Annotated in this window: 53 protein-coding genes, 1 other RNA gene, 1 pseudogene, 1 riboswitch and 1 other annotated feature (1 of these 57 running past the window's edge); of the genes and pseudogenes, 38 read left to right on the top strand and 17 right to left on the bottom strand. The window is 59.0% G+C overall.

Annotation, left to right across the window (positions count from 1 at the left end):
- A protein-coding gene (locus tag H7B67_RS02600) for an ABC transporter permease (protein WP_185118241.1) crosses the window boundary here: on the top strand, window positions 1–965 show its 3' portion. 10 nt of this gene lie to the left of the window's left edge; 965 of the gene's 975 nt are visible here — the last part of the coding sequence; the start codon falls outside the window, past its left edge; it ends in the stop codon at window positions 963–965.
- Complete coding sequence (gene opp4C / locus H7B67_RS02595) at window positions 962–1,882, top strand: oligopeptide ABC transporter permease (protein ID WP_185118240.1); 921 nt, start codon at window positions 962–964, stop codon at window positions 1,880–1,882. The genes H7B67_RS02600 and opp4C overlap by 4 nt, the downstream gene beginning before the upstream one ends.
- A gap of 80 nt (window positions 1,883–1,962) precedes the next feature.
- Here opp4C and H7B67_RS02590 read toward each other — a convergent pair whose 3' ends face one another.
- Entirely contained in the window at window positions 1,963–2,790 is an 828-nt protein-coding gene (locus tag H7B67_RS02590) for a helix-turn-helix domain-containing protein (RefSeq protein ID WP_185118239.1), read from the bottom strand.
- Window positions 2,791–2,926: 136 nt separating this feature from the next.
- Here H7B67_RS02590 and H7B67_RS02585 point away from each other — a divergent pair, with 136 nt between their 5' ends.
- Window positions 2,927–3,379, top strand: coding sequence for an SRPBCC domain-containing protein (locus H7B67_RS02585; protein ID WP_185118238.1), 453 nt, complete (start codon window positions 2,927–2,929; stop codon window positions 3,377–3,379).
- A 135-nt stretch (window positions 3,380–3,514) separates the two neighbouring features.
- Here the strand turns inward: H7B67_RS02585 and H7B67_RS02580 are convergent, their stop codons facing one another.
- Window positions 3,515–4,114, bottom strand: a complete 600-nt coding sequence (locus H7B67_RS02580) for a TetR/AcrR family transcriptional regulator (RefSeq protein WP_185118237.1) — start codon at window positions 4,112–4,114, stop codon at window positions 3,515–3,517.
- 125 nt (window positions 4,115–4,239) lie between these two features.
- On the opposite strand from H7B67_RS02580, the gene H7B67_RS02575 reads away from it, so the two are divergent.
- Window positions 4,240–4,740, top strand: coding sequence for a hypothetical protein (locus H7B67_RS02575; protein WP_342592549.1), 501 nt, complete (start codon window positions 4,240–4,242; stop codon window positions 4,738–4,740).
- Between the two features lie 87 nt (window positions 4,741–4,827).
- Window positions 4,828–5,589: a MerR family transcriptional regulator gene (locus tag H7B67_RS02570; protein WP_185118236.1), complete on the top strand. Its 762-nt coding sequence runs from the start codon at window positions 4,828–4,830 to the stop codon at window positions 5,587–5,589.
- Between the two features lie 48 nt (window positions 5,590–5,637).
- On the opposite strand, the gene H7B67_RS02565 is transcribed toward H7B67_RS02570, so the two are convergent.
- From H7B67_RS02565 to H7B67_RS02555, 3 genes are all read right to left on the bottom strand, one after another.
- Complete coding sequence (locus tag H7B67_RS02565; protein WP_185118235.1) at window positions 5,638–6,396, bottom strand: exodeoxyribonuclease III; 759 nt, start codon at window positions 6,394–6,396, stop codon at window positions 5,638–5,640.
- Between the two features lie 29 nt (window positions 6,397–6,425).
- Window positions 6,426–7,178: a 3'-5' exonuclease gene (locus tag H7B67_RS02560; RefSeq protein WP_185118234.1), complete on the bottom strand. Its 753-nt coding sequence runs from the start codon at window positions 7,176–7,178 to the stop codon at window positions 6,426–6,428.
- Window positions 7,179–7,359: 181 nt separating this feature from the next.
- Window positions 7,360–8,625, bottom strand: a complete 1,266-nt coding sequence (locus tag H7B67_RS02555; RefSeq protein WP_185118233.1) for an EAL domain-containing protein — start codon at window positions 8,623–8,625, stop codon at window positions 7,360–7,362.
- Between the two features lie 239 nt (window positions 8,626–8,864).
- Between H7B67_RS02555 and H7B67_RS02550 the strand changes: the two genes are divergently transcribed.
- A complete protein-coding gene (locus H7B67_RS02550; RefSeq protein WP_185118232.1) occupies window positions 8,865–9,734 on the top strand; it encodes an alpha/beta hydrolase family protein in 870 nt (289 codons plus the stop codon).
- A 200-nt stretch (window positions 9,735–9,934) separates the two neighbouring features.
- Here H7B67_RS02550 and H7B67_RS02545 read toward each other — a convergent pair whose 3' ends face one another.
- From H7B67_RS02545 to H7B67_RS02535, 3 genes are read right to left on the bottom strand one after another with little or no spacing between them, the layout of a single operon-like run.
- Window positions 9,935–10,906: a 2,3-diaminopropionate biosynthesis protein SbnB gene (locus H7B67_RS02545; RefSeq protein ID WP_185118231.1), complete on the bottom strand. Its 972-nt coding sequence runs from the start codon at window positions 10,904–10,906 to the stop codon at window positions 9,935–9,937.
- Window positions 10,903–11,913, bottom strand: coding sequence for a 2,3-diaminopropionate biosynthesis protein SbnA (gene sbnA, locus H7B67_RS02540; protein ID WP_185118230.1), 1,011 nt, complete (start codon window positions 11,911–11,913; stop codon window positions 10,903–10,905). The genes H7B67_RS02545 and sbnA overlap by 4 nt, the downstream gene beginning before the upstream one ends.
- 12 nt (window positions 11,914–11,925) lie before the next feature.
- On the bottom strand, window positions 11,926–13,158 hold the full coding sequence (locus H7B67_RS02535; protein WP_245363715.1) for a phenylacetate--CoA ligase family protein: 1,233 nt from the start codon (window positions 13,156–13,158) through the stop codon (window positions 11,926–11,928).
- A gap of 168 nt (window positions 13,159–13,326) precedes the next feature.
- Between H7B67_RS02535 and H7B67_RS02530 the strand changes: the two genes are divergently transcribed.
- The 7 genes from H7B67_RS02530 (at window position 13,327) to H7B67_RS02505 (ending at window position 19,416) form a co-directional block, all read left to right on the top strand.
- Window positions 13,327–14,106, top strand: a complete 780-nt coding sequence (locus H7B67_RS02530) for a YheC/YheD family protein (RefSeq protein WP_185118229.1) — start codon at window positions 13,327–13,329, stop codon at window positions 14,104–14,106.
- A gap of 237 nt (window positions 14,107–14,343) precedes the next feature.
- Window positions 14,344–15,222: an ABC transporter ATP-binding protein gene (locus H7B67_RS02525; protein ID WP_185118228.1), complete on the top strand. Its 879-nt coding sequence runs from the start codon at window positions 14,344–14,346 to the stop codon at window positions 15,220–15,222.
- Between the two features lie 214 nt (window positions 15,223–15,436).
- On the top strand, window positions 15,437–15,568 hold the full coding sequence (locus H7B67_RS31065; RefSeq protein WP_281067860.1) for a hypothetical protein: 132 nt from the start codon (window positions 15,437–15,439) through the stop codon (window positions 15,566–15,568).
- 199 nt (window positions 15,569–15,767) lie between these two features.
- Window positions 15,768–16,769: a metal ABC transporter solute-binding protein, Zn/Mn family gene (locus H7B67_RS02520; protein ID WP_185118227.1), complete on the top strand. Its 1,002-nt coding sequence runs from the start codon at window positions 15,768–15,770 to the stop codon at window positions 16,767–16,769.
- A 34-nt stretch (window positions 16,770–16,803) separates the two neighbouring features.
- Entirely contained in the window at window positions 16,804–17,574 is a 771-nt protein-coding gene (locus H7B67_RS02515) for a metal ABC transporter ATP-binding protein (RefSeq protein WP_185118226.1), read from the top strand.
- A 4-nt stretch (window positions 17,575–17,578) separates the two neighbouring features.
- Window positions 17,579–18,547, top strand: coding sequence for a metal ABC transporter permease (locus H7B67_RS02510; RefSeq protein WP_185118225.1), 969 nt, complete (start codon window positions 17,579–17,581; stop codon window positions 18,545–18,547).
- A complete protein-coding gene (locus H7B67_RS02505; RefSeq protein ID WP_185118224.1) occupies window positions 18,544–19,416 on the top strand; it encodes a metal ABC transporter permease in 873 nt (290 codons plus the stop codon). The genes H7B67_RS02510 and H7B67_RS02505 overlap by 4 nt, the downstream gene beginning before the upstream one ends.
- Window positions 19,417–19,473: 57 nt before the next feature.
- Here H7B67_RS02505 and H7B67_RS02500 read toward each other — a convergent pair whose 3' ends face one another.
- Entirely contained in the window at window positions 19,474–20,325 is an 852-nt protein-coding gene (locus tag H7B67_RS02500; RefSeq protein ID WP_185118223.1) for a helix-turn-helix domain-containing protein, read from the bottom strand.
- Window positions 20,326–20,461: 136 nt separating this feature from the next.
- Between H7B67_RS02500 and H7B67_RS02495 the strand changes: the two genes are divergently transcribed.
- Window positions 20,462–21,760: a Gfo/Idh/MocA family oxidoreductase gene (locus tag H7B67_RS02495; protein WP_185118222.1), complete on the top strand. Its 1,299-nt coding sequence runs from the start codon at window positions 20,462–20,464 to the stop codon at window positions 21,758–21,760.
- A 19-nt stretch (window positions 21,761–21,779) separates the two neighbouring features.
- Window positions 21,780–23,189: a glucuronate isomerase gene (uxaC, locus tag H7B67_RS02490; RefSeq protein ID WP_185118221.1), complete on the top strand. Its 1,410-nt coding sequence runs from the start codon at window positions 21,780–21,782 to the stop codon at window positions 23,187–23,189.
- Between the two features lie 44 nt (window positions 23,190–23,233).
- On the opposite strand, the gene H7B67_RS02485 is transcribed toward uxaC, so the two are convergent.
- Window positions 23,234–23,998: an SDR family oxidoreductase gene (locus H7B67_RS02485; protein ID WP_185118220.1), complete on the bottom strand. Its 765-nt coding sequence runs from the start codon at window positions 23,996–23,998 to the stop codon at window positions 23,234–23,236.
- Between the two features lie 179 nt (window positions 23,999–24,177).
- Here H7B67_RS02485 and H7B67_RS02480 point away from each other — a divergent pair, with 179 nt between their 5' ends.
- The 3 genes from H7B67_RS02480 (at window position 24,178) to H7B67_RS02470 (ending at window position 26,220) form a co-directional block, all read left to right on the top strand.
- A complete protein-coding gene (locus H7B67_RS02480; protein WP_185118219.1) occupies window positions 24,178–24,789 on the top strand; it encodes an Ada metal-binding domain-containing protein in 612 nt (203 codons plus the stop codon).
- Window positions 24,773–25,303, top strand: a complete 531-nt coding sequence (locus H7B67_RS02475; protein WP_185118218.1) for a methylated-DNA--[protein]-cysteine S-methyltransferase — start codon at window positions 24,773–24,775, stop codon at window positions 25,301–25,303. Before H7B67_RS02480 ends, H7B67_RS02475 begins: the two co-directional genes overlap by 17 nt.
- A 128-nt stretch (window positions 25,304–25,431) precedes the next feature.
- Window positions 25,432–26,220 (top strand): glucose 1-dehydrogenase, encoded by a 789-nt coding sequence (locus H7B67_RS02470; RefSeq protein ID WP_185118217.1) that lies wholly within the window; start codon window positions 25,432–25,434, stop codon window positions 26,218–26,220.
- Between the two features lie 74 nt (window positions 26,221–26,294).
- On the opposite strand, the gene H7B67_RS02465 is transcribed toward H7B67_RS02470, so the two are convergent.
- The 5 genes from H7B67_RS02465 to H7B67_RS02445 form a co-directional block, all read right to left on the bottom strand.
- Window positions 26,295–26,774, bottom strand: a complete 480-nt coding sequence (locus tag H7B67_RS02465; RefSeq protein ID WP_185118216.1) for a C40 family peptidase — start codon at window positions 26,772–26,774, stop codon at window positions 26,295–26,297.
- A gap of 4 nt (window positions 26,775–26,778) precedes the next feature.
- Window positions 26,779–26,919: riboswitch (cyclic di-AMP (ydaO/yuaA leader) on the bottom strand.
- A 169-nt stretch (window positions 26,920–27,088) separates the two neighbouring features.
- Entirely contained in the window at window positions 27,089–27,907 is an 819-nt protein-coding gene (locus H7B67_RS02460) for a hypothetical protein (protein ID WP_185118215.1), read from the bottom strand.
- Between the two features lie 10 nt (window positions 27,908–27,917).
- Window positions 27,918–29,912 (bottom strand): M1 family metallopeptidase, encoded by a 1,995-nt coding sequence (locus H7B67_RS02455; protein ID WP_185118214.1) that lies wholly within the window; start codon window positions 29,910–29,912, stop codon window positions 27,918–27,920.
- Window positions 29,913–30,098: 186 nt separating this feature from the next.
- On the bottom strand, window positions 30,099–31,301 hold the full coding sequence (locus H7B67_RS02450) for a YhgE/Pip domain-containing protein (protein WP_185118213.1): 1,203 nt from the start codon (window positions 31,299–31,301) through the stop codon (window positions 30,099–30,101).
- Between the two features lie 93 nt (window positions 31,302–31,394).
- Window positions 31,395–32,030, bottom strand: coding sequence for a TetR/AcrR family transcriptional regulator (locus tag H7B67_RS02445; protein WP_185118212.1), 636 nt, complete (start codon window positions 32,028–32,030; stop codon window positions 31,395–31,397).
- Between the two features lie 151 nt (window positions 32,031–32,181).
- Between H7B67_RS02445 and H7B67_RS02440 the strand changes: the two genes are divergently transcribed.
- Window positions 32,182–32,691, top strand: a complete 510-nt coding sequence (locus H7B67_RS02440; protein ID WP_185118211.1) for a YwhD family protein — start codon at window positions 32,182–32,184, stop codon at window positions 32,689–32,691.
- 74 nt (window positions 32,692–32,765) lie between these two features.
- Here H7B67_RS02440 and H7B67_RS02435 read toward each other — a convergent pair whose 3' ends face one another.
- Complete coding sequence (locus H7B67_RS02435; protein WP_425489405.1) at window positions 32,766–34,796, bottom strand: transglycosylase domain-containing protein; 2,031 nt, start codon at window positions 34,794–34,796, stop codon at window positions 32,766–32,768.
- A 324-nt stretch (window positions 34,797–35,120) separates the two neighbouring features.
- Here H7B67_RS02435 and speE point away from each other — a divergent pair, with 324 nt between their 5' ends.
- From speE to argS, 4 genes are all read left to right on the top strand, one after another.
- A complete protein-coding gene (gene speE / locus H7B67_RS02430) occupies window positions 35,121–35,948 on the top strand; it encodes a polyamine aminopropyltransferase (protein ID WP_185118506.1) in 828 nt (275 codons plus the stop codon).
- 383 nt (window positions 35,949–36,331) lie between these two features.
- On the top strand, window positions 36,332–38,557 hold the full coding sequence (locus H7B67_RS02425; protein WP_185118210.1) for a methyl-accepting chemotaxis protein: 2,226 nt from the start codon (window positions 36,332–36,334) through the stop codon (window positions 38,555–38,557).
- 113 nt (window positions 38,558–38,670) lie between these two features.
- Window positions 38,671–38,917 (top strand) — a binding site (T-box leader).
- A gap of 99 nt (window positions 38,918–39,016) precedes the next feature.
- Window positions 39,017–39,451 carry a YwiB family protein gene (locus H7B67_RS02420; protein ID WP_185118209.1) on the top strand — a complete coding sequence of 145 codons (435 nt, stop codon included), beginning with the start codon at window positions 39,017–39,019 and terminating at the stop codon, window positions 39,449–39,451.
- The gene (argS, locus tag H7B67_RS02415) at window positions 39,448–41,127 is read left to right on the top strand and encodes an arginine--tRNA ligase (RefSeq protein ID WP_185118208.1); all 1,680 of its coding nucleotides are present in this window, start codon (window positions 39,448–39,450) and stop codon (window positions 41,125–41,127) included. The genes H7B67_RS02420 and argS overlap by 4 nt, the downstream gene beginning before the upstream one ends.
- 45 nt (window positions 41,128–41,172) lie before the next feature.
- Here argS and H7B67_RS02410 read toward each other — a convergent pair whose 3' ends face one another.
- The gene (locus H7B67_RS02410; RefSeq protein ID WP_185118207.1) at window positions 41,173–42,321 is read right to left on the bottom strand and encodes a S8 family peptidase; all 1,149 of its coding nucleotides are present in this window, start codon (window positions 42,319–42,321) and stop codon (window positions 41,173–41,175) included.
- Between the two features lie 403 nt (window positions 42,322–42,724).
- On the opposite strand from H7B67_RS02410, the gene rpoE reads away from it, so the two are divergent.
- The 15 genes and pseudogenes from rpoE (at window position 42,725) to H7B67_RS02335 (ending at window position 57,299) form a co-directional block, all read left to right on the top strand.
- Window positions 42,725–43,309: a DNA-directed RNA polymerase subunit delta gene (gene rpoE, locus H7B67_RS02405; RefSeq protein ID WP_185118206.1), complete on the top strand. Its 585-nt coding sequence runs from the start codon at window positions 42,725–42,727 to the stop codon at window positions 43,307–43,309.
- A 260-nt stretch (window positions 43,310–43,569) separates the two neighbouring features.
- Window positions 43,570–45,180: a CTP synthase gene (gene pyrG / locus H7B67_RS02400; protein ID WP_185118205.1), complete on the top strand. Its 1,611-nt coding sequence runs from the start codon at window positions 43,570–43,572 to the stop codon at window positions 45,178–45,180.
- A gap of 132 nt (window positions 45,181–45,312) precedes the next feature.
- A complete protein-coding gene (locus H7B67_RS02395) occupies window positions 45,313–45,711 on the top strand; it encodes a response regulator (RefSeq protein ID WP_185118204.1) in 399 nt (132 codons plus the stop codon).
- A 446-nt stretch (window positions 45,712–46,157) separates the two neighbouring features.
- On the top strand, window positions 46,158–47,408 hold the full coding sequence (locus tag H7B67_RS02390; RefSeq protein ID WP_185118203.1) for a UDP-N-acetylglucosamine 1-carboxyvinyltransferase: 1,251 nt from the start codon (window positions 46,158–46,160) through the stop codon (window positions 47,406–47,408).
- Between the two features lie 57 nt (window positions 47,409–47,465).
- A pseudogene (rho, locus tag H7B67_RS02385) lies at window positions 47,466–48,785 on the top strand (transcription termination factor Rho); the annotation flags it as partial.
- 1,157 nt (window positions 48,786–49,942) lie between these two features.
- Window positions 49,943–51,199 (top strand): radical SAM family protein, encoded by a 1,257-nt coding sequence (locus H7B67_RS02380; RefSeq protein WP_185118202.1) that lies wholly within the window; start codon window positions 49,943–49,945, stop codon window positions 51,197–51,199.
- Between the two features lie 154 nt (window positions 51,200–51,353).
- A complete protein-coding gene (gene rpmE / locus H7B67_RS02375) occupies window positions 51,354–51,551 on the top strand; it encodes a 50S ribosomal protein L31 (RefSeq protein WP_185118505.1) in 198 nt (65 codons plus the stop codon).
- Between the two features lie 62 nt (window positions 51,552–51,613).
- Complete coding sequence (locus H7B67_RS02370) at window positions 51,614–52,036, top strand: YhcN/YlaJ family sporulation lipoprotein (RefSeq protein ID WP_185118201.1); 423 nt, start codon at window positions 51,614–51,616, stop codon at window positions 52,034–52,036.
- Window positions 52,037–52,128: 92 nt separating this feature from the next.
- An RNA gene (gene ffs / locus H7B67_RS02365) (signal recognition particle sRNA large type) lies at window positions 52,129–52,394 on the top strand.
- Between the two features lie 147 nt (window positions 52,395–52,541).
- Window positions 52,542–53,729, top strand: coding sequence for a two-component system sensor histidine kinase NtrB (locus H7B67_RS02360; protein ID WP_185118200.1), 1,188 nt, complete (start codon window positions 52,542–52,544; stop codon window positions 53,727–53,729).
- 36 nt (window positions 53,730–53,765) lie between these two features.
- Window positions 53,766–55,568, top strand: coding sequence for a DNA polymerase III subunit gamma/tau (gene dnaX, locus H7B67_RS02355; RefSeq protein WP_185118199.1), 1,803 nt, complete (start codon window positions 53,766–53,768; stop codon window positions 55,566–55,568).
- Window positions 55,569–55,582: 14 nt separating this feature from the next.
- Complete coding sequence (locus tag H7B67_RS02350) at window positions 55,583–55,894, top strand: YbaB/EbfC family nucleoid-associated protein (protein WP_185118198.1); 312 nt, start codon at window positions 55,583–55,585, stop codon at window positions 55,892–55,894.
- A 76-nt stretch (window positions 55,895–55,970) separates the two neighbouring features.
- Window positions 55,971–56,570, top strand: a complete 600-nt coding sequence (gene recR, locus H7B67_RS02345) for a recombination mediator RecR (RefSeq protein WP_185118197.1) — start codon at window positions 55,971–55,973, stop codon at window positions 56,568–56,570.
- Between the two features lie 202 nt (window positions 56,571–56,772).
- Entirely contained in the window at window positions 56,773–57,036 is a 264-nt protein-coding gene (locus tag H7B67_RS02340) for a DUF2508 family protein (RefSeq protein ID WP_185118196.1), read from the top strand.
- A complete protein-coding gene (locus tag H7B67_RS02335; protein WP_185118195.1) occupies window positions 57,033–57,299 on the top strand; it encodes a pro-sigmaK processing inhibitor BofA family protein in 267 nt (88 codons plus the stop codon). Before H7B67_RS02340 ends, H7B67_RS02335 begins: the two co-directional genes overlap by 4 nt.
- Window positions 57,300–57,671: the final 372 nt, after the last annotated feature.

The following is a 57,671-nucleotide window of genomic DNA, read 5'->3' as shown; positions in this document are numbered from 1 at the left end:
ACGTAATGCGCCGCATCCTGATCGCCATTCCGGTGCTGTTCGGGGTGACGGTCATCAACTTCATCATCATGAAGATGGCGCCGGGCAATCCCGTCGACATGCTGGTGAACCCGAAGCTTCCGGCCGCCGCGGCGGAAGCGAAGCGGATCGAGCTCGGCCTCGACGCCCCCGCTTACGAGCAATACTGGAACTGGCTCCGAAATCTGGTGCTTCACGGGGATCTCGGATACTCCATGATTACTTACGAGCCCGTGACCCGGATGATCGGAGAGAAGCTGGGTCCGACGCTGCTCTTGATGGGAATTTCGCTTGCGCTGGGCTTGGCGATCGCTGTTCCGCTCGGGGTGATCAGCGCGGTCCGGCAGTATTCGAAGCTGGACTACGCCGTCGTCACGCTGTCGTTCCTCGGCATCTCGGTTCCGAACTTTTTCCTGGGGCTAGGACTCGTTTATATTTTTGCGCTTAAGCTGGATTGGCTTCCGACAAGCGGCATGACCGAGCTCGGAAGCGGCGGCGGCTTCGCGGACGTGCTGACTCACCTGATTCTGCCTTGCGTCGTCCTTACCGCGAACGTGACGGGACGGACCATCCGCTACGTCCGCTCCAGCATGCTGGAGATCGCCGGGCAGGATTATTTGCGCACCGCCCGCGCCAAGGGCTTAAGGGAAGCTCTGGTGGTCAATAAGCACGCGATGCGGAACGCCCTTATTCCTATCGTAACGATTCTCGGCATGGAGATCCCGATCCTGTTCGGGGGTGCCGTCGTCATCGAACAGATTTTCTCCTGGCCGGGGATCGGCCAGCTGACCTTGTCCTCGATCATGAGCCGGGATTATTCCACGATCATGGGGCTGAACCTGGTGGCGGCGGTCGTCGTTATCTTCGCGAATCTGCTCACGGACATCGTTTACGCCCTAGCCGATCCGCGCATCAAACATAGTTACCGGGGAGCGGCAAGGTCATGAATTTATTCAGAAGGTATATCGGCGTCAAGCGGCAGCCCGACATCGATCCGATCGGGCTCGACTTCAAGGGAGAGGGCGAGCCCAAGGGAGCGTTCTGGCGCCGTTTCCGGAAGCACAAGCTGGCGGTCGCGGGATTGTTCGTCATCGGCCTTATGGCGATCTGCGCCGTTCTGGCTCCGTGGATCGCTCCGTATTCTCCGAATGCCTTAACCGATTCGTTCGGCGAAGGGCCTAGCTGGAACCACTGGCTGGGCACCGATCAAGTGGGCCGGGACGTGCTCAGCCGCATCATCTATGCGGCTAGGGTTTCGCTCTCCGTCGGGATCGCGTCCGTCCTCATCTCGGCGGCGATCGGCACCTTGCTCGGTCTGGTCTCTGGCTACTTCGGCGGTTGGATCGACGGTCTCATCATGCGGATTACCGACATGTTCATGTCTTTCCCTTACATTATGCTCATCCTTGTCGTCTCCAGCATCATCGGCCCGGGACTTGCGAACATCATCCTGATCCTCGGCTTCCTGGGGTGGCCGGGCGTCGCGCGCCTCGTACGGGGCAGCGTCCTGGCCATCAAGCAAACGGAGTATATCAAAGCCAGCGTGGCTCTAGGCTATAAGACTCCTAGAATCCTGTTCAACCACATTCTCCCGAACGCGATGGCGCCTCTGCTCATCTACGCGACCTCGGGAGTGGCAGGGGCGATTCTGGACGAAGCCGCGCTCAGCTTCCTGGGGCTCGGCGTTCAACCGCCGACGCCAAGCTGGGGCAACATGCTCGCGAGCGCTCAATCCCTGACCGTGCTGACCGACAAACCGTGGCTGTGGGTCGCGCCGGGAGTCATGATTATCCTGAGCGTGCTGTCAATCAACTTTATCGGCGATGCCCTTCGCGATGCGATGGATCCGAAGAACCGAAAGTAGAACGGCGATAAAAGAAGAGGCCATTCCTTCATCCTCGAGAGGATGCGGGAATGGCCTCTTGCGCTTGCTTGGAGGGGGGATCACCGGCTTTGCCGTTCGGCCTTCTTCGCGTATTCTTCCGGCGACATCCCTAGCAGCGCTTTGAAGTCTTTGATAAAGTGCGCTTGGTCATAATATCCGAGACTTTGGGAGAGCTCGGCCCAATTCATGGCGCCGCCCTTCTCCAGCCGTTCCGCCGCCTCCTGCAGCCGGAACCGCTTCAGCACCCACTTCGGACTTACGCCGACGTAGCGGCTGAAGAGGCGCTGGAGGGATCGGACGCTCAGCCCGTAACGGTCGGCCACGTCCTCCACCCGCAGGGCGTTCCGGTCGTCGATCACCGATTGGACGATTCGGTTCGCGAGCTCCGCCTGCTCGTCCTTTTCCGGCAGCCGGTCGAGAAGGAAGCGCTCGATACGCCTAGCCCGCGTCTCGTCGTCCGGAAGCTCCCAGAAGCCCTCTTCGAGCGCCGCGGCTTCCGCCCCCAAAGCTTCCGCGCAGTCCATCCGGTTCCCGGTCAGCTTCGCGAGCTCCTGCCTCCAATACGGATAGAAGCCTCCGGGACGGAACTTCACGCCGACGCTCTCTCCGAACCCCTTCAGATGCCTCGTATAGGAGGGGTGGGGAACGCCGTACACCCACGAATTCGTGCCCGTCCAGTCGTTCTCGAACACCCATTGGACGCTTGGGTAGGAGAGAATATTCTGATGGAAGTCGGGCTTGTCCCTGAGATCCCAGCGAACGAGCCAATAATGCTCGACTAGCGAAGCCAAAGCGGGATCGGGCTCGTATCGGGCCAGCGTAAAGTTGCGGAAGCCTTCGTCGGCTTGGACGATGCCTCTCGTCGTCCGGAGCTTCGCTTCTCTCATTCGGGCATTCCTCCTCGAACGGAATGTTGTCGCGAATTTACAATACAATCCTGCATGATCATCCTATAGTAGAGATTACCAGCGCGCCGCTGGACAAGCAAACAAACTCTTATAGCCAGAATGGAGGAAGATAGCGATGGAAGATCTCAAATACACGATCTATGTCAATGCCGAGCCGGAGGAAGCATGGAAAGCCTTCGTCACGCCGGAAGGAGTCCGCGCGCTCTTCTTCGGCTCCGTGCTGAACTCCACCTTCGAGATCGGTGCTCCTTACGAATACGTAGGTCCGGGCAACGACGGGGAGAACACGGTGCACGTCTACGGCACGGTGCTCGAATTCGAGCCGGGCCGCCGGATGAGCTACACGGAGCATCCCGGCCCCTCCTATCGGGAGAACCACGCCGAGCTCGAGACGAGGGTAACGTTGACTCTGGAGAAGGTCGGGAACGCGACGAAGCTTACGCTCGTCAACGATCGCTGGCCGGACGGCCATCCTTCCTACGAGAGCACCAAAGAGAGCTGGCCGATGATCCTAAGCAACGCCAAGTCTTGGATCGAGACGGGCAAGACGATGGATTTCGGCTGGTAAACGATTAACGAAGCGTATCCTTCACCGGCTAAAGCAAACGCAATCGCGCATTCGAACGAGCTCAACGCCAACAAGGGTTGCCCTGCCGCCTTCCTGAACGGACGGCGGCAGGGCAACCCTTGCTCTATGTTTGCGCTACGTAGCCGCAACGAGCAAGCTCTTCAAGTGGTAGGAGATCGTCTCCATCAGTTCCTTCCGGTCGAGCCGTTCCGAGAACGTGGTATGGTGAACGACGAGCCCGTCGAGAAGAGCGTGAAGCCTTCTCGCCTCTAGGACGACGTCGATGCCGTCCCGGGCCAGCTTCCGGTCGACGAGTACCTCGATCAACCTCCGTATGGCGCGCGCTAATTCTTCGTGAACCTCCAGGCTTAGTTCCCGAACGGATGGATCGGAGACGGCCTTGCCCGCGAAAGCGAGCCACACCTCCGATTCCGCGAGGCGCTCTTCGTCGAGAGGAGCCATCTCCGCCAAGATAAGCTCGATATCCGACAGCGCATCTCCGCTAAGCGGGAGGGATTGGATCCGCAGCCGCACGCGCTTCGAAATCAACCGCATGGCATAAGAGAGCAGCTCGTCCTGCGAATCGAAGTAATGGCGCAGCGAGCCGAGGGAGATTCCCATCTCGTCCGCGATCCGGCGCACGGAGACGCCGTCCAGGCCCTCGCGGCGGATGACCTTCCAGGCGGCTTCGGCTATTTGTTCTTTTCTTTTCTCGTGATCGACGATTTTAGGCATGTCTTTATTATAGCACGCTTGTATTTTAATACAACTGTGTTATAATAACCAAAACCAATAATTTGGAAGCAAGGGGGAATCTAAAGATAATCGCGTTTATCATTGGCTGCGAAATCGCATTCTGGGTGTTTATCGTCGTCGGCTTGGTGTTCCGTTACATGCTGCGCATGCCCAAGCCCGGCGCCGCCCTTCTCCTATGCACTCCTCTCATCGATCTTGCCTTGCTCGTCGCGACCGTTATTCATTTGAACGGAGGAGCGGAGGCCGACTTCACGCATGGGCTTGCCGCGATCTACATCGGCGCTTCGATCGCGTTCGGCCATTCGATGATCCGCTGGGCGGACGAGAGGTTCGCGCATCGCTTCGCGGGAGGGCCGCCGCCGCGGAAGAAGGCCAAGCACGGGACCGAGCATGCCCGCTCGGAGCGGCAAGCTTGGCTGAAGCATCTGCTGGCATGGGCGATCGGCTGCGCCTGCCTTCTCGGGATGATTCTCATGGTCGGAGATGCCGATCGTACGGAAGCCCTTCTTCAGGTCGTCCGGATTTGGTCGATCATCCTCGGCATCGACTTCCTGATCAGCTTCAGCTATACGCTTTGGCCGCGCAAGAGCAAGGAGACAGTCTGAACGGGCTGTCTTTTTTTTCGCATAGATTCGGGTGTTGACATTGACGTTGCGTAAAGGTGTATCGTTACCTTGTCGGGAGGCGATCGAATGGAATATACGATACAGAAGCTCGCGCGGATGGCGGGGGTAAGCACGAGGACCCTGCGATATTACGACGAGATCGGCCTGCTTGCGCCGGCGAGGCTGAATTCGTCGGGGTATCGCATCTATGGCCGGCGCGAGCTGGAGCGCCTGCAGCATGTCCTGTTCTATCGCGAGCTTGGGGTCGACCTGGATACGATCGGTCGGATCGTGAATTCAGCCAGCTTCGATGGCACGAAGGCGCTGTACGAGCACCGGGAGAAGCTTCTCGACAAACGACGCCAGCTTGACTCTCTCCTCGAGAACGTGGAGAGGACGATCGCGCTGGCCGAAGGGAGAGGGACGATGAGCGATCAGGAGAGATTCGAAGGCTTTAAGCGGCAGATGATCGAAGATAACGAGAAGAGATACGGCGAGGAAATCCGCCGGAAGTACGGCGAGAAGACCGTGGAGGAATCCAATCGGAAGCTGATGAGCATGACGAAGGAGCAGCACGACGAGGCAACCCGGCTGGCGGAAGAAATTCATGAGGCTCTGGCGGAGGCTTACGCGACGGGCGATCCGGCGGGGGCCGAAGCTCAGCGGGCGGCCGAGCTTCATAAGCGCTGGCTGACGTTCTATTGGAACGAGTACAGCAAGGAAGCGCACGCCGGACTCGCCCAGATGTACGTGGACGACGAACGCTTCCGGGCCTATTACGACAAGGAACGGCCGGGAACCGCGGAGTTTCTTCGGGATGCCATTCATATTTTCACGGGGCAGAAATAAAGAGAAGGCCGGGAACGCTCCTGCGGGGAGGCTCTCGGCCTTCTTGCGTTATTCGTCGGCAATCTCGAGATAGATCGGGCAGTGGTCGCTGCCCAGAACGTGGGCGTCGATGCCGGCATCGACGATCGAAGGGGCAAGCCGCGAGGAGGCGATGAAGTAGTCGATGCGCCACCCGACATTCCGCTCTCTAACTTTCGGCATGTTGGACCACCACGTGTACGCGTCCTCCCGGTCGGGGTACAGGTGGCGGAACGTGTCGGTGAATCCGGCCGCGAGCAGCGTCGTCATTTTCCCCCGTTCCTCGTCCGTGAACCCGGAATTGCCGCGGTTGCCGCGCCAGTTCTTCAGGTCGATCTCCCGGTGGGCGACGTTGAGGTCTCCGCAGGCGATCACCGGCTTAACCTCGTCCAGCTTCCGAAGGTATGCGAGGAACCTGTCCTCCCACTCCATCCGGTAATCCAGCCTCGACAGGTCTCTCTTCGCGTTCGGCGTGTACACGGTAACGATGTAATGGTTCTCGAATTCAAGGGTGATGATGCGGCCTTCGGGCTCTTCGTCCTCCTCCATGCCGTAACGGACGGAGAGCGGCTTGCGCTTGGTGAAAACGGCCGTTCCCGAGTACCCCTTCTTCTGGGCGTAATTCCAATACTGCGAGTATTCCTCTCCCAGCTCGAGCTGGATCTGGCCGTCTTGCAGCTTGGTCTCCTGAAGGCAGAAGACGTCCGCGTCGGCTTCCTTGAAATAATCGAGAAACCCCTTGTTCACGCAAGCGCGCAGTCCGTTAACGTTCCAAGATATTAATCTCATGAATTCATGTCTCCCATGCGGAAGGCGGTTTACGCCTTCTTATTCAATTCGGCCTCGAAATATTCGCGCAGCTCGGCCAGCTTCTTCTCGTTGGTCATATCGACCTTGCCGGCGAGCACCTTCTCCGCGAGGAGCTCCCAGCTTGGCGTCAGCTTCTGCCCCTTCAGCATTCGAATGGCGTTCTTCACCAAGCGGCGCTCCTTCGCGTTCGAGTAGGTGTCCTTGAATCGTTGCTTGAGGCTCAGATCCAAATGGCCGAACACCTTGCGGAATACCTCCGCCGTCATGCGGGCATCGTCCAGCGCGCGGTGGGCGGAGCCCGACGCGTCGATCTCCAGGTCGGCCAGCGCCGCTTCGACGCTCACGTCGTTGGAGACTCCCTTGTAGCGGAGGTAACCCTTCAGAAGGTCGAAATAATCGGTAGTCATCCAGTAGGAGTCGTCCAGCTTGTGCATCCGCGTGTCGAAGACGATTCGCTTCATGTCCTCGCCGCCCCAAGTGAGAAGAAGGAAATTCTCGTTCGGCCCCAGCCACTCCCGGAACCGTTCGCTCACTTGAACGAAGCCGTCCGCCGCGTCGATCTCCTCCTGCTCGATCCCCGTCTTCTTCTTAAGGAAGCTGTTCAGCTTGGCAAAGTAGACGGGCTTGATCATCGAAGAGAATTCGTCCACGTAAGCAAGCGAAGAATTCAGCCGGACGGCGCCGATCTCGATGACCTCCATCGGAAGCTCGCTGGCGAATTTGCGCCCGTTGAATTCGATATCCAGAATAATGTAGTCCAATTCCGTTACCCCCGCGTGTCGTCGTGTTATTCATTGTAACAAATTCGGGATGCCGAAGGGTAGCTTGGACGCAGGCACGGAGATAAGGAAGGGAAAGCGAGGAGAAGCCTGGCGCGGAAGAGGAGGAGGGGGGAGAGGCGGGAGGAGAGCAGCTGGCTGCCAAGCGGAGCAAGCGCGTTCGTCAGAGCGCCGGCTCCGCAAGGTCGAGAAAAAGAACCAGCCGCCTGCCGACGGGAATCGATAAGGTGCGGATCCACGTCCGGGTGCTCAGGTCGGCGTATTTCGGGGACAGCTTGGACTCCGCGCGTCCTTCCGTCCGCGACAGGTGCGGGATGAAGTAGGGACGCCAGCTCCAATCCGAGCCTCGCGTTTCCGGCTCGCAATGCCAGCTTCCATCCTTGCCGCGAACGTGATTCGACGAGAGCTGGGTGCCGTTATCCAAGCACAGGTACACCCGCAGACAGGAAGCGTCCAGATGAGGAAGCCACTTCTCCAGGATGCGGTCCGCGGCGTCCGATTCCGGCCCGTTCGCGACTCCGACCCGCCCGCTCCGTTCCGCCTCTTCCAGCTCCGAGCCGATGGAGCTGGCGCCCATCGAACGGTAAAGCTCCCGTCCGCGATCCGTCCAATACTGCTCCGTCCGGTGCAGGAGCTGCCGGTGCCTCTCGAGCTCCTCTTCCAGGAGAGGAGAGAATTCTCCCGCGGAACGGAATTCCGGCTCCGCCGGAGAGAACAGGTAGCCCTGCACGTAGCGGGCGCCGATCTGAATCGCGCGTTGAAGATCCTGCCGAGTCTCGACTCCTTCGACCAGCAACGAGGCGCCGACCTGCTCGGCGAGCGTCGAGAACGAGCGAAGGACGCCCAGGTAGCCGTCGTGATTCGCGCTTCTCTTCATCAAGTGGATATCTACCTTAAGCAGGTGAGGCCGGATTTGGGCGATCCGGTCGTAGCTGCTGAAGTCGGAGCCGACGTCGTCGATCGCGATCCGGCAGCCGTGCTTGCGATAGATGTCGATGATCTCGTTCAATTCGAAGAAGGAGCCGCGGAATTCCTCTTCCGTGATCTCGATGCAGATCCGGCTCGGGTCGATGCCGTGACGGTCCAGGATCTGCAGGGTGTGAAGCTCTCCGGTCTGCTTATAGTGCCGATAGATCCAGGAGGGCTTAAGGTTGAGGAAAAGCGAAGGGGGAGCATCCGCGGAGCCCAGCTTGGAGACGGCCAACTCTCTCAGCAAGCGGTCGACGCGAATCTGCTCGGACACCGGGACGCGGGAATCCGTGAAGAAAGGGCCGAGACTGCGGACGGAATCGCCGTCGAGCTGGCGGCCGAGCACCTCGTAGCCGATAATTCGGCGGGTATCCAGCGCCAGGATCGGCTGGTAGAAAGCCGCTATCTGTTCTTCCGGCGGAGCGGGGGGCACAAGGCTCGCGGATGCATGTTCATTCATTGTGGCTCGATCCCCCTAAGCTTCGAACGTTAAATGGCCGCTGCGGTGATTGTTTTCTGCTATTGTAAAGGAAGTTGACGCGAATGAATAGTATATTTCGACTCTAAATGCTAAAATTCTCTATATATTCGACACATCGCGCACCGATTACGATAATTAATGGGCGGTTCGCCGTGAACATACGGACAAACGTAATTGTTGCGTTAGCTTATTTGACGAGACGGAAGGGGCGAGACAAGATGCTGGAGAAGGCGATCCGGCGGGAATCGTTCGAGTTGGTTCTTGGGGACGATCTCGTCGTGCGCGGCGAGGTTCGAGTTCGGGAGCTGCGGGAAGGAGAAGAAGGAAGGCCGGTTCTGATCATGGCCCACGGCTTCAAGGGCTTCAAGGATTGGGGATTTATCCCCTACGCGGCGGAGAGCTTCGCCAAAGGCGGATACGCGGTCATTGCCTTCAATTTCTCGTTGAACGGAGTGAGGGAGACCGATTACGACGAGCTGGAGAAGTTCGGGCGCAACACGTTCACCCGGGAGCAGGAGGACTTATCGGCGGTCGTAGAGGCGCTCCGGGCGGGAGAGCTTCCCTTGGCCGATTCCGTTCGCGCGGACGAGCTGTATCTGCTCGGATTCAGCCGGGGAGCGGCGACCGTGGATCTATATGCCGCGGCGCATCCGGACGTGAAGGGAATCGTCTCCTGGAACGGGAACGCGGTCTGCTACCTCTTCCCGGAAGAATTCCGGGAGAAGGTGCTTCGGGAAGGGATCGGCTACGTGTACGATGCCAGAACGCAGACGCAGATGCCGATCCGGGCCGGTTTGTTCGAGGACCTTGACCGGAACGGAGAGCGGTACCACATCTTGAATCAAATGGCGAAGCTGAAGCTTCCGGCCTTGTTCGTGCAGGGGGATCGGGATTTCGAGGCGATTCTTCAAGGCAGTCTCAGGCTGCGGGAAGCGGCCCCTCATCAGCGTCACGTTACGGTCGAAGGGGCGGACCACGCCTTCGGAACGGCTCATCCGTTCCGGGGAACGACCGCCGAGCTGGAGAAGGCGATCGAGGTTACGGCGCGGTTCCTCGAGGATTGCCGGTCCGGAACGTTTCGCGATTAAACGGGAAGGGGCTATCCCATCAGTCATTAAATGACTAGGGACGGCCCCTGATTTGAATCGGCATTTGCTGATGTGGAATTTAGGGAGCTGCAGGCTGCGATTTCATTCGCTTGCCTGTCGAGCTTTTGGATGCGCATCGGAAGGGCCTCGCTGGGCCGTTCAATGAAAGCAAGAAATCGTTTATGGGCATCCCCATCTTGTCATTCCAAGCGGGTTCCGATGCCCGTTCGTTCGGCTTGCCGTAAATAGTAGGCCGCGAGAGCGATGTCGAACGCGGCCATTCCCATCGGGTTGAAGAATACCGCTTCCTCCGGAGGATAGGCTTCCAGTCCTTTCTCCCAGACGACCTGCTTTAGAGTAAGGACGTCCTTCTCCGCAAGGCCGTGGAGAAGATGCAGCTTCTCGATGTCCGTGTTCTCCCGGCATACCTCGCGCCAGTCGTCGACCACGATCGCTCTCAAGAGCTTGACGCTGTCCGGCGCGTAATCCCTTAGGCTGACGTTAAGAAGCAGGGTTCCGGGACGAGCCGGCCGGTCGATGTATCTCTCGGGAGAAGTGGTGCAGGTGAGGAATACGTCCGAACGGTCGTAGACCTCTCTCCAGTCCGGGCAGATCCGGACTTGGCCGCGAAGCTCCGCCGGCAGCGTCTCCAGGGAGACGCCTCGGACGTCGAACGCCCGAATCTCCTCTAACCGGTCTCCGTAAACCGAATGAAGCATCTGCAGATGGGTCAGGCCGATCGGCCCCATGCCGACGATTCCGACCCGGAAGCGAGGAGCCGGTTCCCTCTTGCGGTTCAGATAGGCGTCCAGCATCACCCCGCTGACGGCCGCCGTGCGAATGGCGCTAAGCCGGCTGCTGCGAAGGAAGGCGACCGGCGCGCCGGTCGACGTATCGTTGAGAATAAGCGTGTTGTGCGCGCGGGGGAGACCCCGTTCCAGATTGCCGGGGAAGCTGGCGATCCACTTGATGCCGCTCGCCTCGACTTCTCCGCCGACGAAGGCGGGCATGGCGATGATCCGGTTGCGGAGATCCCGGAACCTAAGGTAGGGCTTCAAGGGCTGCACGAGCTCCTCGGTGCCTTGGTGCTTCAGCGCGGCCGAGACGATTCGCATGAGCTCCCGCCAGGGCGAGCCGATCCGGTCGATGTGGCTGTCGTTCAAGTAGATCACGGGCGCGCCTCACCGCCGGAGAAGGTGCCGGCGACGGATTCGTTGGCGAGGGGCTTCTCCGCAAGCCGTGCCGTCCATTCTTCGTTATAGACCGTATCCCAGTAACGGTCTCCCCTATCGACCAGGATGGCCGCGCATACGGACCCTGCCGGAATGTCGTCCTGGATCAGGCGAATCGCTTCCAGCACCCCGCCGGAGGACGCGCCGGCCAGGATCGATTCCGTCTTAAGCAGGTCGTGGCAGCCGCGAACGCAAGCGAGGTCGTCGACGTAGACCACTCGGTCGACCAGCTCGCTTCGCAGCTGCTTCGGCACGATCGCCGCGCCGAGTCCGGGCAGGCGTCTAGCGGCTCGTCCATCGCCGCCGAAGATGACGCTTCCCGCCGCGTCCACGGCGACGACCCGGGTCGGAAGCTTATCGTCGCGTATTCTCTCGGAGCAGCCCCTGATCGTTCCGCAGGTGCTCACTCCGCAGAATAAATAATCGATCCGGCCGAGCTCCTGCCGCAGCTCCGGCATCGTGGTCTCGTAGTGGGCCAGGTAATTGTCCGGATTCTCGTACTGATTCGTCCAGTAGCTGTCCGGGATCTCGGCGAGAAGCTCCTTCACCCGGCGAATCCGGGCCGGCAGGTATTCCCCGGTGTCCGGATCCGGCTTGTCGATCGTTTCGATCCGCGCGCCGAGACTGCGGATCAGGCGCAGATGATATGAGGTCGTGCGGGAGTCCAGCACGCAGATGAACGGAAGGCCGAGATAACCGCAGATCTGGGCCAAGCTGACCGCAAGATTGCCGGAGCTCGACTCGATGACGGTCGTTCGCGGGCCGATCTCTCCTCGTTTGATCGCTTGCTTCACCATATGAAGAGCCGTACGATCCTTGGCGCTGCCGCCCGGATTCATCAGCTCCAGCTTCGCGTATACCCGAAAAGGAGCATCCTTGAACATTTTCTTGAGAGGGACCAACGGAGTCCGGCCTATCGTCGCGGCTATGCCCTCGTTCAGTTCCAAAGTCCGAACACCTCAATTGTAATAAATCTTTTTGTGTTTGATAGAGCTTCCTTCCATAGAAGCGTTCTCGTCCAGGCGAAGCACCTGGAGCTCTTCCAGCAGCTTGCCTCGAATCATTCTCCCGATCTCGGGAATCCGGTCACACAAATCCAGCTCGATCCTGCGGAGCGTCGATTCGCCGGGGTCGCCGCCGATGTGCACGCGGAGCCGGTTGCCCGACACTTCGACCCGGACGATAGCCTGGCCGATATGGCGGAACACGACTTCCTCGATATCGTAGACGCTGATTTTCTCCCCGTGCTTAAGCTCCGGACCCAGGCGACGAACGAGAGCCTGGAAGCTCTGGCGCCATACTCCGTCCACAAGGACGGGGCGGAAATCCCGAACGACATCGTAGGTGACGTACCGTAGAGAGGGGAACGTCTCCCGAACCGTCGAGGTGAGCACGAGCACCGACTCCTCTTCGTCCAGCTCCGCCGCTTCCCCGCGGGCGGGCATGGGGATATCCCGGAGCCCCTCCGCTTCCAAGCCCTCGGCAATCAGGTATCGGCCATGCTCGTGCGAGTAATAGGCGATCGTCCCGATCTCGATGGAGCCATAGGTGTCCATCACGTCCGTCGGAAGAATGCCCAATCGCTCGGCCGATCTCGCGATCCAGGAAGGAGCGGCGGCCTCCCCGACAAGAATGACCTTGCGGACCCGCCAGCTCTTCGGATCGTCTGCGGCCCGAAGCAAGCTGTCCAGAATGGACGGCATCGTATACAGGACATTCGGGCGAAGAGCCAGCAGTCTCTCCAGATGCTTCTCCACCGGGAGACGGAAGGAGATCGCTTCGGCCTGGAGGCCGATCCGCGCGAAGATTCCGGGGGCCGTATCGGCCGCATGGCCGGTGCCCATATCGGAGAGCGCCGTGCGGACTCCCGTTCCCGCGAGGAACCGTCCGAAGATCCGGCTCTTGATCTCGGCGTAAGCCAGCTCGTCGTCTTCGGAATAATAGATGGCCTTGCGCAAGCCGGAGCTCGTTCCGGAGGTCCGGTAACATCTCAGGTTCGGCCGTTTGCTCAGGGGCTGCTGAGGAGTATAGTAATGCTTCTCCAGCCAATCGGCAGTCATCAGAGGAAGCTCGCCAAGCGGGACGGGTTCCTCTACCGCGTGCAGAAGGCCCCGATCCTTGAGCGCCGCCTCGTACCAAGGGAAAGTACGGATCGTCTGATCGATTTTTTTCTTAAGCTCGGTCCACTCCAATTCGCGCTACCCTCCGCCGTATCCAAAATGGTTCAAGCCTTTAACATTTTATGAGCCTAAAGCTTAATGGTTCGGGCCCGGCATAGGTGATTGCCCTTGCAGACCGAGAAAATCGCCATATGGTAAGGAGACGGCATGCATAAAAAAGGCGATAGAGGAGAGAGCTTATTGGGCACGAAACCAAGCTACTTAAGCAAGTGGAACAAAACGAAGATCATTGTCGGAGCGCCTAAGCTTGCGGCTCATGTGCCGGAGACCCGAATCATGAGCCGATCGTCTCTTCTGGCGATGTTGAATCGTTACGGAATGGTTTACGTGAAGCCGGATATCGGACACCAAGGGGTCGGCGTCATGAAGGCGGAGAAGCTGCGGAAGGGGTACCTCGTTCATTACGGCACGGTTCGGCAAAGGTTCGGGACGTTCGACGGCGCCTATAAATGGATCGAGAAGAATCGCAGGAGACGGGTCTACCTGGTGCAGCGAGGCATTCGAATGATCCGGCTCGGCGGCCGTCCCGTCGACTTCAGGGTGATGATCCAGCGCAACGAGAAGAGAAACTGGGAAGTGACCGGAACCCTGGCCAGAATGGCGCATCCGGGGAAGCCGGTGACGAACGGAAGCCAGGGAGGAACGATCTATTCGTCCCGCCCTCTGCTGAACAAGGTCGCGGGGAGTTCCCGGGGAGCCGCCATCCTCCGTCAATTCCGCGAGCTTGCCTACAGGTCGGCGTATCGGCTTGCCGGTTCTTATCCGAAGCTCAACGAGCTGGGGTTGGACGTGGCTCTGGACACGAACAAGAGAAGCTGGATCCTGGAGATCAACACGGGTCCGGACGCGAAGCCGTTCGTGCTGCTGGACGATCAGTCGATCATTCGCAGAATCGTTAAGCTCGCCAAGCGATATGGCCGACATTACGACCTCACGATTCGGAAGGCCAAAAAAGGGTAAGCCATCGAAACGCCAACGCCTCTTCGGGAGAGAGGGTTGGCGTTTGTCCTTTTCGATGGAAATGATTTTTGGGGGCACGGATCGCGTCTTGCGGGTTGACATCTGGACTGAGAACGATTATCATTTAATTCGCGGACCTTTTAATGAGAAATATTTTCAACGTCGCAACCATCGCGGACGCCTGGTATTCATAGATAAGCATGGCTACATAATAGCTATTGCGCGAGGAGAGAGCTCATGTCTCGTCTAAACACCAATAAATTATCGTTGGCTTACGGCACCCGGAGAATCGTCAATGAATTGAACCTATCCGTACCCGATGGGAAAATTACCGCTTTGGTCGGTTCCAACGGCTCGGGCAAGTCCACCATTCTGAAGTCCATGGCTCGGATTTTAAGCCCGCAGAGCGGGGCCGTCTATCTGGACGGCAAGGAAATTCACCGCCAGCCGACCAAGGAAGTGGCGAAGCAGCTGGCCATTCTCCCGCAGAATCCGACGTCTCCGGACGGCTTGACGGTCAGAGAGCTGGTCTCCTTCGGCCGTTATCCGCATCAGAAGGGCTTCGGAAGCTTGAAGCCGGAGGACCTGCGGATGGTCGAATGGGCATTGGAAGCTACCGGAATGAGCGCTTTCGCCGATCGTCCCGTCGATCAGCTGTCGGGCGGCCAGCGGCAACGCGCTTGGATCGCCATGGCCGTCGCCCAAGGCACGGAAGTGCTTCTTCTCGACGAACCGACGACCTTCCTGGACATGGCTCACCAGATCGAGGTCATGATGCTTCTGGAGAAGCTGAACAAGGAGCAGAAACGCACGATCATCATGGTCGTCCACGATCTGAACCATGCCGCCCGCTACGCTCAGCACATGGTCGCCTTGAAGCAAGGGACCGTGCTGTACGAGGGCAACCCGGTCGAAGTCATGACGCCGGAGATGCTTCGGGTCGTCTTCGGCATCGACGCGGACGTCATTCCCGACCCCCGCACGGGAACCCCGATGTGCCTGCCTTACGGGCTTGCGCACGAGGGGTTGGAGGAGGAGGCGACAGGCGCTGCCGGCATCGCTTCCGAGAACAAGCAACGGACGCAAGAGGCCGAGCCGGTCGGCGCCGTTGGCTAATCATGCTTGAGACTGCATAAATACGACTTTAGCCCTTTCGATCTTCCCGCGGGAAGACGGGAGGGTTTCTTTGTTTCGGAAAGCGAGAATAATGGCGAAATGTGTAAAAAGAAGGGGGATAATAGGAGAAGATAGTAGAAAAGGACGGAACAAATATGATACTATTGGACTAGTCCTAAACGGCTAGTTCGATAAATGAAGAGGTGCGGGATGCATGCCTAATTATTATTTCCGGGAAGTCACGACTCCGCTTAAGCTGGTCGGAATCAAATTGTTTAAAGACGATACCGGAAGCCTGTGGGTCAAATTCGGCTCCGGACGGAGGAAGCAGCTCAAGAGAGGATAGCGGCAGCGTAATCCTTGAGATGCAGGCGGAGAAGAACGCCGGGTTCTCGTTCCGGCGGACGCCCGACGGCAGCGCTTCGACGATATTCAAGTTGCTTCTGACCGGCAGGGAAGAAGTTTTTTTTGCCCATAAAGTTGCACGAAGGCAATATTATTGTATAATATAAACAAATAGTCCTCAGGCTAAAATAGTTTGTACAATGAAACAACTCTGCGTCGTCAAAAAAAGGTTTGGAGGGGATCGCGTGAACAAAGTGGCGTCGTCCGTGAAGAGGCTGGTCCTGCTGATCTTGTTCTTAACGTTGTCTGCTGTCTTAGTGGCCGGCTGCGCCGAGACTTCCACGGACGAAGGGGAAGGAAGGGGAGGCGACTCGCGGGTGAAGGTGACCGCGACGATCGGAATGGTCGCCGACGCGGCTAAGGAAATCGGGGGAGACTCGGTTCAGGTAACCGGCTTAATGGGACCTGGGGTGGATCCTCATCTGTACAAGGCCTCGCAAGGGGATATCCGCAAGCTGGAGGATGCCGACGTTATCCTATACAGCGGGCTTCACCTGGAAGGCAAGCTGACGGATATCCTCGAGAAGCTTGGCGAGGAGAAGACGGTTAAGGCGGTCACGGACAATATTCCCGCGGATCGCCTTCGCGGGAGCTCGGACGGGGCGTACGATCCTCACGTCTGGTTCGATGTCGAGCTCTGGATGAGCGCGGCGGAGACGATCCGGGACACGCTGATCGAATACGACCCGGCTCACAAGGCGGATTACGAGGAGAGGGCGGCCGGTTACTTGGAGAAGCTCGAGGAGCTGGATCTCTACGCGGCCGAGCGGATCGGTTCGATTCCGGAGGAGAGCCGGGTGCTGGTGACCGCTCACGACGCCTTCGGCTACTTCGGGGATGCCTACGGCATCGAGGTGATCGGCCTGCAGGGCATCAGCACCGCCTCGGAATACGGCGCCAAGGACGTGGCCGACCTGCGGAATTTGCTGGTGGAGCGGAAGATCAAAGCGGTGTTCGTGGAATCCAGCGTTCCGAAGAAGTCGATCGAGGCGGTCATCGAAGGGGCGCGCCGAGAAGGACATGAAGTGAAGATCGGAGGCGAGCTGTTCTCCGACGCGATGGGCAAGGACGGAACGACGGAAGGCACCTACATCGGCATGGTTCGTCATAACGTGGACACGATCGTTAACGCGTTGAAATAAAACAAAGGCCCATCAGGGAGAGGAGGCCATCCTTATGAAGAACGGGACGGCGCCGCTTGCCGTCGAGAATCTGACGGTGGCGTACCGGAAGAAGCCGGTCGTTAGAGGGGTGACATTCGAGGCGGCGGAGGGGGAGCTGATCGGGATTATCGGCCCGAACGGGGCCGGCAAGTCGACGTTGATCAAGGCGATTCTCGGATTGGTCCCATCGCTGGAAGGGGACGTTAGGATCTACGGCCGGCCATACGGGCAGCAGAGGAAGCGGGTCGGTTACGTTCCGCAGCGGGAATCCGTGGACTGGGACTTCCCGACCCACGCGCTGGATGTGGTGACGATGGGCCGCTACGGCCATCTGGGAATGTTCAAGCGGCCCGGCAAGCAAGAGAAGGAGATCGCGTTGGATTGCCTTGATAAAGTCGGGATGGCGGGATTCGCGAATCGCCAGATCAGCCAGCTGTCGGGCGGACAGCAGCAGCGCGTATTCCTCGCGCGGGCGCTGGCGCAGGACGCGGAGCTGTATTTCATGGATGAGCCGTTCGCCGGCGTCGACGCGGCCACGGAGAAAGCGATCATTACGCTGCTCGGCGAGCTCAAGCGGCAGGGCAAGACGGTTCTCGTTGTCCACCACGACCTGGCGACGGTAGCGGATTACTTCGATTCGGTGCTGCTCATTAACGGGGAGAAAATCGCCTACGGCCCGACCGCATCTACGTTTACGCCCGAGCTGCTGCACCGAACGTACGGAGGCAAGCTCGCCTTCGGCATTCCCGTCCCCGCGGCTTTCTCCGCCGCGAAAGGAGGCTAATGCCATGTGGGAGATGCTTAACGACCCTAATCTGCGCTGGATTCTGATGGGGAGCATCCTGCTCGGGTTCGGCAACGGAATCGTCGGAACGTTCTCCTATCTGAGGAAAGAGAGCTTGCTGGGAGACGTGCTGGCCCACGCGGCTCTGCCGGGAATCTGCATCGCGTTTATGCTGTCGGGGGTGAAGAGCGTCGGCCTGTTTCTGGTCGGGGCCGCGGCGGCGGCGTTGGCGGCCGCCGCTCTTACGAATCTGATCTCGCGCCGTTCCCGCATCAAGCCAGACGCCGCGATGGGCATCGTGCTCTCGGTCTTCTTCGCGATCGGGATCGTTCTGCTGACGCGGATACAGCACGGATCTTACGGCAACCAGAGCGGATTGGATAAATTCCTGTTCGGGCAAGCGGCTTCGATGACGATGGGAGACGTGTACGTTCTCGGCGGCACGGCGCTGGGGATGAGCCTTATCTGCGGACTTCTCTTTAAGGAATTCAAGCTGGTCAGCTTCGATCCCGCCTTCGGAAGAGGGCTCGGCTTCAAGGTAACGGCGCTTGAATACGCGCTGCTGACGCTGGTTACCGTCGTCGTGGTAACGGGCATTCAAGCGGTCGGCGTCGTGCTGGTCGCGGCGCTTCTCATTACGCCTTCCGTCGCGGCCCGTTATTGGACCGACCGGCTGGCGGCGATGACGGTGCTGTCCGGGGCGTTCGGGGCCGCGAGCGGCGCCGCCGGCGCTTGGATCAGCTCCGGCGTGAACCAACTGCCGACGGGACCGATCAGCGTTCTGGCCGCGACCGGCTTGTTCCTGCTGTCCGTGCTGTTCGGACCTAAGCGCGGCATCCTGTCGAAGCTCCTTCTTCGCAGGCAGGCCAAGCGGGACTGGATCTCGAAGCAGCTTGCCAAAGCCGGGGCGGGAGCGCCCGCGACGCAGGCGGGGACGGCGAATCCCGCCGGAGAGAGGGGAGCGTCTCTATGAGCGGATTCTGGATTGTCCTGACCGGGGCGCTTGTCGCTTCCTGCTGCGCCATCCTGGGCTGCTTTCTGATCCTGCGCCGAATGGCGCTGATCGGAGACGCCATCAGCCATGCCGTGCTGCCGGGGATCGCGATCGCGTTCCTGATGAGCGGGACCCGAGACTCTATCTTCATGTTGTTGGGAGCGGCGGCCTTCGGCTTCATAGCGGTATTCCTGATCGAGATGTTCCGGAGCGGGGGCGTGCAGAGCGACGCTTCGATCGGGGTCGTGTTCACGGCGCTGTTCGCCGTCGGAGTCGTGCTGATCAGCCTGAACGCCCGCAATATCGATCTGGATCTGGACTGCGTCCTGTTCGGGGAGATCGCTTACGTGCAATGGAGCACGCTGGAGATAGGCGGCGCCGACCTGGGGCCGAAGGCGGTGTGGCTTCTGGGATTCACGCTCGTCGTTATCCTGCTTGTGATCTCGTTGTTCTACAAGCAGTTTAAGCTGACCTCGTTCGACCCGGCGCTCGCCGCGGCCTTAGGCATTCCGGTCGCTCTGTTCCATTACGCGCTCATGGGACTCGTGTCGATGGCATCGGTCAGCTCCTTCGAGAGCGTGGGCGCCATTCTCGTCGTCGGCCTGCTCATCATTCCGCCGGCGGCGGCTTACCTGCTGACGGACCGGCTGGGCCCGATGCTCGTCATCAGCGTGGCCGTCGGGATCGTCAGCTCGATCGCCGGATACGCCGCCGCGGTCGCGCTTGACGCTTCGATCGCCGGCTGCATGGTCTGCGCGGCGGGCGTCCTGTTCGCCGCCGCCTTCCTTCTCTCGCCGAAGCACGGTCTGCTGGCGCTTCGGCGGGCTAGATCCCGCGCGGCTGCATAACGTCGGTCTTGCTGTTATCCTTCCGCTATCTTTCGGCTATCCTCGCTCGAACCTTGCTCAGAACCTGGCGCCCTTCCGGTAATCCCGGGGGGATTGCCGGGTTATTTTTTTGAACGTTTTGCCGAAGTGGGAGAAGTTGTCGAATCCGCAGGAAACCGCGATCTCGGCGATCGGAAGGTCGGTCTCCACGAGCTGGCGCTGGGCTTCCTTCACGCGGGTGAGCTGCAGATAATCGGAGAACGTAAAGCCGGTTACCTCCCGGAACGCGCGGCTGAGGTGATAGGGGCTGATGTAGAAGCGGGACGCGATCTCCCCGAGCTTAACGGTCTCGTCATAGTGCTCGTTCAGGTAACGAACGACCTCGAAGATCTTCGCGTGCTTCGGGGAAGTATCTCCGTCCAGGCCGATATGCGCATTCTCCTGGAGGCAGCGCGCCGTCGACAACAGAAGCTCCGTGACGGCGCCGGGCGGCACGAGACCGTACCCCGCGGGCTTCAGGCGAATCTCGCCGAGAAGCCGGCGGACGACCGCGTCTACGCTTCGCAAGTCGGATCGCGGGAGACGGATGACCGGGCTTTCCTGCCGGAACGGCTCCAGAAGCAGGGCGGCATCGGAGCCGGCCAACTCGTTCAGCCAAGCGTCCGTAAAATGGACGACCATTCTCTCGTGCTCCGGAGCGGCGCCTTGCAGCGTCTTGTGCACGACGGATTTATCGATGAAGACGAGATCGCCTTGCTCCACCCGGTACGTACGGTCCTTGACGAAGTAGATCCGGCTTCCGGAGATCAGGTAATAAACCTCGTAATAGGAATGAAAGTGATCGAGCGTCATGGCGTAAGGATCGGATCGCTTCACGTATTCGACGTAGAGCCGGTTCGTGCTGCCGTAGCTGAAGGCTTCGATCGTCACTTGCTGACCTCCTGTACAATGCGCAAGATATGCGGGGTGCAACCGCATTATGGCATCATTTGAGCAGAATTATAGCATTCCTATGCTTTAGAATAAAGCCATAAAACCCATTCATAGAAGGACAGGTGACTTTGGCATGACATCGCAAGCGAAGAAGAAATACGTATTGGTAGGCACGGGCGGACGAGCCGAATTTTTCTACGGGGCCATTGCGCAGCATTACCGGGATACCTCCGAGCTGCTGGCTTTCTGCGACATTAACCGGACGCGCATGGACTACGCGAACAAGAGGCTGATCGAAGCGCACGGCTACAAGGCCATTCCGACGTACACCTGCGATCAATTCGACCGCATGATCGAGGAGCAGCGTCCGGACGCGGTCATCGTCACGAGCGTCGACCGGACTCACCATACGTATATCATCCGCGCGCTCGAGCTCGGCTGCGATGTCGTGACCGAGAAGCCGATGACGGTCGACGAGAAGAAGTGCCAGGAGATCCTGGACGCGGTGAACCGCACGGGCCGCAACGTTCGCGTCACCTTCAACTACCGCTACGCGCCGCACCACACGAAGGCGAGGGAGCTGATCGCGGCGGGCGAGATCGGCAAAGTGACGTCGGTGCACTTCGAGTGGCTGCTGAATACCCAACACGGGGCCGACTACTTCCGCCGCTGGCACCGGGACAAGCGGAACAGCGGGGGGCTGCTCGTCCACAAGTCCACCCACCATTTCGACCTGGTCAACTTCTGGATCGCGTCCCAGCCGGAATCCGTCTTCGCTTTCGGCGACCTGCTGTTCTACGGAAGAGAGAACGCCGAACAGCGCGGCGTGACGAAATTCTATGAGCGGGCCACGGGCAATCCGCTGGCGAAGGACGATCCGTTCGCCCTCCATCTGGATTCGAACGAGCACCTGAAGGCGATGTATCTCGACGCCGAGCACGAGGACGGCTACCGCCGCGACCAGAGCGTCTTCGGCGACGGAATCAACATCGAAGACACGATGGGCGTCATCGTCCGTTACAAGAACCAAGCCATTCTGACGTATTCCCTGACGGCCTATGCTCCGTGGGAAGGCTACCGGATCGCGTTCAACGGCACGAAGGGCCGCATCGAGATGCAGGTCGTCGAGCAGTCCTACGTGAACTCCGGCGGCGACAAGGCGGACGAAGGAGCCATCCTGGGCGCGCAGATCAAGGTGCTTCCGATGTTCGGCGCTCCTTACGTCGCCAAGGTCGAAGAGGGAGTCGGCGGCCACGGCGGCGGCGACCCGGTGCTGCTGAACGACCTGTTCGGCACGCCGGTTCCGGATCCGTTCAACCGGGCGGCGAACCATGTCGACGGGGCGCGCTCGATTCTGACCGGCATCGCGGCGAACCGTTCCATCCGCACCGGCCAATCCGTGCAGATCGACGATCTCGTTCGTTTCTACTAAGAAGGAGGCTCGTATGGGGATGAAGCCTTTTCTGAATGAGGATTTTCTGTTGTCCAACGAGACGGCGGTCAAGCTCTACCACGAATATGCGGCGCGTCAGCCGATCATCGACTACCATTGCCACTTGAGCCAATCGGACATTCTGGAGAACCGTTCCTACGAGAACCTGACGCAGGTATGGCTGTACGGGGATCACTACAAGTGGAGGGCGATGCGGGCGAACGGAGTCGAGGAGAAGTACGTCACCGGCGGCGAAGGCGTGAGCGACTACGATCGGTTCCTCGCGTGGGCCAAGACCGTTCCGGCGACGATCGGCAATCCGCTCTACCATTGGTCTCATCTGGAGCTTCGGCGCTACTTCGGCATCGAGGAGCTGCTTAACGAGAAGAACGCCCCGATCATCTGGGAGAAGGCGAATGCCAAGCTAAGACAGCCGGAAGGCTTCCGGGTGCGCGACTTCATCGTCCGCTCCGGCGTCGAAGTCATCTGCACGACGGACGATCCGGCCGACACGCTGGAGGATCATTTGAAGATCCGAGATCTGCCGGACTTCGACGTGAAGGTTCTGCCTTCGTACCGGCCGGACAAGGCTCTCGAGATCGCCCGCGCGACGTTCCTTCCATGGATCGAGCGATTGGAGTCCGTCATCGGCTCCAAGGTCGAAGTCTATGAAGACCTGCTGAGCGCTCTGGAAGCACGCGCGGAGTTCTTCCACGAGGTCGGCTGCCGGGTGTCCGACCACGCGCTCGACGTCGTCGCGTTCGCGGAAGCGACCAAGGAGGAAGCGGCGGCCGTCTTCGCGAAGGCGAGAGCGGGCGAGACGATCAGTCTCGATGAGGAGCGCAAGTACAAGACGTTCACGATGCTGTTCCTTGGCCGGATCTACAACCGTCTAGGCTGGACGATGCAGCTTCATATGAATGCGTCCCGCAACAACAATTCGCGCATGTTCGCCAAGCTCGGGCCGGACACCGGCTACGATTCCATTGGAGACAGCAACGTCGGCGCGGCGCTCGTTCCGTTGTTCGACGCTTGGGAGCAGGAAGGCGAGCTTCCGCGCACGATCGTCTATTCGCTGAACCCGACGCACCTGTACGTGCTCGGCTCCGCGATCGGAAGCTTCCAGGGCGGAGGCATCCCGGGGAAAATGCAGCTCGGCTCGGCGTGGTGGTTCAACGATACGAAGGACGGCATGCTGGAGCAGCTGAGGGCGCTGGCGAATCTCGGCGTGCTCGGCCGGTTCGTCGGCATGCTGACCGACTCCCGCAGCTTCCTCTCGTATACGAGACATGAATACTTCCGCCGGATCCTGTGCAACCTGCTGGGCGAATGGGCCGAGAACGGGGAAGCTCCTCTCGACATGGACCTGCTGGGCGGACTGGCGCAAGACATTTCCTACCGCAACGCCAAGGAATATTTCCAATTTTAAAAGAGGAAGAGCAGCCCCCTATCGAGGCTGCTCTTCTCATTTGCTTACAGATGAGAACCGCCGCTTGCGTCGATGACCTGGCCCGTGATCCACCCGCTCTCCGGAGACGCGAGAAATTCCGCGATGCTCGCGATATCCGCCGGCTCTCCCCATCTTCCGAAAATCGAATATTCGGCGCCGAACCGCCGGCCGCCCGGATCCTGCAGCATGCCGGCGTTCATATCCGTAGCGACGAATCCGGGCGCGATCGCATTGATCGTAATTCCGCGCGGGCCCAGTTGATTGGCCAGCGAAAGCGTCAATCCGTTGATGGCGGCCTTCGACATGCTGTAAGCGGGAATCACCGGCAAGGAGATGCGCGTGACGGCCGAAGACAGCTGGATGATTCGTCCGCCGTCGCGCAGAAGCGGCAGCGCCCGTTGAATCATGAAGAACGGCGCCTTTACGTTCAACGAAATCAGGGAATCGAATTCTTCTTCCTTCGTATCCTCGATAGAAACCGGAAGGCCGCTTCCCGCATTGTTGACGAGAATATCGAATTCGGCCGAACCGGAACGCGCGGCGAATTCGCGACCGGCGACCTCATAGAGCGTCCGGATCCCGTCCAACGTTCGGAGATCGGCTCCAACGGCGAAAGCGGAGCCGCCTTCGCGGATAATCTCCTCCGCCGCTTCCTCGGCGGCCCGGCGGCCGACCGCATAATGCACGGCGACCGTCGCCCCTTCGCGACCGAGCCGCAGCGCGATGGCCCGGCCGATTCCCCGGCTTCCTCCCGTTACGATAGCTGCTTTATCATACAATTTACCCATGTTCCTCATTCCCCCGGCGAATTATTGGTCCTGCCCATTTGTTTTAACACGTCCGCGTCTTCTCGATGTTGCTCTCTCATTCGGGGCTTAATGTCTGCTTGCTCGATCTTGCTAATCCATTCCGGATCGCTTACCAAGCCGAGACTGCGAGGTTATACTAGCGATAGAGGTGATTCTCCGTGAACGATGACATTCAAGAGGGGCTAATCTTAACGGAAGAGCGGTGGCAGGCCATTCTCCGGAACGACGCGGCCTTCGACCATCGATTCTATTATGCGGTCCGGACGACGGGCATTTTTTGCAGGCCTTCCTGCAAGTCCAAACCGCCGAAGAAAGAGAACGTCCGGATCTTCGCGAACGCGGCGCAGGCGATGAGGGAGGAGTTCCGGCCGTGCAAGCGATGCAAGCCGAACGGAGAACGGCTTCCGGACGAAGAATGGGCGGACCAGATCGCCCGGTACATCGACAAGCATTATGCCGAGACGATCACGCTGGAGATGTTGGCCGATCTGTGCCACGGGAGTCCCTACCATCTGCAAAGAACCTTCAAGCGGGTAAAGGGGATTTCGCCCGTGGAATATCTTCAGAAGAAGCGAATGGCCGAGGCCAAGAAGAGCTTGCTTGAAACGGATAAAGCGTTATCCGCTATCGCTAGCTCGGTGGGCTTCTCGAGCGCGTCTTATTTTACGACCTTGTTTAAACGAATGACGGGGCGGACGCCGGCCCGCTATCGTCAATGGAATGCGGACAGAACGAATCTGGAGGGACGAGAACATGAGCAAACCCCATAACCCCAAGCTTTATTGGACATGTCTTACGCTGACGGCAGGAAACATTCATCTAGCGGCTTCGGACAACGGGCTCGTTTACGTAGGTTCCCTTAACCGGCCGTTCGCGGAGATGGGAGATTGGATCGCGGCCCGGTTTCCCAAGAGCGAATTGGCAAGGAATGACGAGAAGCTGGCGCCGTATTCGGCGGCGATCATGGACTATTTCCAAGGTAGACGGGATTTCTCCGGCGTGCCGCTGGACCTGCCCGGCACCCCGTTTCAACAAGAGGTCTGGCAAGGGCTTTGCGAAATTCCCTACGGAGAGACCCGCTCTTATTCCGAGTTTGCGGTTCAGATCGGCAAAGAGGCGGCGGTGCGGGCGGTTGCGGCGGCTATCGGCGCGAATCCGGCCCTTATCTTCGTTCCTTGCCACCGCGTGATCGGCAAGAACGGGAAGCTGACCGGGTACCGCGGGGGATTGCCGATGAAGGAGAATTTGTTGCGCTTGGAACAAACCCGGTCGCTTCCGTCATAGGAACGCGCTCCGATCGATCGAAGCCGTTGGCGACGACCGATTGGGGCAAATTGTCGACAATCGACACTATAAGGATTATAATAAGTATCGACAAGGATAAAGCAACAACATGGAGAGGAAGGATAGAGATGAGCAATCGATTCGAATCCAAAGTCGTCGTCATTACGGGAGCCGGTTCCGGACTGGGCCGCGCGGCCGCTCTGGAATTGGCCAAGGAGGGCGCCAAGCTGTCGTTGGTCGACCTGAACGAAGCTTCGCTGGCGGAGACGCAGAATCAAATCAAGGCGATCGCACCCAAGGCCGAGGTTCTTTTGCTGACCGCGGACGTATCGAACGAAGAGGCGGTCAAGAAATACGTCGAGGACTCTCTCGCGAAGTTCGGCCGCATCGACGGCTTCTACAACAACGCGGGCATCGAAGGCAAGCAAGCCCCGACGGCCGACTACGACAGCAAGATGTTCGACAAGGTCATCGACATCAACCTGAAGGGCGTCTTCTACGGCATGAAATACGTGCTGCCCGTCATGAAGGAACAACAATCCGGCGCTGTCGTCAACGTGGCTTCCGTCGGCGGGATCCGCGGCGTGCTGAACCAAGCGGCTTACGTGGCCAGCAAGCACGCGGTTGCCGGCATGACGAAGAACGCGGCGATCGAATACGGACAATACAACCTGAGCATCAACGCCATCGCGCCGGGCGCGATCATGACCGACATGGTCGTCGGCTCGCTTAAGCAAATCGGCGGCGAGGACGCATGGGAAGAAGCCGGCAAGCAATTCGTCAGCGTCAACCCGAAGAAGCGTTTCGGCAAGCCGGAGGAAGTGGGGCGTCTGGTCGCGTTCCTGCTCTCGGGCGAATCCGAATTCATCAACGGCGCCGTCATCCCGATCGACGGCGGCCAATCCAACCAATACTAATACCGAAACGATAAAAAAGAAGGCTATCCGTCCGTCCTCCGCCGAGGATGGTCAGATAGCCTTCTTCTTGTGTCTTACATAACGGCTGCGGAATCGGAGGTTACCTTCTCGAAGGTCTCGTCGCTCATGACGCGACGCGCGCCGAGGTAACGCTTCGCATAGTACTTCTCGTCGAGGTCCGAGATCGTGACGCCCTTGGAAGCCGCATGCGCGAACTTGTTGTCTCCGACGTACACGCCTACGTGAGAAACTCCGCTTCCGCTGGTGTTGAAGAACACCAGGTCGCCGGCTCTCAGCTCTTCCTTCGCTACCTTGTCGCCCAGCTTGTATTGCTGTCCGGACGAGTGAGGAAGAGTCATGCCGAGCTTCTTGAATACATAGGACGTGAATCCGGAGCAATCGAAGCCGCTCGTCGTCGTTCCTCCGTAAGAGTAGTCGATGCCGATCAGCTTGCTCACTTGGGTGTCCAGTTCGGACTCCGCGGAAGCGCTGCCCACCTGGAAAGCGAGCAATAAAGCTAGTCCCGCAACGATTGCAGAAAACTTCTTGCGCAAAGCAGGTGACTCCTTCCAAAGCCTACGAGGTTAGCTGGAGGGTTCGGTTGAAGGCTCCCTATGATCCCTGTACGGCAAGATCAATTCACCCAAAAGACTGGTTCCCCCGTTTCCCTTGTGCGCGGGAATTCGGCAATTTTTTGCACTGAGGGATAGTAATTCGGGTTTTTGGTCTCATTTTCCTGCTTCTCGAAGATTAGAATTCCTTAATGTTAGGGTTATTCCCCCAAATAAACGCATAAAAGCTCCTTCGTTCGACAGACCGTTGCCGGTCTCCGAACGAAGAAGCTTGTAGAGAAAACGGATATTGCGGCTTACGAGGAGAGCTCGGGCCGCCAAACCTCGAACTGCGATGCGCTTATCCATAAAGAGAGGAGGGAACGGACGAGCTGGAACGCCTGATGCAGAGCGACGGCGGCGAATCCGGTCCACAGGAAGCCCGCCGTCGTGACGACGGCCGACGCGAGAAGGCTGATGCCTAGCAAGGTCAGGGTGACCAGCGCCAGGGGGACCGCTCTCCTGCAAGCCCGAAGGAGGCCCTGCAGAACGGGATCGTCCGAGGCGGAGCTGAACTGCATGAATTGGAAAAGCAGATGAACGGCGAAGCTCCATATGATCCAGCCGAGCACATAGGGCAGAAGGTTTTGAAGCCATGCGCCCAAAGCCGGCTCCTTCAGGTACATGGAATAGCCCTTAGGCACAAGCCACGCGAGCGGAGCCAGCGTGAGCGCGGATTCGATCCAGTAGAGGGCGGTCACCCCTTTCCAGGATCTTCGAATGCCGGTCAGGACCTTGGTGCCTCGAGCGTCCTCCGAATGGCGGAACGAATAGAAGAGCCCGGCGTTGATCAAGGGGGTCGCGATCATCCGGATGAGGAACATCCCGGCGAGCAGCGCGAGGGCTTCGAAGGAGATATCGGTCTTGAACAACCGGAACTGCGCTTCGATGAAGAACATGCGGACGGCGTCCGGATTCGGATGGTCGTCCGGGAATCGGGCCAGCACGGGAGAGACGACGGAGTCGATGAAGCGATAGAGGAAGAATCCCCAGAGGAGCCGGTAAAGAAAGAGGACAACGAGAACGTATTTATGCCGCAGCGTCAGCTCCCAGCCATGAAGCAGAAAATTTCGCATCGCCATCACCTCACCATGCCAAAGTGCCTAGCAGACCTTCCACGATCGCCGAGAGACTGATATTGAGGCGGGTTCGCGTTTTTTCCGGGACCTCGGTCTTTAAATAATTGTTGAAACGCAGGTTGTCCAGAACGACCGACATGGAGGGGTCGACCGCCGCATAGGAGAGCGGGGAGGAGTGCTTCAATTGAAGCTGGGCGTGCTTCTGCTCCCCGTTCCACTTCTCGCGGACCGTCTCTCCGTTCGCGAAGCGGAACACGACGCCTACGGGCTGTCCGCTGCCGCCGTTCCTTCGGAGCAGCACGGTCGTCACGTAGCCTCCGCCTTCTTGGGGGACCGATTGAATGGACTCGACCGCATAGTCGGCCATCTGTCCTTGATAGACGTAAGCTTGGAAAAAGTCGGACCACTTGTCCTTCGTCACCGACTCGACGACCTTCTGGAAATCGGCGGAAGAAGGGTGCTTGAATCTGTATTTCTGGAAGTAGGCGCGCATGATCTTTCTCATCGTTTTCTCCCCGACCTGCTTCTCCATCGCCTTCAGAACCAGCTTGCCGCGCATATAGACGTTCTCCGCGTATCGGTCGGAGCTGCTGTATCGCCAGGAATCCAGCTTAAGCGGTTCGGGGTGGGTCATGTAGCTGGCTTCGACGTTGACGTTAGGCGAGATGCCGTAGATGGAGGACATCAGCTTATCCTCCGTGTACGAGGTAAAGCCTTCGTCCAGCCAAGCTTCCTCGAATTCGTTGGAGGCGACGATTCCGTACCAGTATTGGTGAGCGATCTCGTGCACGAGCGTCCTCTCCAGCTCGTACCCGGGCTTGTCGCTCTTGGCGGCGGCGGCGGTGACGAGCGTCGGGTATTCCATGCCCCCGGCTCCGTTCGCGTCGGCCGGCGGAACGACGACGGAGAGCGTAGAGTAAGGGTAGTCGCCGTACCACTCTCCGAGCTTGGCCAGCGCCGACTTCGCGGCATGCATGTACCTCTCGCTCAGATCCTTGTGCAAAGGGTCGATATACAGCTTGATGCGAACCCCCGGAACCCCGACGGAGGAGAAGGTGTCCTCGACGAATTCGAAGGCGGGAGAGGCCGCCCAGCCGAAGTCGTGAACGTCGTCCGCATAGAACTGATAGATCTTGCGGCCGTTCGCGAGAGCAGCCGGCTTCGTCTGGAAGCCGGTGGCCGCCACCTTGTACGACTCCGGGACGTCGATCTTTACGCTGTAGATGCCGAAGTCGGAATAAAACTCCGAGTCGCCATGGTACTGATGGGTGTTCCAGCCTTCGCTCACCCTTCCGCGAGTCCCCGCCGGCTCGTAGACGGCGATCTTGGGGAACCACTGTCCGGCCATGACGAAGTCCCCCGCCTTGCCCATCCGAGCGAATACTTGGGGCAGCTTCACCGTGTAGCTCATCGTAAGCGTTATGCTTTTGCCCGGCTTGACGGAGTGGGGAAGCCGAAGAGTCGCCAGCGTCTTGTCGGACGAATTGCCGTCGTCGGGCTGCACGTAATGAAGCCGGGGCATGAGCGTCTCTCCTTCTTCGGTCGTCAAGGAGTTCAGCGTCATGGATCCGTAGCTGCCGGCCTGCATCTTGTCCCCTCGAAGCTGTCCTCCCGATTCCTTCAGGAAGGTGCTTCCGGGGGAGAACGCGTTCGGATACAGATGCAGATACAGATCGGACACGTCCTTGTGGCCGGGGTTCTTCCAGGTGACGGTCTGCTGCGCGTTCAGCGTTCCGTCCTCTTCCAGCGCGACGGAGATGTGGTACTCCGTCACCCGATTGCTGAGCACGGGGGAAGTCGGCGTTAACGGAACGTCGGCATTCGGTTCGGAAGCCGGGACGGCGGAGATCTCGCCAAGGGCGGGCCTTTCCTGCGGATCCGCGCTCGCGGGCAGGACATATTGATCGGCCCAGGCGTCCGCGAATCCGAATTTGAAGGAGCTTACGAGCAGTGCGGCGGAGACCGCCAGGACAAGCGCGCGGTACATACGACGATGGGGCATACGGTTAACCCTCCCGTTGACAAGCGTCTAGGGCATGTATATGTTGGTTGTCCCAGGATTATATCTGCGGAGTGAACAAGCCGGGGCTTATCCGGGAAAAAGAAAAAGCCCCGCCGGACGAAGGCGGGGGATGTCGGTGGACGGAGGATATTTGCCGTTAAGGTATCGTATGGCCGGCAATCCGTATTAGGCGGCTGCGTTCTCACCTCCCGCCGTCGCCGCAAGCTTGGGCTTGCGGAACGCGGAAGCGACCAGGACGACCAGCGAGCCTGCCGCGATAGAGCTAATGACGATTAGCGGCGTCTGCAGATTCAGCCCATGGCCGAAGTAGAGCAGGTCGCGGAGCCCTTCGACCGCGAAGCGGAGCGGGACCCAGCTGTAGAGCAGCGTCTTCGTCGCTTGCGGAAGCATCTCGGGAGCAAGCGTCAGAACCGGGCCGACGAAGAAAAAGAGGAGCATGAAGATCGGCATCCCCGCGAAACCCAGCCAAGCCATGATGGCGGACATCAGCAGGAAGAAGCAGAAGGCGCTCAGCGACAGGAACAGGGCGGTATCGAAGAAGGCGGGGACTTGCAAGCCTAGAAGGCCGTCCGCGATCCACAGGATCCCGAAGCCGGCGACGAGAGACAGAACCGCGCCGATGGCAGCCTGCAGCCAGAGTCCCCCTACGCGCTCCGCCTTGCTTCGGGGCTTGAACTTCTTCATCGCGAAGAAAACGAGAAGGGTGCCGACCAGCGAAGCCATCCAAGCGACCTGGGTGAGGGAACCGGGGGCGTTGCCGTTCGCGCTATGCGTGCCGACCGGATTCACGAGCTGGGTCCTCACCTGGATCGGGTTGGCCAAGGACGGGACCCGGCCGGGATCTACTTCGATGCTTTGGGCGGATAGCTGGTTAAGCAGCTGTTCGCTGAATTTGCCGTTAACCGCTTGGAACATCTGGGTCAGCCCTTGGGAGACGGCGTTCGCGGCGGCCATGTTCTTGCCTTGGTTCACGTAAACGCGGATGGCCGGGGGTTCTGCGGCGCCCGACATTAAGCTTGCGAGGCTGCCGCTGAACGTCTCCGGAATGACGACGAGCGCATAAGCTTCCTCGCGGTCCAGCTTATCCAGACCGGATGCTTCGTCGGCAACCTTCGTCCATTCCAACGGCGATTCGGCAGCCTGCGCCGAAGCGGGCGCTCCGAGCAGAGTGTCTTCGATCGTTCGGCCGAAGTTGACGTCGCCTTGGCCGGGAACGCTCGCTCCTTGATCGGACATGGCCAGAAGGACGGGCAAGTCCTTCGGAACCGGGTTTACGGTCGAGCCCAGCGTCGCCAAGCCGAAAATAAGGGCGACGGCAAGCACGACGATCGGCGCCAATATAACGTTTTTTTGTTTCAGCAGGTTCATGATTCCTTCTCCTCTCGGCGGACGGGCCGCCTATCCATTTAATTGATTGAACGTACGGTGAATTTAATGCCGTAAAAAGGTCCCTGAACGGATTCAGGGATTCTTCCACAGATTCACTGTATGCTCGATAACTCTCCTGCGATAATCCTCGCGGTTGTCCGTTCCGGTGAAGTTGATTCCGATAACGGAGCTGATGACGTATAGCAGGTTCATCGAGATGAATTGCTTGGCCGCGAACAGAAAGTCCATCTTGCGGATTTCTCCGCGTTCATGCCTTCTCTCCAGCATGGAGGCGAACCAGGCGTGCCTCTCCGCGATCACTTTCGACAGCAAGTCGGTGCCTTCGATATCCAGCACGTCATGCTCCCGGAAAAGAATGCGCATGATGTTCTCGTCGTCAAGGAACAACTTCAGCACCCGGTTCGAGATCACTTCCAAGGCTTCCTTTAACGGCAATTTCTCTATCTCGTCGTTGACTTCCCGGATCATATCTCCCAGCTTATCGAAGGTCTCGTGCAGCATGACGGTCAGCATCTCGCGCTTGCCGCCGGGGAAGTAATGGTATAGGATGCCGTCCGCCATGCCGATCTCCCGGTTGATCGCGCGGACGGGCGTGCCGTGATAGCCCTTCTGGGCGAACAGCGTCTTCGCGGTCGCAAGAAGCTTCTCGCGGGTCTCCGCCGCTTGTTCATGGCGCAGATTACGTTCGGAGCGGCGTCCTCCGCCCATTCGAATCACCTCGCATTTCGTTGAACGGTTGATGAATCAAATTGTAGAGGATCGGTTCCCCGCTGTCAAGGCAGACAAGTTGACTCCAAATCATCGCTTTTCCGATTATTTTTCGTTAGAATGAGGAGAGCGAGAATGGAGGTTGGAACGAATGGATAACGAGCAACAGCAACCGGCGCCGGAGAAGAAGAAGCTTTCTCTTAACGTCGTTAGCAATAAACAGCATAAAGGCTTCGGCGCGGGAAGCATCGATCTCAGCCAAGTCGCCTGCATCATTATCGATCAGGGAGAGGCTTACATCGATGTCGGGGCGATGCACGCGAAGAGCAAGATCGAGCGGGGCATCAAGTTCTCTCCGAACAAGGAGGACGTTCCGAACGGACGCCAAGCCTGGATCGTCTGGGTCGCGGTGGACCGCGACGAGGAAGGAAGCTTCTACGGAGGCGCGGCGTCCTGCGAGATGCTGATCGATACGGAAGCGCGCCGGGGCTGGAAGATTCTCGCCGACCACGTGAATCGGCTGGATCGCGCGATCAAGCGCAAATTCCTCTTGGAGAACATCGGCCCGGAGGAGAAGGCAGCGCTCTCCAAGCTTCTGCAGGAGCACAACCGGGAATGGTGGGACCGCTCCCCTCAAGAGCTGAAGGATCTGCTGGCTTAAATGAAGCTAGGAAAAGCGATGAAGGCCCATGGGTTGCCAATCGGCAACCGCATGGGCCTTCTTGCGCGAACGGACTAAGATTTCCACCAGCGTCGGAGCTTGTTCCACCACGAGGAGCCGCCTTCGGTCTTCTCCGGCTGCGATTCTCCGGCGGGAGCGCAGCTCTCCGTCGGCTCCGTGCCGGCAAGGAACGACTCCAGCACCCGATGCTTGGGGCAGTCGGCCGTTGCCAGCAAACCCGTCGCCGAATCGATGTAGGTCCTGACGACCCCCTCCGGCTCCGGGAAGGGGTGAGGGACGACGTTCGCCAGCGCGCGCTCCGTGAAGTCGGCGAAGATAGGGGCGGCGCGGTGGGCTTCGCTCTGGGTGATGGTTCTCCCCCGGTCATAACCGACCCAGACGGAGGTGGCCAGCTCCGGCGTATAGCCGACGAACCAGGCGTCCGACGGCGTCGTGCCCGACTTGCCCGCGACGGGACGGGTCAGCAGGTGCGAGATGCGGTGCGCGGTCCCGCCGGTGTCGAAGACGCTTCTCATCAGATCGGTCAGCACGTAGGCGAGAGCCGGAGAGACGACCTGCTCCTTGCGCGGCTTCGCCGAGAACAGGACGCGACCGTTACGATCCGCGATGCGAAGGATGGCGACCGGTTCCGTACGGCTGCCTCCTCCCGCGAACGCGGAGTATGCGGATGCCATCTCGAACGGGCTGACGGGGAACGTGCCGAGAGCCAGGGAAGGGACGGCGTCCAACCGGGAAGTGACGCCCAGCCTGCGGGCCATGCGGATGACTTCTTCGGGGCCGACCTGCATGATGGTGTTGACCGCATAGATATTGTCCGACGAGCGGATGGCCTGCCGCAGGCCGATCTCCCCGTTGAAGTAACGGTCGTTGTAGTTGCTCGGGCGATAAATTTTCCGGTAATCGTCGTAATAGAACAGAGTCGGCTCGCTGCGGAAGCGGGTCGTCGCCGTGACCGTCCTCTCGTCCAGCGCCGTCGCGTACAGGATGGGCTTGAAGGAGGAACCGGGCTGGCGCGTCTTGGCGAAGACGCGGTTGAACTGGTTCTTGTCGTAATCCCGTCCCCCGACCATCGCCTTGATGTAGCCGGTCGAGGGGTCGATCGACACGAGCGCCGCTTGAAGCTCGCCGTTCTCCGGCAGCTGCTTGGCGATGGCGTCCTCCGCCGCCTTCTGCATCCGGCTGTCCAGCGTAGTCGTGATCTGCAGCCCGCCCTCGCTCAGAAGCTTCTCGTCGGTTCCGAGGTATTGCGACGCGAGCTTCCTCACATAGTCGACGAAGTAAGGAGCGAGCTGCCCCTTGCTCTTCGGAAGAGGCTGGATGAACACCTCCTCGCGCTTGGTCTTTGCCGCGAGCGCTGCCCCGATGGAGCGGGTCTCCTGCATCGCCTGCAGGACGGTCGCCTGCCGGGCTTTGGCCTGCCCGTAGTGCAGGTGCGGAGAGTAGTAGCGCGGCCCCTTCGGGATGCCGGCGAGCATCGCGCTCTCCGCCAGGTTAAGCTCGCCGGCATGCTTGCCGAAGTAGAGGAGCGAGGCCGCTTCCGCCCCGTAGGCTCCGTGGCCGTAATAGATCTGGTTGAGGTACATCTCCAGAATCTCGTCCTTCGAGAATCGCTGTTCGAGCTTGGCGGCGTACCAGGCTTCCTTCAGCTTGCGGCTCCAGGTTCGTTCGTGAGAGAGATAGAGATTGCGGGCGAGCTGCTGCGTCAAGGTGCTTGCTCCCTGCTCCTTCGACAGATGCCGAACGTCCACCCAAGCGGCTCGCATCAAGCCGCGGACGTCAAGTCCGGAATGCTCGTAGAACCGGCGGTCTTCCGCGGCGATCGTCGCCTTGATCAGCCAGGGGGATATCTGGCGCAGCGCTACCGTTCTGCGGTTCACGCCTCCCTGCAGGGCGGCGAGCACGCGGCCCTCCGAGTCGAGAATGGTCGTCGATTGGGGAATCGAGGCGACCGGCAACGGGACAAACTGTATGAAGGCGGCTAAGGAGGCGGCGGCGAGGACGAACAGCGAGAAGGCGGTGGCGAGCAGCCATAGCCATCGGCTTCCGCGGCCGGACGGGCTTCGCTTGACGTCGGTTCCTGTCATTTCCCGGGACATGACGTCGTTCTCCTCGTTCAAATGCGGCTGCAGGGGGTGGAAGGGTTCCGTTTCGGTGCGCGTGTCGCTCAAGGTTGACTCCTCCTTTTCCTCCGATTAACAAGGCATTTACTTACACCCCTTATTATGGAAGAGCGGAGCTCCGCTTATTCCCCGGCGGGAGGATCCCGATTGTTCCGATTCCGCTTAAGTTGCAATTTGCGCACGATTCCATATAATACAACTTGACTCATGTACCAGGCGCGAATCCGGTTCCGCCCATCGGGGGCGGAGACAATTGACTAAGAAAGAAGGTTTACATTCATGTCCTCGATGGAACTGTGGTATATGGAGAAGCAAACCGAGACCTTCGGCATCACCGCCAAAATCAAACAGACATACGTTCATGAACAAACCGATTTCCAAGAGCTCGCGATGATCGAAACGGATGAGTGGGGCACGATGCTCGTGCTCGACGGCATGGTCATGACGACGGTCAGAGACGAGTTCGTCTATCATGAGATGGTGACCCATCCGGCCCTGTTCACTCACCCGAATCCGGAGAACGTTCTCGTCGTCGGCGGCGGAGACGGCGGAGTCATACGGGAAGTGTTGAAGCATCCTAAAGTCAAGAAGGCCGTTCTCGTCGACATCGACGGCAAGGTGATCGAATATTCGAAGCAATACCTTCCTACCATCGCGGGCAAGCTCGAGGATCCGCGCGTTTCGGTGCAAGTGGACGACGGCTTTAAGCACATTCACGACCATAAGAATACGTACGACGTCATTCTTGCCGATACGACCGAGCCGGTAGGTCCCGCGGTTCAGCTGTTTACCCGCGGCTTCTATCAAGGCATCTACGAATCGCTGAAGGAAGACGGCCTGTTCGTCGCGCAGACCGACAATCCTTGGTTCAAGGCCGACCTGATCCGGAGCGTGAACCGGGACGTCAAGGAAGTGTTCCCGATCGTCCGCGTGTACGCGGCGAACATTCCGACCTACCCGAGCGGCCTCTGGACGTTCACGATGGGCAGCAAAAAGCACGACCCGCTGAACGTGAAGACCGAGGACATCGCCGAGCTGGACACGAAGTATTACACTCCCCGCTTGCACCACGCCGCGTTCGCGCTGCCTAAATTCGTCGAGGATCTTACGAAGTAAACCGATCTTAAGCCCATCCTAAGCTCCGGTATCGCCCTTTTGTCATGGCGAGACGGGGCTTTTTCATGCGGCTAGGGTTCGGCTTGATAAGGATTGCGGGCGATTTAATAGGGACTATTGAACGAAATATCCCCCGAGAGCCATGTTAGGTTTTCTGTGCCTAAAGGTGCAACTATTCAAGCGAATAGGTGCGGGTGGAAAATCAATGTTCGGTTTTTTCTCGTGAAAACGAGAATAAATTGCAAAATAATACCAAAATAAGGCGCATTCGCAAACGAAAATCAGCGAAAACTCCATTTTTTTCATTTTTATGCGACAAAACTACTATTTCTTGTGATACAATAGCTGACAACATAGATAACAGAATGGTAAGGGGGAGCGCCATGTTTGACTGGTTGGGATGGAAGAAAGGGTTGCCGTTATGGTGGTCTTATCGTCTTAATGCTTCAAGTAAACGGGACGTCGAGGATATCTTCGAGGGGATCGCCGAGACCCGCATGGAGATCCTGAAGGATTGGACAAGCGAGTATTGGCGTTCGCTCGAGCGGCTCCGCGACCAGCTGCAATCGGTTGGCGGCGGGATCGCCCTGGACGGGACGGACGACAAGGAAGTCTGGGATAAGCTGTTCGGGGATACCTATACGCGCGGTTCCGATTACACCGAGCTATTCATGTTGAACCGGGAAGGCTCGGTGGTCTATTCCACGCACCTCCCCCATAAAGGGAGAAGCTACGGGGCAGATTCCGTTCTGGACCCGGGCCTCAAGTACGTTGCGGGAGAGGGCAAAAACCCGCGTCCTTGCCTGTTCGGGCCGTACCCCGATCCTCTGACGAAGGAGATCGGCTCGCGTTCCTCCTCCTTCCATGACAAGATGACCCTGCTCTTCCTGCTGCCGATGACGGACCCGAACGGGGAGCAGGCCGGCACTCTATGCGGCCGCGTTCCGAACGACGTCATCGGCGACCTGATCCAACGGGAATCCGGCCACGTCTATCCCGATTCCGGCGACAACTACCTGTTCATGGCGAAGCCCGCGCTGAACGTCCACATCTCGCCCGGAACGGCGCTGTCGCGCAGCCGCTTCGAGGACCGGACCTTCACTCACGGCGAGAACCTCAAGGACGGCGTAACGACGGACTGGGGCATCGTATCGGTCAAGGAACACACGGAGCTGGAGATCATGTTCACCGATCCGGCTACCGGGGAGCTTCATCCGGGGGTCGCGAACACGATCCGCAACGGCAGCAACCTGTTCGTCGAATTTCCCGGCTACTCGGACTACCGTCATATTCCCGTAATAGGCAAGGGCGTTACCTTCCAGCTTCCGCATTGCCCCGACGTCTGGGGAATGATGTGCGAGGGGGACCTGGAAGAGGTGTATCGGCTCCGCAGCATCTCCATCCGGCAAGCGCGTCCGCAGCTGCTGCAATGGAGCCTGTTCGGCGTCGCGTCGGCGGCCGTTCTCTACTTCTCCGCCAAGGAGCTGTCCCCGTTCTGGACGGCGGCGATCGCGCTCGTCCTGAGCTTGGTCTCCGGCATCGCTTCCGTCGGCCTGCTGCAAAGGCGCAGCCATAAGAGAATCGTGGAGCCGCTTCGCAGCCTGAACCGCTTCATTCGCATTAACGCGGAAGGCAAAGGAGATCTGACCCAACGGATCGATACCGGGGAATTCGATAACGACGAGATCCGAGACCTCGCGAAGTGGATCAACAACATGATCGACTCGCTCGAAGGCATCATGCTGAGAGTCAAATCCGCTTCCTCCGACGTCTCGTCCAGCCAGCATCGATTGAACGAATCGACGGCGGCGACGGCGGTCACGACCGAGAGAGTGAGCAGCCGGGTTCACGATATGATCCGAAGCATTCGAAGACAGCTGAAGGATATCGACGTCGCCAAGGATGTCGCGGACGAGATGCGCCAGACGCTGCTTACGCTGGAGGAGAAAGCCTCCGCGCAGATCGCCATCGCCCAAGGAGAAGTCGAGCGCATCGGGGACAAGATGTCCCACATCTCGGTCCGGGTCGCCGAGACGAACGAGACGATCCGCGTCTTCATGGATACGGCGAACGAGATTCGCGGCGTGCTTCAGGTCATCGGGGAGATCTCCGCGCAGACGAACCTGCTCGCGCTTAACGCCTCTATCGAAGCGGCCAGAGTCGGAGAGCACGGCAAAGGCTTCGCGGTCGTCGCCTCCGAGATTCGCAAGCTGGCGGATATGACGCGCAGCTCGACGGAAGAGGTTCACGGGATCGTGGAGAAAATCTACGGCCATGCCCAGGAGGCCTATCGATCGATGGAGGAAGGGACCCGGGTCGTCGCGGAAGGAACGGAGCTCGTGGCGGTAGCCTCCGAGACGCTCGGTTCCGCGAAAGCCGAGGACTCCCTGAAGACGCAGGTCGTCGACGAAGTGGTTGCGCTGATGGAGAAGATCGCGACGGTCAGCATGGAGAACCGGGCGATCTCGACCGAGGTCGAAGCCAAGCTGCAGGAGCTGACCGGCGACATCCGGGGCGTGAGCCGCACCTCGAACACGGTGGAGAGCATCACGTCCTTCCTGCAGCAGCTCGTCGGGCAGTTCCGGCTGACGGAGACCAGGCAGAGATGATCGGGCGGCGTTCGCGGCTTTCGGACCGCAAGCTTCGCGAATCGCCGGGAGGCCGGGCGAAATCCCGGCTTTTCTTTTGGCTGCGGTTATCCTATAATGAAGGCTAACATATCCCATCGACGTGGATCGGGAGAGTACCTTATCGAATGGTCGTTGCAGCGAGCCGGGAGGGTGGAAGCCGGCACGACGTCCTAAGGGAAGCGCACCCGGGAGTCGATTCCCTGAGCTCGGCATAGGCCGAAGTAGGGGGATCCGGCCAAGGCCGTTATCCGATCGAGAGAATGCCGCGCGGGGCAGGAGGGCTCTGCCGTCCAAGCGACATTCAGAAGAGTGGCACCGCGGATCCAATCCGTCTCTTTAAGGAGACGGATTTTTTTGTTGTCTTCCGGAGGGTGCCGCTTGCGGATCCCGGGGTTTGCGCCTCGAAGAAGCGGGAGAGGAAGGAGATGAACCGATGCGATGAACGGCTCGGAACCGAGGCGAGTACGAATCGAATTGCGCAGCCTTCAGCCGGAAGGCGCCAGCGTCGCCGAATATCGCGGAATTCTGTATCCTAAGAAAAATTCTTACTATATTAGATACGAAGAGAGTGATGCGGACAGGGGCCGATGCTCGGTGACCTTCAAATGGGAGGAGAACGGCCTGACGCTCCTGCGGCACGGAGAGGTGAAGGCCGAACAGAGCTTCCGGCTCGGCCAGCGCACGGCGGGCTGGTATTCCTCTCCCGCGGGAAGGCTTCGCCTGGAGATGGAGACCTTGAAGCTGGCGGCGGAGTCCGCGGAGGAAGGCGGCTTGCCGCTGTCGATTGAATGGCAATACGAGTTGTGGGTTAATGATGAGAAGACGGACCGCTTCGACTTGCGGTTGATGCTATGGGAGGATAAAGAAACATGAGCGATTATGCATTGGAACGCCTGTATAAGCAAGTGAAGGAAGCGATCGGGGACGCGGCGGTGGCCGCCGGCTTCGTATCGAGAGAGGAGCTTCCGGACTTCGTCATCGAAGTGCCGAAGGACAAGTCGCACGGAGACCTGGCGACGAACGCGGCGATGCAGCTGACGAAGCTGGCGAAGAAGAACCCGCGCCAGATCGCGGAAGGAATCGTGGAGAAGCTGGACCGGGCGAAGGCGTCGATCGTATCGGCGGAGATCGCGGGCCCCGGCTTTATCAACTTCCGTCTCGACAAGGGTTATCTGTACCCGATTATCGGCGAGGTGCTCTCCGGAGGGGATCGCTACGGCGCCGTGCGGGACGGAGAAGGCCGCAAGGTGCAGCTGGAGTTCGTCAGCGCGAACCCGACGGGCAGCCTGCACTTGGGGCATGCTCGCGGAGCGGCAGTCGGCGACGCGCTCGCCAACATTCTCGACTTCGCCGGCTACGAAGTGACCCGGGAATATTACATCAACGACGCCGGCAACCAGGTGGCGAACCTGGCGCGTTCGATCGAAGCCCGTTACCGCCAGGCGCTCGGCCAGCAGGCGGAGATGCCGGAGGACGGATACCACGGCGAAGATATCGTCGGCTTCGCGAAGGAACTGGCGGAGAAGGAAGGCGACAAGCTGCTCTCGCTGCCCGAAGAGGAGAGATTCGAATACTTCCGCAGCTACGGCTTGGAGAAGGAGCTGGACAAGATCAAGCGCGACCTCGGCCGGTTCGGCGTGAGCTTCGACGTCTGGTTCAGCGAGACTTCCCTCTATGAGAAAGGGCTCGTCGTGAACGCGCTGGACGCGCTGAAGGCGCAAGGCGCCGTCTACGAGAAGGACGGAGCCGTCTGGCTCGAGACGACGAAGCACGGGGACGATAAGGACCGCGTTCTGGTAAAGAACGACGGCAGCTATACGTACCTGACGCCGGACATCGCCTATCATATGGATAAGTACGGCCGCGGCTACGATCAGATGATCAACATCTGGGGCGCGGATCACCACGGGTACATTCCGCGGATGAAGGCGGCGATGGCTTCGCTCGGCAACGACCCGGAGAAGCTTAAAGTGCTCATCGCCCAGATGGTCAGCCTGTTCCAGAACGGCGAGAAGGTTAAGATGTCCAAGCGGACCGGCAAGGCCGTGACGATCGAGGACCTGATGGACGAAGTCGGCGTCGACGCCATCCGGTACTTCTTCACGATGCGCAGCATGGATTCCCATCTCGACTTCGACATGGATCTCGCGGTGTCGACGTCCAACGAGAACCCGGTATTCTACGTCCAATACGCGTATGCACGGATCTGCAGCATCTTCCGCCAGGCGGAGGAGCAAGGGATCGCGCTGGCTCCGCTTGCGGACGCGCCGCTCGACAAGCTTGCCGCGGAGCATGAATACGAGCTGCTGCGCAAGATGGGAGAGCTGCCGGACGTGATCTCGGATGCGGCGAGAGGGTATGCTCCCCATCATATGATCCGCTACGTTTACGAGCTCGCCTCTCTTTTCCACAGTTACTACAGAGCGGAGCGCGTCATCACGGAGGATGCGGAGCAGAGCCAGGCACGGCTGCAATTGCTGGCCGCGCTGAAGATCGTGCTCGGGAACGGCCTCCGTCTGGTCGGAGTATCCGCCCCGGAGAAGATGTAACCCCTAAATCGCGAATCGGGCATAAAGAAGAAGGGCTGACGAGAGTCAGTCCTTCAATTTATCCGCGTTGCGGAGAAGCCTCATAATATCCAGTTCCCCGTTCGGGCGGGGAGAACGGGTATGGCGAAGCGGCCTTGTCGATCGGCGAAGGAGCCTTTTCACCTGCGCGGGAGTAAGGCCCGGGCGATGGGCGAGGAGCAGAGCGACGGCTCCGGTGACATGAGAGGTGGCCATCGACGTTCCGCTCATGTTCCGCCGAACCCCCCGCAGCCAGCAGGAGTCGATCTTCTCTCCGGGAGCGTAGACGTCGATTCGGCTGCTGCGGTTGGTGAATTCCGCGATTCGGCCGTCCCGGTCCGTCGCTCCGACCGCCACGGTGCCGAGGTAGCGTGCGGGATAATCGATCTCGCCGCGCTTGCCGTCGTTGCCGGAGGAGGCGACGATAAGCACTCCGGAACGGTATGCGTTCGTTACGGCGTTCAACAGCGCTTTGCTGCGGGTCCGCATGCCGAAGCTCATATTCACGACGTCCATCCGGTTGCGGACGCACCAGTCGATGCCCAGAATTATATCCGATACGTAAGCGGTGCCGTTATAATCGAAAGCCTTAACGGGATATATGGAAGCTCTCGGCGAGACTCCGATCATCCCCTGAAGCTGATTGGCCGCGGCGATCGTCCCGGCGATATGGGTCCCGTGCCCGTTGTCGTCGTTAGGCGGCAGCATGCGTTGAAGGAGGTTGATGCCCCTCTCGACCGAATGCCGGAGGTCCGGGTGCTGAAAGTCGACTCCGGTATCGATGACTCCCACCTTCACTTTATATCCGGTCGTCAATCCCCACGCCTCCGGCGCGCGGACCCTTCGAATTCCCCAAGGGATTCCCTTGTCCGTGGCGGGGCGCGCCCGGGTCGCCTGAGGGAGAGCATGGGTGCTTACCTGCACGTCGTCTTCCCAGACGATCGAATTCGAGAACGCCTTGGGAAGCTCGAAGCTCGGAAGCGAGCAAGTATACGCGCGTATGATGCCTAGCCGACGGACGGCTTGGAGGGATTGACTGTGCTTGCGCTGCGCGCGCAATTCGTGAAGGAAACGGCGCTCCTCCTCGGGCTGAAGGAAGCGGAGGATTCTGCGGGCGCGATTTTCTGAGGAAGAGAGGGAGCCTTTAAGCCATTCCAGCAAGCCGCTCATGTCCAATGCGGTGATCCCTCCCGGCGAATGTGCTTCCCTATACTATGAGGCCGTCCGCTCGAGTGTATGGGAGAACGGCCTGATTCGACTCGAAATGGGCGGAGAATAGTGTCAAAATCGAAGCTGGCTCATAGGATGAAGGGAGAGTTTCCGGCGAGACTCTTAGCCACGTCGGTCCTTCCATCCGGAGAGGCCGAGGGGGTACAGTCGAGAAACGAAGGCGCCGTCTTGCGGACCCGTCTTCGTTTTTTCGTTGTTTCGGGATGGGGAGGAAGGGGCGGAGCTTGCATTTTCACGGAAAATGCGTTTAACTAAAGGGTGACACAGCTTCCTACAAGATTGACTTTCTGATCGTCCGGAATCGTATCCGGATGGTTCACGCTTACATAAAGAGAGGATGAGCAGTAACGTGAGTGCGGAATACGTCCTGAAGTTCGACGCCGAGAAAATTCGGGAAATGCCGATGGTAGACCTCGCCTTCGAGGTGCTCAAGGCATCGAATACCCCGTTCTATTATCGCGATCTCATGATGGAGATCGCCAAGCTGAGAGGCTTCACTCAAGAGCAAATCGACGAAGTGATCGCCCAGCTTTATACCGAGATCAACATTGACGGCCGCTTCGCATGCGTCGGCAGCAACGTATGGGGCCTTAAGCGCTGGTACCCTGTCGAGCGTTCGGATGACGCCGTTGCCGGAAGCGGCAAGCGTCCGCGGATCATCAACGACGACGACGATCTGGACGACGACGATCTGTACGGCGAGGACGAGGAAGAAACCTTCACGACCGACGAAGAGGGCTTCGACCTGTTCGACGAGGATCGCGAAGAGATCTTCGACGAGGGCGAAGAAGCCGCGGAAGTCGACGAGGAAGTGGCTATCGACGAGGAAGAAGAGGCCGAAATCGAAGAGGATCTGGACGAGGAATCGGACGACGAGGAAGAGCTCGAAGACGACGAATTCGACGATTCGGACGACGAAGACGACGACAAATAGCACCTCCCGTACAGGCTTGACACCTTGGGTGCGAGAAGTTAAACTTATGCTTGGGCTTTAAGAGCATGCTTTTCCATAAACCATTTTAAGGTTAAAAAAGTGCCCCCATTTATATGGGTGACACTTTTTTGTTTTGTAGGGCAGTTCGTTTCCTTGATTATGGAAGAGCTTGAACGGATCTAATATGGCTTCATGTTTGTTGGAATTGCGGGTACGCTAAAGATAATGCCTTAGGCATGTGGTGGGAGGTTTCGTACAGAGTGACCAAATACATTTTCGTAACGGGCGGCGTCGTATCGTCGCTGGGGAAGGGAATCACGGCCGCTTCTCTTGGCCGATTGCTCAAGAATCGGGGACTGAAGGTAACGATTCAGAAGTTCGACCCTTATATTAACGTGGATCCGGGTACGATGAGCCCGTATCAGCACGGCGAAGTGTTCGTGACGGACGACGGCGCGGAGACCGATCTGGACCTGGGCCATTACGAGCGCTTTATCGACATCAACCTGTCCAAGAACAGCAACGTGACGACGGGCAAGATCTATTCCACCGTAATCAGCAAAGAGCGCCGTGGCGAATACCTCGGCGGTACGGTTCAGGTTATTCCGCACATTACCAACGAGATCAAGGATCGGGTGTTCCGCGCCGGGCGCGAGACGGGCTCGGACGTCGTTATCACCGAAATCGGCGGAACCGTCGGCGATATCGAGAGCTTGCCGTTCCTGGAGGCGATCCGTCAGATCAAGTCCGACATCGGCCGCGAGAACGTCATGTACATTCATGTTACGCTTATCCCGTTCATCAAGGCGGCCGGCGAAGTGAAGACGAAGCCGACCCAGCACAGCGTGAAGGAGCTTCGCAGCATCGGGATTCAGCCTAACGTCATCGTTTGCCGCACCGAGCATCCGATGGCAGAGGAGCTGAAGCGCAAGATCGCCCTGTTCTGCGACATCGACCCGGGCGCGGTCGTGGAATGCCGCGACGCATCGACGCTGTACGAAGTGCCTCTGATGCTGAACGAGCAAGGGCTCGACGATTATGTCGTGCGCCATCTGGGCTTGAAGCAAGCGGCTCCCGCGCCGGATATGGCGGAGTGGGAAGCGCTCGTTCGCAAGGTGAAGTCCCTCAACAAAACGACGGAGATCGCCATCGTCGGCAAGTATGTCGCTCTGCACGACGCTTATCTGAGCATCGTCGAATCGCTCGGCCATGCCGGCATCGATTCGGACGCGGAAGTGAACATTCGCTGGGTGAACGCCGAGGATATCACTCCTCAGAACGTGGACGAGCTGCTCGGCGGCGTGAACGGGATTCTGGTTCCGGGCGGGTTCGGCGATCGGGGCATCGAGGGCAAAATCACGGCGATCCGTTACGCCAGGGAACGCGAGGTTCCGTTCTTCGGAATCTGCCTTGGCATGCAGGTTGCGGTAATCGAGTACGCCCGAAGCATGGTCGGCCTGGACGGGGCGAACAGCTCGGAGATCCATCCGGCGACGCCTTACCCGGTCATCGACTTGCTGCCTGAGCAGAAGGATATCGAAGACCTGGGAGGCACGATGCGCCTCGGCTTGTATCCATGCAAGCTAGTGCCGGGCAGCTTGGCCGCCAAGTGCTACGGAGAAGAGCTCGTCTATGAGCGTCATCGCCATCGTTACGAGTTTAACAATGAATATAGGGATCGCATCGAAGCCGCGGGCCTTCGGATTTCGGGAACGTCCCCGGACGGCCGATTGGTCGAGATGGTCGAGCTTCCGGAGCATCCGTGGTTCCTCGCGGTTCAGTTCCATCCGGAATTCACCTCGAGACCGAACCGTCCTCAGCCGCTGTTCCGCGAGTTCGTTCGCGCTTCGCTGGTTCATTCGGAAGGTTGATCGGCCGGTAGAGAACGCTCTGGGTATATCCGGGGCGTTCTTTACTTTTTTTCCAGCGAAATAAAGGATTTCCATGCTAGTATCTCGAATACGGGTTAGATATCCGAATTGGAGAAACGGAGGCTACATCGAATGGGAAGAAAGAAGCTGCTGATTGTAGACGATCAGATCGGAATTCGGATCTTGCTGCTCGAAGTGTTCGCGACGGAGGGCTACGAAACCTTCCAAGCGGCGAATGGACGGACGGCCTTGGACATTGTGCGCAATCATACTCCTGATTTGGTGCTGCTGGATATGAAGATTCCCGGGATGGACGGACTAGAGATCCTGAAGAAAATCAAAGAGATGAACAAAGAGATCAAAGTGATCATGATGACCGCCTACGGCGAGCTGGACATGATCAAGGAAGCGACCGATCTCGGGGCGCTCATGCACTTCACCAAGCCGTTCGATATCGACGAGATGAGGATGGCCGTGAATCTGCAGCTCGGAGAAGGCGGATCCCGCTCGAAGTTCGCGTCCGGATCGTAGGCAGGAACCGGGCGTCGCGGCAGGTTTACAATAAAAAGTTTTTTTGTGGTATAATGATCCGGTGTACAAGTCGTTCGATTGAAACGGGTGCAGGCGGGAGTGGCGACATCAAGAGGAACCTTGCGGCTTGCGCGCACCTATTCGTGAAGTCCTCGCTTACAGATGCATAAGCTATAGACCCTCGCAAGTATCCGATTCCTGCCCGAACGGCTAAGAAGCAAGAAGGTTCGACGGTTCGGCAGCATTGCCATGCCTAATTCAATCATTCATAAAGAAGCAATTACGACACCGCGAGCGCATTCCGACGATTCGTTCCCCGCTCGCGAAGTAGGTATGCCTTCTGATATGGGAAAACGTCGTGCGCGTTTTCCCTTTCCTTCATTGTATCGGCCGACCGTGCGCCACGGGCCGGTACGGGAGCAGCAGACTAGGAGGACCATGCATTCATGGAGAAACTGATGATACGCGGAGGCCGACCTCTTCGCGGTACGGTCGGCATCAGCGGTGCCAAGAACAGCGCGATCGCGCTGCTTCCCGCAGCAATACTTGCGGAGTCGGAAGTACGAATCGATAACCTGCCGCATTTGAGCGACGTGGCCATTTATACGGAATTGCTGGAGGAGCTGGGAGGCAAGGTCGTCTGGAATTCGGATTCCATGTCGATCGATCCTTCCAACATGAGATCGGTGCCCATGCCGAATGGGCGAGTGAAGATGCTTAGAGCATCCTATTATTTGATGGGAGCGCTGCTCGGGCGCTTCGGAGAAGCGACGATCGGCTTGCCGGGGGGCTGCAACTTCGAACCCCGCCCGATCGACCAGCACATCAAGGGATTCGAAGCGCTGGGCGCGGTCGTAAGCAACGAACATGGCGCCATCCGCATCAAGGCCAAGGAATTGCGCGGGGCGAAAATATATCTGGACGTCGTAAGCGTCGGAGCCACTATCAATATCATGCTCGCGGCCTCCCGGGCCAAGGGCTCTACCATTATCGAGAACGCGGCGAAGGAGCCGGAGATCATCGACGTGGCAACCTTGCTCAATGCCATGGGAGCGAAGATCAAAGGCGCCGGAACCGAAACGATCCGCATCGAAGGCGTCAGCAGCATGCATGGCTGCCGGCATTCCATCATTCCCGACCGTATTCAAGCAGGCACTTATATGCTAGCCGCCGCGGCGACTCGCGGCGATGTCCTTATCGATAATATCATTCCTAAGCATCTGGAAGCTTTGACGGCCAAGCTCCAAGAGATGGGCGTTCACGTTTACGAGATGGACGAAGCCATTCGGGTCATCGGGCAGCCTCATTACGAGGCGGTCGACGTCAAGGCTTTGGTATACCCCGGCTTCGCGACCGACCTTCAGTCTCCGATGACGAGCCTGTTGACGCAGGCCAGAGGGGTCAGCATCCTGTCGGATTACGTTTACAGCAACCGCTTTAAGCATGTGCCGGAGCTGATCCGGATGGGAGCGAACATCCGGGTGGAGGGCCGATCCGCGATTATCGAAGGCAGCCGCCTGAACGCGGCGAAGGTAAGAGCCACCGATCTGCGGGCCGGAGCCGCGCTTGCCGTCGCCGCGCTGACGGTAGAGGAAGGCACGACGGAGATTACCGGCGTCGAATACATCGATCGCGGGTATGAACGATTGGTGGAGCATTTGAGCAATTTGGGCGCCGAGGTGTGGCGCGAAGGGTGATCCGGCTGCCGGGTCGCCCCATTCGGACAAAAAGTGGGGATACTATTGACGGATTTTATGATGGCGGACCTGGAGGGCATGTCGCTTAACGAGCTGACTAGGCTCGCCCGGAACTATCAGGTCGCCGCTTATAATCAGATGAAGAAAAAAGAGCTTATCGTCGCCATCCTTCGAGCTCAAGCGGAACGCAGCGGCCTGTTGTTCATGGAAGGCGTGCTGGAGGTCCTGCCGGAGGGCTACGGCTTCCTCAGGCCGATCAATTACTTGCCGAGCGCCGAGGATATTTATATCTCGGCATCGCAGATTCGCAAATTCGATCTACGCACCGGCGATCTTGTCTCGGGCAAGTGCCGGGCACCCAAAGAAAGCGAGCGCTACTTTGGCTTGCTGCAAGTTAATGCCGTTAACGGAGTGACTCCGGAAGCGGCTGCCGAACGCCTCCATTTTCCCGCACTTACCCCTCTATTCCCGGAACAGAAGCTAGTCCTGGAGACGACTCCCACCCGACTGTCATCCCGTATTATCGATTTGCTCGCGCCTGTAGGCCTTGGCCAACGCGGTTTGATCGTCGCTCCGCCGAAGGCGGGCAAAACCTTGCTGCTTAAGGAGATCGCGAACAGCATCTCGACGAACCGGCCGGACATCGACTTGTTCGTGCTGCTCATCGACGAGCGGCCGGAAGAAGTAACGGACATGCAGCGTTCGGTGCAAGGGGAAGTGGTCGCATCGACGTTCGACGAGGTTCCGGAGCATCATATCAAGGTGGCGGAGCTCGTGCTGGAGAGAGCTCTTCGTCTTGTCGAGCACAAGCGGGACGTCGTCATTCTGCTGGACAGCATCACTCGTCTGGCGCGCGCCTACAACCTGGTCATTCCTCCATCCGGACGCACGCTGTCCGGCGGTATCGATCCGGCCGCTTTCCATCGTCCGAAGAGATTTTTCGGCGCGGCGCGGAACGTCGAGGAGGGCGGAAGCTTGACCATCCTGGCGACCGCCTTGATCGAGACGGGCTCGCGTATGGATGACGTCATCTACGAAGAGTTCAAGGGAACGGGCAACATGGAGCTGCATCTCGACCGGAAGCTGGCGGAGCGCCGCATTTTCCCGGCCCTGGACATCCGCCGATCCGGCACTCGCCGCGAGGAGATGCTTCTCACGAAGGACGAGTTGGATAAGGTTTGGGCGATCCGCAAGGGGATGAACGATTCGATTGAATTCGTCGACCAGTTTCTGCGCAAGCTGTCGAATACGAAGACGAATCTGGAATTCCTCGACACGCTGGAAGGCTCGGCGCCCGGCCATTCGGGAAGTGGCTCTTCCGCATCGGGCGCATCGGGCTCTTCGAGTATCGGCAGCGGATCGGCTTCGCCGACTTCGGGCGGCGTCGGCTCAGGCTCCTCTTCGATCGCGAACCGCAGTCGCTCGGGCGGCTACTCCAACCCGAACGCATCCGCAAGACCGGGCTCGACGGGAATGGGAATGCGTACGAATTCCGGTCCTCGCACCGGCTCGGGCAGCTTCCAGGGTTCGAGCTCCTATGGCGGCAATAACGGCTCCCGTCAGTCGAACGGCTATTCGTCATCCTCGAACGGGTACTCCCGTCCTTCATCCTCGGGGGTGGGGAGCACGGGCGGCTCCACCGCTCCGGGTGCTTCCGCTTACTCCAACGGCACGGGCGCGGGCGTAAGCGCGGGTTCTAGCGCGGGATCTACGGGAAGCGCGGCATCGGGGGCGAACCCTTCGTCGTACTCTTCGGCTGCTTCCGGTTCTTCGGCGGCTGCTTCCGCTCCTTCTGTTTCGTCTGCGGCGCCGTCGGCATCTCGCCCGGCATCTTCCGCGAGCGGCGGCACGGCCTCTTCGCCGGCGAGCGCGGCTTCTTCGTCCGCCGCTGCTCCAAGGACAAGAACGCCTAGCGTGCAGCAGCTTCCGGGCGAAGTGATCGGAGGCCGCGCGTCGGCTCCTCGATCCGCTTCGGCTGCGAGCGGCGAAGCGAAGGCGGCTCCGGCAGCGTCCGTATCTACGTCGGCGTCCGCGCCGGCGGCAACGAACGCCGCGCCGTCCGCAGCGCCGGCTCCGGCCGCTTCCGCGCCAGCGGCACAGCCGAACGCGGAAGCGGCGGCTCCTGTCGCGGAGACCGCGGCTCCGGCGGCTGCGGGCGCGAAGAAGACGACGCGCGCTTCGACTTCGCGTTCTTCCGCGTCTTCGTCCTCGGCAGCTTCCAAGAGCGCGACGACAAGAAGCTCGAGAGCGCAAGCGGCTGCGGCAGCTGCGGAAGCGGCAGGCGGCGCGGCGGCCGAGGCGACCGCGGCCGCTCCGGCGGCCGGAACGAAAACGCGCGCCGTAAGCAGCCGTTCCAAGAGCAAGGCGGCGGCCGCGGAAGCGGAAGGCAAGACGGAAGCGGCAACCTCCGATGCGGCCTTGGGAACGACCTCCGAAGGCGGCGCGGCCCCGGCCAAGCGTACGGGCACGAAGCGCGCGCCTCGGAACAGCTCGACGTAATCCGTCGGGCGGGCAAGAGAGAGGGGCAATGAACGATGCATCTGGTTTACGCAGATGATAAGGATAATGTATACGATCATTCCGAGCTGTACGGGGTGGGACGGAGCGGGGACGATCTCGTCGAGCTTCTGGAGGACGACCTGATTCCGCTTCCTCCCGGCGCGACCCTGGTCGGGCTTCCGAACACGCGCGCCGTCGGCATGGATCCGAAGACCGGCAAGATGGTTCCGCTGCCCGGCAACTATCACGCCGTCGGAGCGCTGCTTCCGCAGGGCTATACGCGTTATTACGTGCCCGGCTACTCGAAGACGGACAAGTCGCAGGCGTTTCCGCTCTTCGGGTACACGGCTGTCGTCTGGAAAGACGGCGGCTTCTACGTGGCGGCCGGCCAAACGGACAACCCGGAGAAGTGGAACCCCGAGAATTGCGATCGCGGCGAAGTTCGGCGCGGAGTGGAGAGGCTGTTGGAGAAGTACCCGGACAATCGGCTGTACCGGCATTTGTCCAACTGCGCGCTCGGCTACGAGTGCCTGACTTCTTCGAATACTTTCCTGCAGCGTTGGGAAGGCGGGGTCCCGGTGAGCTTCGCTTGCAACGCGGGCTGCTTCGGCTGCATCTCCGAGCAGCCGGAGGACAGCGGCTTCGTCTCCCCGCAGACGCGGCTTCAATTCAAGCCGACGGTGGACGAAGTGACGGAGATCATGCTCGAGCATCTCCGCACGCCCGAATCCATTATCAGCTTCGGGCAAGGCTGCGAAGGCGAGCCGTCGACGCAGGCTAAGACGATCGTGGAAGCGATCAAGCGGGTACGCGCCCAGACTTCGATGGGCTATATCAACATCAACACGAATGCCGGGCTTACGGACCACATGCGCGCGATCGTGGACGCCGGTCTCGACTTGATGCGGGTCAGCACCATCAGCGCGCTGGACGATCATTACAATGCGTACTACCGTCCGCGCGGCTACACGCTCGCCAATGTGGAGAAGTCCCTGAAGTATGCGACCGACAAAGGAGTCTACACTTCGATCAACTATCTCGTCTTCCCCGGCGTTACGGACCGGGAGGAAGAAATCGAAGCGATGATTGGCTTCGCGAGGCGAACGGGGCTCAAGCTTATTCAGATGCGCAACCTGAACATCGATCCGGAAGCGTACCTGAATCTGATTCCGAAGGCGCAAGGCGAGATTTACGGCATGAAGACGCTGCTCGAGATCTTTCGCGAGGAGCTGCCGGACGTAGTGATCGGCTCGTACACGCACATCCCGCCGGTTACGCAATCGGGGCGCTGAACCATGCGTGCCGATATGGCCGAGGGATGGGGAACGAGACAAAAATTAACGCGGGCCGCCTGTTGTTAATCCGATGCTTGTCGTGCTATAATCCGTTTATGTGTCTAATACTCTGGTTCCGCATGAGTTCCAGGGCAGAAAGAAGGTGAACGCATTGAAAGAGGCCATTCAACCGAAGTACCATGTGACGACGGCAACGTGCGCTTGCGGCAATACGTTCGAAACGGGTTCGGTTCGTCCGAACATCCGCGTCGAAATTTGCTCGGCATGCCATCCGTTCTTCACGGGCAAACAGAAGTTCCTGGATGCCGGCGGTCGTATCGATAAGTTCAAGAAAAAATACGGCATATAAGATTGTGCGGTATAGAAATAGACCTCCCTTAACATCCTACGGGATAAAGGGAGGTTTTTTTCATGTCTACACACCGAAGCATAAGGCGGATTGCGGCAACCGCGGCGCTGTCGATCGCGATTATCGGCGTTCAAGCCGGCTGCACCAACAACAATAACAACAACGCCAACGGGTCGAGCAGCATCAAGACGCAAAATTACGGTAACGACGGCTATCTGGGCAGAACGAACAGCTATCCTCGCATCCCCGGCCGGCATATGGCGCTAAGCTACAAAAACGATGCTCGGCTCATCCAGCAGTCCATTCGGGATGTGCCCGGAGTCGCGGGCAGCAGCGTGACCTTTAACGGCGCGGACGCTTACGTAACGATCAAGCTCGACCGCGGGGTTGCGCAAAGAGAGGTCGCGACGGTAGAGCGTCAAGCGGCTTCGGTCCTTCGCTTTAACTTCCCGCGGTATACGATTCACGTCACTTCGGCAAGATAACGACGGGAAACGGAAGGCGTCGACGGAGCGAAGGAGAGGGAATCGTTCCCTTCGGTTGCGTTAACGACCGGAATTCGTTATACTAGGTCATGCCGTGCTAGACGGGGAGGTAGCGGTGCCCTGTAACTCGCAATCCGCTATAGCGAGGTTGAATTCCTGTTTGAGGTCTTGTCACGCAGGTTCCGGCGTGTTTGGCGTTGTGTCGATAGCAGGGTCCTTCGCAAGGGACGCCCATGAACCCGGTCAGGTCCGGAAGGAAGCAGCCGTAAGTGGTCACGTTCTTGTGTTGAAGGGCAGCCCTGAAGGAGCAAGGCCAGCATGTCCGGCTGGATGGCAACGATCGGGGACAGGTGCACGGTCCTTATCGATTTTAAATATTATCGCGCAACCTTAATCCTCAACTACTTCAGATAAAACATCTCAGCGTAGATTATCTACTGCGCGGAGATGTTTTTTTGTCGTTTCATGACTTTTTATTGCGAAGACTGGGAGGTGACTATGGACCATGCGCGGCTCGGACGATATCGATAGGCGCAGACTCGCGTACAGCAACGATCTGTTGAAGGCGAAGGGGGACATTCGCGAAGCGAGCATTACGGAGAGGCTGCTGGAGAGCATTCTGGAAGACGAGAATACGGGGGTGCTGCTGCTTGACTCCAAGCTTCGGATTACGGAAGCCTCTTCCGTGATTTGCCGGATGCTGCGCAAGAATCGGATGGAATTGCTGAACCTGACGCTCGAGGAAGCGGTTCGGGGCTCGGGCGAGGCGCCTTTTCCCATTGATGCCGATCTTCTGGAAGGAGTCGCTTTTCGCGGGAGAAGCTATTCGATAGGATCCGGGCGGAACCGAAGGGAATGGCTGCTCGACGGAAGCCCCTTGTGGAACGGAGGGCGCGTGATCGGGGCGAATGTCATGTTCCGCGACGTCACGCAGGTCATTCAATTGGAGGAGCAAATCCGTCATTCCGACCGGCTTAAGATGATCGGCGAGGTTGCCGCCGGAACGGCTCACGAGATCCGGAATCCGCTTACGGCCATCAAGGGGTTCATGCAGCTGCTCAGCAAGTCCTTATCCGACCGGGAGATGCACCGCGAACAGGATTTTGTGCAAATCGTGATGTCGGAGTTGGAGAGAATCAACAGCCTCGTGAACGATATTCTTCTGCTTAGCAAGCCGAAGGAAGTGAAGCTGAGCCCGGTTCGCATCGGCAGCATCATCAAGGACATGCTTCCCATGCTCCGCAATGAAGCGGTCATGCGCAGCGTCTTGCTTCACTACGAGTCTTGGCCGGACGGGCCGCTCATCTTGGCGGACAAGGAGATGCTGAAGCAGGTTTTCTTGAATTTGGGCAAAAACGCGATCGAGGCCATGGGGACGGGGGGCGTTCTTACGATTCGGGAGAGAAGGGAAGCGGCTTCCGCGACGGAGGTAACGGTCGATATTATCGATACGGGGCCGGGAATCGACCGCGACCATCTCGAGAGAATCTTCGACCCCTTCTTTACGACGAAGGAACAGGGAACGGGTCTCGGCTTGTCCATCTGCCGCCGAATCGTTCATGAGATGGGGGGAGGCATCCAGGTTTCGACCGGGCCGGACGGATCCGTCTTCACGATTACGATTCCGGTCATGGCCCGATCGGATAGCCGGATGGCAGGACTCGGTGGAGCGCTTCCGTTCGATGTTGTATAATGATTAGAAAGCCATGATACGACGGGAGCGGATAAAGTGGCCCATATTGCGCTATACCGGGCCTGGCGCCCGCAAACTTTCCATGATATGGTCGGCCAGCAGCACATCGTACAGACGCTGCAGAACGCGATTCGAGAGGATCGTCTCTCGCACGCCTATCTGTTCAGCGGTCCGAGGGGAACGGGGAAGACGAGCGCGGCCCGGCTTCTGGCCAAGGCGGTCAACTGCGAACGCGGCCCGACTCCGGAGCCGTGCAACGAATGCGAGCCCTGCAGAAGAATCGCGGCAGGCGCCGTCATGGACGTTGTCGAGATTGACGCGGCCTCCAACCGCGGGGTTGAAGAGATTCGCGATATAAGGGATAAAGTCAAATATTCGCCGACGGAAGTCAGGCGCAAGGTGTACATCATCGACGAAGTGCACATGCTGACGACGGAAGCGTTCAATGCGCTGCTCAAGACGCTCGAGGAGCCGCCGGCGCACGTCATGTTCATGCTGGCGACGACGGAGCCGCACCGGCTGCCGCCGACGATCATCTCCCGGTGCCAGCGGTTCGAGTTCCGCAGGGTGTCGTTGGAAGAGCAAGCGGAATGGCTGCAAGGGATTTGCCGCCAGGAAGGCATTGAAGCCGAGGAGGAAGCGCTTGTTTATATAGCGCGCTTGTCCGACGGAGGAATGCGGGACGCGCTTAGCCTGCTCGACCAGATCTCTTCCTTCTCGGATGGACGGGTTACCCTGCAGGGAGCGACGGAAGCGACGGGGGGCCTGCCTGCCGAGCAATTCTCCCGACTGGCGGCGGCTGTACGCGATTCGAACGCTTCGGCCGTGCTCGCCGAAGTCGACGAGATGATGCGCGCCGGCAAGAGCGCGGATAAGTGCTTGGAGCAGCTTATGCATTATTTCCGAGACCTGCTTCTGGCGCAGCTGGCTCCGGCCGCGTCGGCTTCCGCGGGCCGGGTCGCTTCTCCGGCCGAGCTGAAAGGCATGGCCGAAGGATTCCCGAGAGAGCGACTGTTTGCTATTATTGATGTGTTGAATCGGTACCAGTCGGAGATGAAGTACGCCGCTCATCCGCAGACGATGTTCGAGATCGCGCTGCTTAAGCTGTGTACCGATTCGAACTCTGCGGACGGCTCGTCATCCGGAGCGGCGGCTTCGCGCGCTACGGCCGGCGGCGGAGGCGCGGAGGTTCAGCAGCTCCAGCGTCAGGTCGCTGCTCTGGAGCGTAAGCTGGAAGAGCTGCAGCGTTCCGGCATTGCGATTCCTTCCGAGGGGGATTCGTCTTCGGGAGGTCGGTCCGGCGGCGGTTCCGCCGTTCGGGGAGGCGGCAACGGCTGGGGCGGACGCGGCTCCTCCGGAGCCGGTTCGGCTCCGAAGGCGGCGAGGCAGCGGATCAAGCTGGATCCGTTCGTCGCTTCCCGAGGCTCTCAGCTGGCGTTGCAGGCGATGGGCAAATGGCCTCAGGTGCTGGCCCGCGTCAAGGAAGAACGGGTAACGGTTCATGCATGGCTTGTCGACGGCGAGCCCGTCGCTTATGCCGACGATACCGTTCTCGTGGCGTTTAGGAATTCGATTCACCGGGAGACCACGGAGAAGCCTGCCAACAAGCAGGTGATCGAGAAGGCGCTCACGGCCGTCATGGGTCATCCGACGGAACTGGCGACCACCCTGCAGAAGGAATGGCAGGAAGCGTTGGCGGGAGGGTCTCAGGCGCAAGCCGGCCAGCCGGAAGAGCTTCAGCTGGCGACGGAGGACGGCGCGTCTCCGCCGAGCGAGCCTTTGGTTGATGAAGCGTATAAGCTTTTCGGAGAAGAATTGGTAGTCATAAGAGATGAATAAGGAGGCCACACCCCATGAACAACATGAATCAAATGATGAAGCAAGTGAAGAAGATGCAGGAGCAGATGCTCAAGGCTCAGGAGGAGCTGGGCACCAAGACGATCGAAGGCTCCGCCGGCGGCGGGGTCGTGACGGTGCAAGTCAACGGCCACAAGAAGGTTCTTAGCATCAACATCAAACCGGAAGCGGTCGATCCGGAAGACGTCGAGATGCTGCAGGATCTCGTTCTGACGGCCGTCAACGATGCTTTGGGCAAGGCCGACGAGCTGGCCAACAGCGACATGGGCAAGTTCACTGGCGGACTGAAGATTCCTGGTTTGTTCTAATATGCGAGAATCGATTCGGCCCACGCGCTGCTCAAAGAGCGCGTGGGCCGAATGAGATTAGAGGAGTTTGAAGCCCTTGTTCTATCCAGAACCGATAGCCAAGCTTATCGATTCGTTCTCGCGGCTGCCGGGGATCGGGCCGAAGACGGCCGCTCGGCTGGCGTTTCATGTGTTGAGGATGAAGGAAGAAGATACGATTGATTTCGCCAAGGCGCTGGTGAACGTGAAGAGAAAGCTGACCTACTGCTCGGTCTGCTGCAACATCACGGACACGGATCCTTGCCGAATCTGTTCCGATAAGACGAGAGACCATTCCGTGATCTGCGTCGTTCAAGAGGCGAAAGACCTCGTCGCGATGGAGAGGACCCGGGAGTTTACGGGTCAATACCACGTCCTGCATGGCGCGATATCGCCTATGGACGGAGTCGGGCCGGAGGATATCCGGATCGCCGAGCTGCTCCAGAGGCTTAGCGACGAACGGGTTCAGGAGCTCATTCTCGCAACGAACCCGAATATCGAAGGGGAAGCGACGGCGATGTACCTGTCCCGCCTGGTGAAGCCCTTCGGCATCAAGGTCACGAGAATCGCCCACGGGCTGCCGGTGGGCGGAGATTTGGAATACGCGGACGAGGTTACGCTGTCCAAAGCGCTGGAAGGCCGGCGCGAGCTCAATTAGGGTAGGGGCTGATCCGGAGGTCATTGGTGGTTGACTTCCGGATCGGTCCCTTTTCCTTTGTTGGCACCCGAAGCGCACGTTTCCGTTCATTCTCCCATTCGATCTCTGTGTCCCGGATTCTAAGCCCTCCCTCGCGGACATATATCTATTAACAGGTTGTCTGCCTGAAGGCGGACGGTTTGTTGAGAAGGAGGCTGCGGCAATGCTGGGAATCGGTCGTAAGCGCAGGCAAGAAGTCGTGGACGAAACAAGGCTCCGTTTGCAGGAAGACATTCGTCGGGCGCGCAAGGAACGCGATATCGCTCAGAGTCTGTTCGAGAACGTAGTGGAATTCGATCGGATCGACCATGCCATTTATACGCTGGAAGCCGCTGAGAAAAAGCTGGATATTCTGCTTCGCGAAGCCAAGCTGTTGTTGGGCGAAACCGGGGATGAAGCCGGAATTGCAAAGAGGGCCGTTCTATGAAAAGCTTATGGCTGGCTCTATTGCTCCTCTCTTCCGGTTCGCTAATGTTCCTAATGATAAGAAGGCAGCTGCCGAAAGGCTGGTTCGTCCGATTCGGGACTCATCTTGTGTTAGCGGCGTTAGCGATTTATGCGATTAACTTCTCCGGACTTGCGGCCGGATGGTATATGCCGATCAATCCGGCTACGGTAGGGGTTGTTGCCGTGCTTGGCTTGCCGGGAATCGGCCTTGTTTATGGGATGCAGCAGCTTCTTTTGTCGTAAAGTGAGGCGAAATGACAAAAAAGCGATTGACGATGCATAGCCGAATGTGATACATTAAATCCCGCGCCTGTTAGGCGCAGCGGCAACATAAACGAGCGAGAGAGTAGATGGAATAAATTACTTCTTGCAAAGCGGTTGCCCGATGTGATACATTATAAAGGTCGCCGCTGAAAAGCGAACGACAAAAACGAAACAAACTTGTTCCTTGAAAACTGAACATCGAGCGTAATGAAATAAAGTCGAGCGAGAGCTTCGGTTCTTGCGAGACAAACCAGCAGTACAGAACGAGCCTTCAAGGTTCTTCTAAAGGTTTACCCTTTATGGAGAGTTTGATCCTGGCTCAGGACGAACGCTGGCGGCGTGCCTAATACA

The sequence above is a fragment of the Cohnella thailandensis genome (assembly GCF_014212135.1).
Lineage (GTDB): Bacteria > Bacillota > Bacilli > Paenibacillales > Paenibacillaceae > Cohnella > Cohnella thailandensis.
Note: the sequence above shows the minus strand (reverse complement) of the source record. Positions and strands in the feature narration are given on the sequence as shown.

Coding starts and splice junctions, on each gene's coding strand:
- H7B67_RS02435 (WP_425489405.1), bottom strand. CDS start 34,796: ATGACAGGAACCGACGTCAAGCGAAGCCCGTCCGGCCGCGGAAGCCGA.
- H7B67_RS02390 (WP_185118203.1), top strand. CDS start 46,158: ATGGAGAAACTGATGATACGCGGAGGCCGACCTCTTCGCGGTACGGTC.
- H7B67_RS02520 (WP_185118227.1), top strand. CDS start 15,768: ATGAAACAACTCTGCGTCGTCAAAAAAAGGTTTGGAGGGGATCGCGTG.
- H7B67_RS02580 (WP_185118237.1), bottom strand. CDS start 4,114: ATGCCTAAAATCGTCGATCACGAGAAAAGAAAAGAACAAATAGCCGAA.
- H7B67_RS02505 (WP_185118224.1), top strand. CDS start 18,544: ATGAGCGGATTCTGGATTGTCCTGACCGGGGCGCTTGTCGCTTCCTGC.
- H7B67_RS02360 (WP_185118200.1), top strand. CDS start 52,542: ATGCGCGGCTCGGACGATATCGATAGGCGCAGACTCGCGTACAGCAAC.
- H7B67_RS02340 (WP_185118196.1), top strand. CDS start 56,773: ATGCTGGGAATCGGTCGTAAGCGCAGGCAAGAAGTCGTGGACGAAACA.
- H7B67_RS02555 (WP_185118233.1), bottom strand. CDS start 8,625: ATGAATGAACATGCATCCGCGAGCCTTGTGCCCCCCGCTCCGCCGGAA.
- H7B67_RS02570 (WP_185118236.1), top strand. CDS start 4,828: ATGGAATATACGATACAGAAGCTCGCGCGGATGGCGGGGGTAAGCACG.
- H7B67_RS02550 (WP_185118232.1), top strand. CDS start 8,865: ATGCTGGAGAAGGCGATCCGGCGGGAATCGTTCGAGTTGGTTCTTGGG.
- H7B67_RS02590 (WP_185118239.1), bottom strand. CDS start 2,790: ATGAGAGAAGCGAAGCTCCGGACGACGAGAGGCATCGTCCAAGCCGAC.
- H7B67_RS02525 (WP_185118228.1), top strand. CDS start 14,344: ATGTCTCGTCTAAACACCAATAAATTATCGTTGGCTTACGGCACCCGG.
- H7B67_RS02425 (WP_185118210.1), top strand. CDS start 36,332: ATGTTTGACTGGTTGGGATGGAAGAAAGGGTTGCCGTTATGGTGGTCT.
- H7B67_RS02485 (WP_185118220.1), bottom strand. CDS start 23,998: ATGGGTAAATTGTATGATAAAGCAGCTATCGTAACGGGAGGAAGCCGG.
- H7B67_RS02445 (WP_185118212.1), bottom strand. CDS start 32,030: ATGGGCGGAGGACGCCGCTCCGAACGTAATCTGCGCCATGAACAAGCG.
- H7B67_RS02515 (WP_185118226.1), top strand. CDS start 16,804: ATGAAGAACGGGACGGCGCCGCTTGCCGTCGAGAATCTGACGGTGGCG.
- H7B67_RS02460 (WP_185118215.1), bottom strand. CDS start 27,907: ATGCGAAATTTTCTGCTTCATGGCTGGGAGCTGACGCTGCGGCATAAA.
- H7B67_RS02585 (WP_185118238.1), top strand. CDS start 2,927: ATGGAAGATCTCAAATACACGATCTATGTCAATGCCGAGCCGGAGGAA.
- H7B67_RS02380 (WP_185118202.1), top strand. CDS start 49,943: ATGCATCTGGTTTACGCAGATGATAAGGATAATGTATACGATCATTCC.
- H7B67_RS02350 (WP_185118198.1), top strand. CDS start 55,583: ATGAACAACATGAATCAAATGATGAAGCAAGTGAAGAAGATGCAGGAG.
- opp4C (WP_185118240.1), top strand. CDS start 962: ATGAATTTATTCAGAAGGTATATCGGCGTCAAGCGGCAGCCCGACATC.
- H7B67_RS02395 (WP_185118204.1), top strand. CDS start 45,313: ATGGGAAGAAAGAAGCTGCTGATTGTAGACGATCAGATCGGAATTCGG.
- H7B67_RS31065 (WP_281067860.1), top strand. CDS start 15,437: ATGCCTAATTATTATTTCCGGGAAGTCACGACTCCGCTTAAGCTGGTC.
- H7B67_RS02440 (WP_185118211.1), top strand. CDS start 32,182: ATGGATAACGAGCAACAGCAACCGGCGCCGGAGAAGAAGAAGCTTTCT.
- H7B67_RS02335 (WP_185118195.1), top strand. CDS start 57,033: ATGAAAAGCTTATGGCTGGCTCTATTGCTCCTCTCTTCCGGTTCGCTA.
- H7B67_RS02510 (WP_185118225.1), top strand. CDS start 17,579: ATGTGGGAGATGCTTAACGACCCTAATCTGCGCTGGATTCTGATGGGG.
- H7B67_RS02420 (WP_185118209.1), top strand. CDS start 39,017: ATGAACGGCTCGGAACCGAGGCGAGTACGAATCGAATTGCGCAGCCTT.
- uxaC (WP_185118221.1), top strand. CDS start 21,780: ATGAAGCCTTTTCTGAATGAGGATTTTCTGTTGTCCAACGAGACGGCG.
- H7B67_RS02475 (WP_185118218.1), top strand. CDS start 24,773: ATGAGCAAACCCCATAACCCCAAGCTTTATTGGACATGTCTTACGCTG.
- speE (WP_185118506.1), top strand. CDS start 35,121: ATGGAACTGTGGTATATGGAGAAGCAAACCGAGACCTTCGGCATCACC.
- H7B67_RS02470 (WP_185118217.1), top strand. CDS start 25,432: ATGAGCAATCGATTCGAATCCAAAGTCGTCGTCATTACGGGAGCCGGT.
- H7B67_RS02495 (WP_185118222.1), top strand. CDS start 20,462: ATGACATCGCAAGCGAAGAAGAAATACGTATTGGTAGGCACGGGCGGA.
- H7B67_RS02455 (WP_185118214.1), bottom strand. CDS start 29,912: ATGCCCCATCGTCGTATGTACCGCGCGCTTGTCCTGGCGGTCTCCGCC.
- H7B67_RS02450 (WP_185118213.1), bottom strand. CDS start 31,301: ATGAACCTGCTGAAACAAAAAAACGTTATATTGGCGCCGATCGTCGTG.
- H7B67_RS02565 (WP_185118235.1), bottom strand. CDS start 6,396: ATGAGATTAATATCTTGGAACGTTAACGGACTGCGCGCTTGCGTGAAC.
- H7B67_RS02370 (WP_185118201.1), top strand. CDS start 51,614: ATGTCTACACACCGAAGCATAAGGCGGATTGCGGCAACCGCGGCGCTG.
- argS (WP_185118208.1), top strand. CDS start 39,448: ATGAGCGATTATGCATTGGAACGCCTGTATAAGCAAGTGAAGGAAGCG.